We start from the raw sequence: 53,565 nt of genomic DNA on the forward strand, positions 1-53,565 counted from the left end.
CAGAAGTAACGCTCGTATCCCGGCGCCCTCCCCCACTGTCATCAGCACCGCCTCGCGTACAGGAGAATTCGACTCATGAGCAACCCCCAGCAGCTGCGTTACAGCAAGGAGCACGAGTGGCTGTCGGCCGTGGAGGACGGCGTCGCCACGGTCGGCATCACGGAGCACGCGGCCAACGCGCTCGGTGACATCGTCTTCGTCCAGCTCCCCGAGGTCGGCGACGCCATCACCGCGGGCGAGACCTGCGGCGAGCTGGAGTCCACCAAGTCGGTCTCCGACCTGTACTCCCCCGTGTCGGGCGAGGTCACCGAGGCCAACACGGACGTCGTCGACGACCCGTCCCTGGTGAACTCGGCGCCCTTCGAGGGCGGCTGGCTGTTCAAGGTCCGGATCTCCGAGGAGCCGAAGGACCTGCTCACCGCCGACGAGTACACCGAGTTCTCCGGGAGCTGACCCGATATGACCGACAAGTCCGCAATGAACCAGTCCCTGCACGAGCTCGACCCGGACGTGGCCAAGGCCGTCGACGCCGAGCTGCACCGCCAGCAGTCGACCCTGGAAATGATCGCGTCGGAGAACTTCGCGCCGGTCGCCGTCATGGAGGCCCAGGGCTCGGTCCTCACCAACAAGTACGCCGAGGGCTACCCCGGCCGCCGCTACTACGGCGGCTGCGAGCACGTCGACGTCACCGAGCAGATCGCGATCGACCGGGTCAAGGAGCTGTTCGGCGCCGAGTACGCCAACGTGCAGCCGCACTCGGGCGCCTCCGCGAACCAGGCCGCCCTCTTCGCGCTCGCCAAGCCCGGCGACACGATCCTCGGCCTGGACCTGGCGCACGGCGGCCACCTCACGCACGGCATGCGCCTGAACTTCTCCGGCAAGCAGTTCGACGTGGTCGCGTACCACGTCGACGACAACGGCCTGGTCGACATGGCCGAGCTGGAGCGGCTCGCCAAGGAGCACCGCCCGAAGGTGATCATCGCCGGCTGGTCGGCGTACCCGCGCCGGCTGGACTTCGCCGAGTTCCGTCGCATCGCCGACGAGGTCGAGGCGTACCTGTGGGTCGACATGGCGCACTTCGCGGGCCTGGTGGCCGCGGGCCTGCACCCCAACCCCGTGCCGTACGCGGACGTCGTCACGTCCACCACGCACAAGACGCTCGGCGGTCCGCGCGGCGGCATCATCCTCGCCAAGAAGGACTTCGCGAAGAAGCTGAACTCATCCGTCTTCCCGGGCTTCCAGGGCGGTCCCCTGGAGCACGTGATCGCGGCGAAGGCGGTCTCCTTCAAGGTCGCCGCCAGTGAGGACTTCAAGGAGCGCCAGCAGCGCACGATCGAGGGTGCCCGTATCCTCGCCGAGCGCCTGACCTCGGAGGACGCCCGCGCCCACGGCGTGAACGTGCTCTCCGGCGGCACGGACGTGCACCTCGTCCTGGTCGACCTGCGCGACTCCGAACTGGACGGCCAGCAGGCCGAGGACCGCCTCCACGAGGTCGGCATCACGGTCAACCGCAACGCCGTCCCGAACGACCCGCGCCCGCCGATGGTCACTTCCGGCCTGCGCATCGGCACGCCCGCGCTCGCCACCCGCGGCTTCACCGCCGAGGACTTCACCGAGGTCGCCGACGTGATCGCCGAGGCCCTCAAGCCGTCCTACGACGTGGACGCCCTCAAGGCACGGGTGACCGCATTGGCCGAGAAGCACCCGCTGTACCCCGGCCTGTAACGGTTCCGCTGGAGTTACGTACCCTTTCGTACATACGTCCTTACGGGGCATCGCGCACACTGGACCCACCAGGTTTCAGTGGGCACGGTGCCCCGCCCCGTGCCCCCGGCAGACAACGGCGTCTACCAACCATCTTTGGAGTTCCACCGTGGCCATCTCGGTCTTCGACCTGTTCTCGATCGGCATCGGCCCGTCCAGCTCGCACACAGTCGGCCCGATGCGCGCGGCGCGCATGTTCGCGCGCCGCCTGAAGAACGAGGGCCTGCTGGCCCACACCGCCTCGATACGCGCCGAGCTGTACGGCTCCCTGGGCGCGACCGGCCACGGACACGGCACCCCGAAAGCGGTCCTGCTCGGCCTGGAGGGCGAGTCCCCGCGCACCGTCGACGTCGAGCACGCCGACGAGCGGGTGGAGGAGATCAGGTCGTCGGGCCGGATCAATCTGCTCGCCGTGCACGACATCGCCTTCTCCTACGACGACGACCTGGTCCTGCACCGCCGCGAGACCCTGCCGTACCACGCCAACGGCATGCGCCTGTGGGCGTACGACGCCGAGGGCGCCGAGCTGCTGACCAAGACGTACTACTCGGTCGGCGGCGGCTTCGTCGTCGACGAGTCCGTCCTGGCGGCGGAGGGAGCGGCAGGCGAGAACCCGGTCGTGCCGGACGACACCGTGCTGAAGTACCCCTTCCGCACCGGCGACGAGCTGCTGCGCCTCACCCGGGAGACGGGCCTGTCCATCCCGGCGCTGATGCTGGAGAACGAGAAGGCCTGGCGCACCGAGGACGAGATCCGCTCCGGGCTCCTCGAACTGTGGCGCGTGATGCAGGCGTGCGTGTCGCGCGGCATGTCCCGCGAGGGCATCCTGCCGGGCGGCCTCAAGGTCCGCCGCCGGGCCGCCGGTTCGGCCCGCAAGCTGCGCGCCGAGGGCGAGCCGCTGGCGCACGCCATGGAGTGGATCACGCTGTACGCGATGGCGGTGAACGAGGAGAACGCGGCGGGCGGCCGGGTCGTCACCGCGCCGACGAACGGCGCGGCCGGCATCATCCCGGCGGTCCTGCACTACTACGTGAACTTCGTGCCCGGCGCCGATGAGGAGGGCGTGGTCCGCTTCCTGCTCTCGGCCGGCGCGATCGGCATGCTGTTCAAGGAGAACGCGTCGATCTCCGGCGCCGAGGTCGGCTGCCAGGGCGAGGTCGGCTCGGCCTGCTCGATGGCGGCGGGCGCGCTCGCCGAGGTGCTCGGCGGCAGCCCGGAGCAGGTCGAGAACGCGGCCGAGATCGGCATGGAGCACAACCTCGGCCTGACCTGCGACCCGGTCGGCGGGCTCGTCCAGATCCCCTGCATCGAGCGCAACGGCATGGCGGCCGTGAAGGCCGTCACCGCCGCCAAGATGGCGATGCGCGGCGACGGCTCCCACAAGGTCTCCCTCGACAAGGTCATCAAGACCATGAAGGAGACCGGCGCCGACATGAGCGTCAAGTACAAGGAGACGGCGCGGGGCGGGCTCGCGGTGAACATCATCGAGTGCTGAGCCGCCGCGCTCGCCTCCCGAGGATCTACAGCGTCGCGCTGGTCCCCGCGCCGGACGCGCTGCCCGCGAGCCACTGGTCCCAGCTCACGTTGAAGGCCGCGTAGCCGTTGTCGGCCGGGGCCTTGGCGCGCGGGGAGCCGGTGATGGTGACGGGGTCGCCCTGCTTGACCTGCCCGTAGAACCACTTGGCGTCGGACATCGACAGGTGGACGCAGCCGTGCGAGCCGCGGGCGCTGCCGCTGCCCGGGTTCGGGTCGCCGGTCGAGTAGTGGACGTAGGTGCCGGACTGGGTGAGGTGGACGTCCCAGGGCAGCGTCAGGTCGTAGTAGTCGGGGTCGCCCTTGGTGCAGCTGATGCCGACGCTGCAGGAGGTCATGTGGAGCTTCTCCTGCTTGTCGATGACGGCCATCGTGCCGTTCCAGGTCGGGTACTCGGCGCTGCCCGCGTTGATCGACAGGGTGCGCACCGCCGAACCGTTCTTGGTGACCTTCAGGGTGTGCCCGGTGACGGAGACGTCGGCGCGGACGTCGTCGCCGACCTTGAAGGTGTGGGTGTAGGTGCGCACGCCGTAGCGCCCGTTGCCGTTGCTGACGTCCTTCATGTCGGCCTCGACCTTCACGGTCGTCCCCGAGGGCCAGTACTCCTTGGGCCGCCAGTCGGCGCGCTTGTCGCCGAACCAGTGCCAGGCGCCCTCGACCGGCTGCGAGGCGCTCACCTTCATGTGCTTCTCGACGGAGGCGCGCGCCTTGGCGGCCACCGGGTCGGTGAACACCACCGAGACCGGCATGGCCACGCCGACCGTGGCGTCGGTCTGCGGCGTGATCGTCTCCAGGAGCATCGGCGGGCCCTTGGGCTTCGCCGGTGAGGGCGACGCGCTCGCGGTCGGCTTCCCCGACGCCTTGCCGTCGCCCGCCTGGTTGTCGCTGCCGGTGCCGCAGGCGCTCACGCCTGCCAGCGCCGCAACCGTCATGAGCGCGATCCCTATGCCGCTGCCCTTGCGCCGTCCCACGAACTGCCCCGCTCTCTCCGTCGCCGTGCGCGCCCCTGGTGGGGACCTTGCCCCTGGGCCTCCGCGCCCCCTGTAAGACCGCACGACGACCTACGTCAGTTGCATGAATCCGTGTAAAGCGTGTTCCAAGACTGGGGGCGGGCAAACGACCGCTGTCAAAGACAGGTGACCACGCGACGGTGCCCGCCCGGGAACGATGGGTATGTCGACTTCGTCGCCCCACCGACCAGGAGGCATAGCCGTGATTCGTGGCATAGACGTCAGCGCGTACCAGACCTCGTTCAGCACGGACGGCCTGTCGTTCGTCTTCATCAAGGCCACGGAGGGCCGCAGTTACGTCAATCCGCGCTTGACGGCGCAGACGAAGGCGGCGCGGGACGCCGGCTGTGTCGTCGGCTTCTACCACTTCCTGTGGCCGGGGAACCTCGCGGCGCAGGCCGAGTACTTCGTGAGCAAGGCGCCCGAGAAGGCGGGTGACCTGCTGGCGGTCGACTGGGAGACGACCGGGAGCGGGTCGCACGCGAGCAACGCGGAGAAGGACAAGTTCATCCGTGAGGTGAAGAAGCTGCGGCCGAACAACCGGGTGCTCCTCTACGCGAACAGGAACTTCTGGTTGAACATAGACACGACGTCGTACGCGGGTGACGGCCTCTGGATCGCCGACTACGTGACGTCGGGCAAGCCCCGTATCCAGGCGGACTGGCGTTTCCACCAGTACACCGACAATCCCCTCGACAAGAACGTGGCCAATTTCGCGAGCAAGGCGGCGCTGCGCGAGTGGGCCACGTCCTGACGGGAGCCGACGGTGCGGTGAGTCAGGCGCGCCACTCCGCGGTGCGCTCCGGGGAGGCTGCCTCCAGGGCCTTGCGGACGGCGATGGCGTCGGAGGAGAGGCCGTAGACGGGGGTGCCGGGCTGCTGGCGCCAGGATTCGTCCTGGCCGCCCGCGTCGACGGTGTCGAAGCCGATCTCGTCGAGGAGGGCGGTGACGGCCTGCTTGGCCGCGGTGTCGTCGCTCGCGATGGGCAGGGCGACCCGGGCCGGGTCGCCGGACGGGCGCGGCTTGTCGAGGATGTCCTGGGCGTAGGTGCCGTTGAACGCCTTGACGACCTGGTGGCCGATCTGGCGCTCGGTCCAGCGGCTCTCGGTCAGGCCCTCCTCGATCTCGGCGATCCTCCCGTCGCGCTGCTGCGGGTAGTAGTTGCCGGTGTCGATGACCGTGACGTCGGGGGCGGCCTCGTCCAGGAGGCCGTCGGGCAGGTTCGGGACGGCCTTGAGCGGGATCGTGACGACCACGACCTGCGCGTCGCGCACCGCGTCCTCGATGGTGGCGGGCGTGGCCCCGGTCTCCTCGGCGAGCTCGGTGAGGGTGTGCGGGCCACGCGAGTTGGCCACGTGGACGTCGTGGCCGACGGCGGTGAAGCGCCGGGTGAGATTGCCGCCGATGTTGCCCGCGCCGATGATGCCGATCTTCATGTCTGGCCCTTCGAGAGAGATCCATGCATGTGCATGGACGCGAACCTCGATGGGGTCCGGGCTATTCCTGGGTGCCGCTCAACGGGTGACGGCCGAGCCCTCCCCCGGACCCGTCAGCCCGCCATTCCGCCCCTACCCGACTGGGAGTTGACGCGGCTGGCCCGTCGCTCGTCGACCGGACGGCACGCGCGGCGGGTCGAGACACACGTCCGCCGGGGCGGGAGCGCTGGACTCCCGCCCCGGCGGACGGAGCTCGGTGGCCTATTCGGAGACAGGCTCAGGCCTTGTTCAGGTTGGCCCAGAACTCGTCGAACGAGAGGAGCTTGTCCCCGTTGGCGTCCTGCCGGGCGATGAGGACCTCGGCCACCGCCTCGGTGACGTTGAAGTCGCCCATCTGCGCCATGGCGCTCTTGTACTCGGCCGCCGTGATGAAGCCGTCGCCGTCCGCGTCGAACCGGTCGAACGCCTTACGTGCTTCCTCGATGTCCGCCACCGGGACCACCCCTCGTTTACGTACTGCTGTGTTGACGGGGTCAGATTATCCGGCGAGTCGCGCGCGCAGTGCGGCGAGTACCCAGGTGAACTCTCCGTCGGGACGGCGCGTCGGTTCGAGGCCCCGGACCAGGGCGACCAGGTCACGGAACCTGGCGACGTCGTTGTTGGCCGCCGCTTCGAGCCGTTCGAGGACCTCGGCCCGGTCGGCGTCGCCGAGCAGTCCCCGCAGCACCTCGTCCGCCTCGTCGGAGCCGGGCGCGATCCCGCGCTCCTGTGCCTCGCCCGCGAGGTGCACCAGCCGGCTCATGAACCACAGCGAGCTGCCGGGCGGCACGTCGGGGCCCCGGTCGGCGTTGTTGAACTCGATCATCCGGCGCATGTGCGCGCGGAAATCCGTGTCCTAGATCAGCTCGGCCAGCTCCACCCAGGCGTCGACCTGGGCGCTGGTCGGGTCGTCGGGCAGATCGGGGACCATGATCCGCATCCGGTTGCGGATGTCGGGGTCCGCGGCGTCCAGACCGCCGAACGTCTCCTGCATGAAGTCGTCGATGATGTGCTTGCGTTCGGCGGCGGAGAGCCGTGCCAGTCTGTTCATCAGGGCCATCTCCTCGGTGGTCGAGTTGCGCTTCGCGACGGTCGACAGCACGGCCCGGTTCAGCCGCAGCACCCGCATCTGGGCGTCGAGTGCCGTCACGTGCGCGGCGGCCACGGACGCGACGGACCGCTCCCCGCCCAGCACCTGGCGTACGTCGTCCAGGCCGAGGCCCAGCTCGCGCAGGGTGCGGACGAGCTCCAGGCGGGCCACGGACTCGGCGTCGTACAGTCGGTATCCGCCGTCGCTGCGGGTCACGGGGTGCAGGACGCCCTCGTCGGACCAGTAGCGGATGGTGCGCACCGTGAGGCCGGTGCGGCGGGCGAGCTGTCCGATCGTGAGCAGGGGCGGGCCGTCGTCGGTCATGTCGGGGAGTCTGGGCCTTCCAGTGGGTGGAGACTCAAGCGAGGAGCCAGGGTGGATCTGCGGAACATTCTCGACGCGGCGGCCAAGGGCGTCTTCCCGCCGCCGGACGGGGCGACGACGGTCGTGCCGCAGCTGTGCGCGCGGGACGCGGGCGTGCTCGCGTTCACGGCGCACACCGTGGTGTTCACGGACGAGCCCGAGAGCTGGGTGCGCGCGGCGCTGGCGGCGGTGGACTGCGATGCGTTCGCGGCGTCCATGAACGCGCGGTTCCTCAACTCGTTCATGGACCGCACGGGCCGGGCGCACGACACGATCGACCTGCTGACGGTGGCGTCGGCGCTCGCGGGCCCGCCGCCGCTCGAACTGCGCGAGATCCGGGACCGGGAGCACCCCCGGGTGACACGCGCCCTCACGCGCCGCGACGAGGTACGCGTCTGGGAGACGCCCGGCGGCATCCTGGTGCTCGGGCGCGGGGTCGGCGGCCGCTGGGAGGCGGCGATCGAGGTCGCCGAGGACGTACGCCACCGGGGCCTAGGGCGGCAACTGGCGCTCGCCGCACGCCACTTGGTGCCCGCGGAGTCCGTCTGGTCGCAGCAGTCGCCCGGGAACGCGCGGAGTGTGCGGGTGTTCCAGTGGGCGGGGTACCGGGCTGTCGGCTCCGAAGCGCTGATGCTCATGCCCGGGCTGGGTTAGGCGTCGTACACACGAAGCCGCGGGCGCGTCTGCCCGGTGCATGAGCAGTCGCGTCCGCGGCTTCGTCGTGGCTGGTCGCGCAGATCCCCGCGCCCCGCACGGGGCGCGGAGCTTCAGCGGAAGATGCCCGTGTGGCCCAGGGAGTAGCGGCCGGGCTGCGGGTACACCGCGAGGCCGTGCGGGCCGCGGCCCACGGGGACCCGGGCGATCTCGGCGCCGGTGCGTGTGTCGATGGCGTACACCTCGGAGTCGTAGCGGCCGGAGAGCCACAGCGTTCTGCCGTCGGCCGAGACGCCGCCCATGTCGGGGCTGCCGCCCTTGGGCAGCTTCCACTTCTTGGTCAGCGCGTTCCGGCCGAAGTCGAAGACCGAGACGGTGCCCTCGCCGCGGTTGGAGACGTACATCTCCTTGGAGTCGCGGCTGACGTAGAGGCCGTGCGTGCCCTTGCCGGTCGGCAGCAGTTTCGGCTTGGAGAAGGTGTCGCCGTCCAGGACCCACATGCCGTCGGCCATCATGTCGGCGACGTAGAACCTCTTGCCGTCGGGGGACATCTTCACGTCCTGCGGCATGGCGCCCTGGAAGGGGAGCTTCTGCTGCGCGACGACCTTCATGCGCGCGGTGTCGACCTTGAGGAGTTCGCCGCTGAACTCGCAGCTCACGATGAAGTAGCGGCCGTCGAGGGAGAAGTCGGCGTGGTTGACGCCGTAGCAGCTGACGGGTTCGGTGTGCTTCACCTTCATGGTGTGCGGATCGCGGAAGACCAGCTGGCGGTCGAGCGAGGCCATCACGACGGCGTACTTGCCGTCGGGCGTGAAGTAAAGGTTGTACGGGTCGTGCACGTCGACCGGCTTGCCCGCCTTCCCGCTCTTCGGGTCGATCGGGGTGAGCGTGTGCCCGCGGTTGTTGTTGACCCACAGCGTCTTCATGTCCCAGGAGGGGACGACGTGCTGCGGCTGGTGCCCGACCTGGATGGTCTCGGTGACCTTGTACGTCCTGGGGTCGATGACGGTGACCGTGTCGGACTCGGTGTTGGGCACGTAGATCCGGGACGGGAAGTCCTTGACGACCGGCGAGAGCTTGCCGGGGCGGTCCGCCGCGTACACGTCCTCGGGGTCGAGGACGGGCGGCATGCCGGGCAGTCCGTACACCGGCTTCTGCTTCCGCACCGCCGGCTCGACCGGCTCGGCCGCCTTGACGGCGCCCTGGGTGGCGCGGTCCGCGGTGTCGTCGGTGCCGCAGCCGGCCAGCGCGGCTAGGACGACGCAGGCGGTGGCGAGCAGCGTGCCGGTGCGCAGGGCCGGGTGGGCCTTCGGGGAGGGGGGCGGGGTGAGGTTCACGTGAGCAGCTCCGTGCAGGTCACCGCGGTCAGGCCGCGACGGTCGAGGTGGTCCAGGAGGGGCGGCAGGGCGGCGATCGTGTCCCGGTAGCCGAAGTGCAGGCTGACGACCGAGCCGGAACGGACACCCGCGGAGACGTTGGCGACGACGGCGGCCGGCCCCGGCAAGGTGTGGTCGAGGGAGTCGACGTCGTACGACAGGACGTGCGGGTAGCCGGCGCGCCGGGCGAGGCGGGTGACGAGCGGGGTCGCCCGCTGGGTGCGCGAGGGCCGGAACCAGGTGCCGATGGAGCCGGTGAGGCGGCGCAGGCGCTCGGCGCAGCCGGTGATCTCGGCGTACGCGTCGGCCTCGGACATGGCGGTGATGGTGCGGTGGTGCAGGGTGTGGTTGCCCAGGTCGTGACCGCCGTCGAGGATGCGCCGGGCGACGGCCGGATGTTCGTCGAGCCAGGTGCCGACGGCCAGCACGGTGACGTGGGCGCGGGCCCGCTCGGCCTCTGCCAGGACCGCGTGGGCAATGGCCGGGTCGCCCTGGCCGTGGAAGGTGAGGGCGACCCGGCCGCCGGTGCGCGGGCCGTGGTCGATCTCGGCGGGCAGGCCGGGGAGGCGGCGAGGCGCGGGGGCGGCCGGTGCGGCCCGTGCGGGGTGCGGGGACGCGGAGCGGGCGGCCGGTGCGGGCGCGGGGGCCCCTCGTTCGGTGGCGCAGCCGGTGGTGAGGGCGGCGGCGAGCCCGGCGCCGAGGCGCAGGGCCGAGCGGCGTCGGATCGGTTCTGCCGTGGTCATCCCGCTTATTTAACGGGCATTACGGACTATTTACGTTTACCGACCCGAAGACCTTAACGATTACTGGATGCCGACTGTAATTGTTCTTCATTTGCGAGGCCCGTGGCTCAGGTCACCATTGATTCATTTGGTTCTCTGTGGCCCCGTCTGCCATGATCGGTGCCACGACCCCCATTGACCCGGGCCAGGTCGTCGTCAGACGCCGCGGACTACACCCCCCACTGTTCGCGGCGCACCACACGAAAGCCCCCGCGGCGCCGTACGACGGCGAGAACGGGGGCTTTCGTGCGAGCCGGACCCGGCAGGCGGGTCCGCTCGCTCAGCGGTCGGCGACCCTCATCTCGAACCAGGTCGTCTTGCCACGCGGCAGCAGGTCGACGCCCCAGCGGTCGGAGAGCTTGTCGACGAGGAAGAGACCACGGCCGGAGACATCGAAGGCCTGGACGGGCATCAGGCACGGCAGACCGCGGGACGGATCGCGCACCTCGACGCGGACCCAGCCGCGCCGGCGCAGCATGCGCAGTCCGAAGACACGGGCGCCGGTGTGCCGCACCGCGTTGCCCACGAGCTCGGAGACGAGCAGGACCGCGTCCTCGGTCATCTTCGGAGACAGGCCCCAGTGACGCAGGACGACGACCTGCGCGAGCCGCCGGGCGGTCGCCGCCGATTCAGGGCGCGACGGAAGTTGCACCTCACCCTCGGTCGGATTTCCGAACAACTCCAGCGCCCGCAGCGCGAATTCGTCCTCGACCGCGGGAGACCAGCGCGCCGCGGTCGCACTACTACCGTGCCGTCGCGGATGTTCGACACCCTCAAGCCCCGCCATGCCCCCCATGATGGCCGCAGAGACAGGGTCTTGGGGGCGTTCCGGCTGAATAAGCCCCCCGGAACGCCTCATTCCGGGGGGCCGGTTTGGCATATGCCATAGGCACTTAATCCAACTCGCACCCTGGCTGACCTGCGATGACTTACCGTGCACGGCCGATTCTTGATCGTCACGGGCAAGGTTTGTTTAAGGTTCTCTTAAGGTGCGGATAATGCGCTCCAACGAGGTACGCGTTCAACTCGACCGTGTCGTCGGCGAGTTGACCGCCGGATCTGAGGGGCCCTCAGGCGAACTTCGCCTTGCCCGGACCTTCCTCGACAAAGCTACGCATTCCGGTCTCGCGGTCCTCGGTCGCGAACAGACCCGCGAACCAGGTGCGTTCGATGGCGAGGCCGGTCTCCAGGTCCGTCTCCAGACCCGCGTCGATGGACTCCTTCGCCGCGCGCAGGGCGATCGCCGGACCCTGCGCCAGCTTCGCGGCCCAGGCGTGCGCCGCCGCGAAGACCTCCGCGGCCGGGACGACGCGGTCCACGAGACCGAGAGTGAGTGCTTCGTCGGCCCTGACCTGGCGGCCGGTGAAGATCAGGTCCTTGGCCTTGGACGGGCCGATCAGACGGGCGAGGCGCTGGGTGCCGCCGGCGCCCGGGATCAGGCCGAGCAGGATCTCCGGCTGGCCGAGCTTGGCGTTGTCGGCGGCGATCCGGAAGTCGGCACAGAGCGCCAGCTCGCAACCGCCGCCCAGGGCGTAGCCCGTGACGGCGGCGACGACGGGCTTGGGGATGCGGGCGACCGCGCTGAACGAGTCCTGGAGGGCGCGGGCCCTGCCGACCATGGCCGCGTGGTCCATGGCCTGCATCTCCTTGATGTCCGCGCCGGCCGCGAAGACCTTCTCGCTGCCGCGGACGACCACGGCCCGTACGTCGGTACGGGCCGTGGCCTCATGTGCCAGTTCCTTGATGCGGTCCTGGACGGCGACGTCCAGGGCGTTCATCGGGGGGCGGTCGAGGCGGATCGTGCCCACCCCGTCGGCGATTTCCAGGTGTACGGTCATGGCCCGCAGGTTAGCGGCCGTTCACGCTACTTCGTCCAGTCCGCCCACGACATGTTCCAGCCGTTGAACCCGTTGTCCGCGGCCACCGTCTTGTCGTGGGTGTTCTTGACGATCACCACGTCACCGATCATCGACTGGTTGAAGAACCAGGCAGCCGAGATCTTGCTGTCGTAGCCGCCGCGGACGTCCCGCAGGCCGACGCAGCCATGGCTGGCGTTGTAGTTGCCGAAGGCGTCGCCGCCCCAGTAGTTGCCGTGGATGAAGGTGCCGGAGTTGGTCAGGCGGATGGCGTGCGGGACGTCCTTGATGTCGTACTCGCCGCCGTAGCCGACCGTCTCGCCGTTCATCCGGGTCACCGTCAGCTTCTCGCTCATGACCATCTGCCCCTCCCAGGTCTCGTAGCCGGGCTTGCCCGTCGTGACCGGGATCTTCTTGAGCGTCTTGCCGTCACGCTCGACGGTCATCATGTGCGTCTTGGCGTCGACCGTGGAGACCTGGCTGCGGCCGATGGTGAACTTCACCGTGCGGACCTGCTTGCCGTAGACGCCCGGGCGTCCCTCGACGCCGTCGAGGTTCAGCTTCACCGTGACCTCGGTACCGCTCGCCCAGTACTTCTCGGGGCGGAAGTCGATGCGGTCGTTGCCGAACCAGTGGGGCTCGACCGCGACCGCCGGCTCCGTCTTCACGGTGATCGCCTTCACGACGTCCTCGGGGTGCGTGATGCCCCGCGTGAAGCGGATCGAGAACGGCATGCCGACGCCGACCTTCGAACCGTCCTCGGGCGTGAACGTGCCGACGAAGGTGTTCTTCGGGGTCAGCGTGGTGAACGTGGAGTCCTTGGCCGACTCGCGGCCGTCCTTGTCCTTCGCCACCGCGTGCACCTTGTACTTGGTGGACGCGGCCAGGTGGTGGGCGGGCGTCCAGCTCGTGCCGCCGGTGATGTCGCCCTCGACCGGGTTGCCCTTGGAGTCGGCGACCTTCACCTCGGTCAGTTTGCCCTTGTCGGCGGTTATCTTCAGGGCCCCGCTGGTGGCGACGGCGTCGGCACCGTCCTTCGGTGCCACGGTGACGACGGCCTGCGACGGCTTGTTCGCCTCCGCCTTGTCGGATTTCCCCTTGCCGTCGTCCCCCGCACCGCCCCCGCCACCGCACGCGGTGACCAGCAGCAGTGCCGCCCCCAGCAGAGCCGCCGATATCGGTCGTCGCCCGTTCAAGATGTTCTCTCCCCTCGCAGGGCCTCGGTCCAAGGCCCGCACCCCTGCGCGTCTGCGCGCGCGTTTGAAAATTTAACCGCACGACCTGGGAAAACGGATCCCCGCTAATGTCACCGTTCGGTCCCAACGCCCGGGCGGCGCCCCCCTTTCCGCGTCCGGCGGGCTACGAACCCGCCGCCGCCCCGGCCTTCCACGCGCCCCACTCCATGTTCCAGCCCCCGAGGCCGTTGTCCGGAGCCACTTTCTTGTCAGCGCTGTTCTTCACCTCGACGACGTCGCCGATGAGGGTGCGGTCGAAGAACCAGCCTGCTGGGGTGAGGGAACTGCCGCCCTTCACGTCGCGCAGCCCGACACAGCCGTGACTGACGTTGCTGGAGCCGAAGGCTCCGCCCGACCAGTAATTGCCGTGCAGGAACGTGCCCGAGTCGGTGAGCCGGATCGCGTGCGGCACGTCCGGGATGTCGTACTCACCGCCGAAGCCGACGGTGCGGCTGTTCATACGGGTCACGTCGAGCATCTCGGTGACGACCATCCGCCCGTTGTACGTCGTCGAGCGCGGCGCCCCCGCCGTGATCGGCAGGGTGTCCACCAGCGCGCCGTTCCTGCGGACCTCCATCGTGTGCTCCGCCGCGTCGACCACGCTGATCTGGCTGCGGCCGACGGTGAACGAGAACGACTTGTGCTGGAGGCCGTAGACGCCGCGGGCCGCCTCCACGTCGCGCAGGTCGAGGTCGACGGTGACCTGGGTGCCGGGCTTCCAGTACCGCTGCGGGCGGAAGTCGAGGCGCGTCTTGCCGAACCAGTGGGGCGCGATCTCCACGGCGGGCCTGGACCTGATGCGGACGCCGCGCTCGACCGCGGCGCGGTTCTCGATCTCCCGGTTGAACTCCAGTTTCACGATCATGCCCGTGCCGACCGTCGCACGGTTCTCCGGCGTCACGTAGCCGATGAACCGCTCGTCGGGAACGGACGTCGTGAACGTGGTGTGGCGGGCCATCCGGCGGCCGTCACCGTCGACCGCGACCGCGTCGACCGTGTACTTCGCGGCGAGCGTCAGCCGGTCCGCGCCCGGGCCCGTGGGGCGCCAGCGCGTGCCGTCGTCCTCCAGGCGCCCGGCGACCGGCTCCTCCCGCGCGTCCTGGACCCTGACCACCTCGACCGACTCCAGGCGGCCCTCGGCCACCTCGACCCGCAGGGGTTCGTCCGCCTTCACGTTCCGTCCCGCGTCGTCCGGGGTGACCCGGATCAGCTCCTCGGGCGAGTGCGGCTTGCCGAACGCCCCGCCCGAATCACAGCCGGCGAGCCCGCCGACCAGTCCTGCCCATGTCAGTACGGCGGCCAATGTCGCCCCTGCGCGCCGCGCGCGCCTCACAGCTGTTCTCACGCCACGCCAACGACGCTCCCCCCGCCGGGGAAACGTGAGTGCGACCCGCGCTCTGGGCAGAACAGTGGAGAGGGGATCCGGGGGCGGTGCGGCCGGGACGCCGCACGCCCCGTCACCCAACCTTCGTGGAGCCGCGGGAGGCTGTCAGGTGTCGAGCGCACCCGAGCAGGAGGCAGTGCAGACCGGTGTGCCGGCCGGCCGGACGGGGAACGGCAGGCCACCCGTCCGCGCGCCGGCGCCCCATGACCCGGAGCGAGGACGCACTGCCCCGGTCGAACCGGTGTGGCCCGGCGCGCCCGTGCCGCTCGGCGCCCGGTTCCGGGTCGGTCCGGACGGCGTCGCGGGAACGAACTTCGCGCTGTGGGCCGGCGGCGCCGACTCCGTCGACCTGTGTCTGTTCGACGCGCAGGGGCGCGAGCGCCGGTCGCCACTGGCCGAGGCGACCGATGAGATCTGGCACGGCTTCGTGCCGGGCGTGCTGCCCGGGCAGCGCTACGGCTTCCGCGTGCACGGCCGCTGGGACCCGTGGACGGGCGCCCGCTGGAACCCGGCGAAGCTGCTGCTCGACCCGTACGCGCGCGCCGTGGACGGCGAGTTCACGTTGCCGGCCGAGGTGTACGGGCATGTCCGCGACTGGCCCCAGCAGCACGTGGCCGACACCGTCCGCGACGGCCGGGACTCGGCCCCGTACGTTCCGAAGGGGGTCGTGGTCCACGACGACGCGCCCGGTGACGAGTGGGTGGACGACCGGCGTCCCAAGACGCCGTGGTCGGACTCGGTCATCTACGAGCTGCACGTGCGCGGCTTCACCCAGCGGCACCCGGGGATACCCGAGGAGCTGCGGGGCACGTACGCGGGCCTGGCCCACCCGGCGGCGATCGAGCACCTCACGCGGCTCGGGGTCACCGCGGTGGAGCTGCTGCCGGTGCACCAGTTCGCCCACGAGGACCATCTGCTGCGGCGCGACCTGAAGAACTACTGGGGCTACAACTCGATCGGCTACTTCGCCCCGCACGCGGCGTACGCGGCGTCCGGCACGGCCGGGCAGCAGGTCAACGAGTTCAAGCGGATGGTGCGGGCGCTGCACGACGCCGGGATCGAAGTCATCCTCGACGTCGTCTACAACCACACGGCGGAGGCGGGCGAGCTGGGCCCGATGCTGTCACTGAAGGGCATCGACAACCGCGGCTACTACCGGCTCCAGGACGACGCGCGGCGCTACGCCGACTACACGGGCTGCGGCAACACCCTGCACGTGGTGAAGCCGCAGGTGCTGCGCCTGATCACCGACTCGCTGCGCTACTGGGTGACGGAGATGGGCGTCGACGGCTTCCGCTTCGACCTGGCGGCGGCGCTCGCCCGGTCCATGCACGACGTCGACATGCTCTCGCCGTTCCTCGCGGTCATCGCGCAGGATCCGGTGCTGCGGCGCGTGAAGCTGATCGCGGAGCCGTGGGACGTGGGCTCCGGCGGCTACCAGGTCGGCGCCTTCCCCCCGCTGTGGACCGAGTGGAACGACCGCTACCGCAACGCCGTACGGGACTTCTGGCGCGGCGCGCTCCCGGACGTACGGGATCTGGGGTACCGGCTCTCCGGGTCGAGCGACCTGTACGCGTGGGGCGGGCGGCGCCCGTACGCGTCGGTCAACTTCATCACCGCGCACGACGGCTTCACCCTGCGCGACCTGGTCAGTTACGAGCGCAAGCACAACGAGGCCAACGGCGAGGGCAACCGGGACGGCACGAACGACAACCGGTCCTGGAACTGCGGCGCCGAGGGCGAGAGCACCGAGGAGTCCGTACTCGCCCTGCGCCGACGCCAGTTGCGGAGCCTGCTGACGACGCTGCTGCTCTCCACGGGTGTGCCGATGCTGGTCGCGGGAGACGAGTTCGGGCGTACCCAGGGCGGCAACAACAACGCGTACTGCCAGGACAACGAGATCAGCTGGGTCGACTGGGGGCTCCTCGACGACCCCGGCTGGCGGGCCCTGTTCGACCTCACGTCCCGGCTGATCGCGCTGCGGCACGCACATCCCGTGCTGCGGCGGCGCGCGTTCTTCTCCGGGCGGGCGCGTTCCGTCGACGGGCTGCGGGACCTGGCCTGGTTCACGTCACGCGGCACCGAGATGACGGAGGGCGACTGGTACGCGCCCGCCGCCACGCTCGGCATGTACCTGTCCGGGCAGGACATCCCGGGCCGGGACGCGCGCGGCGAGCCGATCGAGGACGACAGTTTCCTCGCGGTTCTGCACGCGGGTGACTCGGCGTCGAACTTCGTCCTGCCCGGTGAGCCGTGGGCGCGGGTGTACGAGGTGGTGGTGGACACGGGCCTCGAGGAGCAGGGGGCTGTGCCGGGGGTGGTGTACGACGCGGGGGCGGTGATTGCGGTGGAGGCGCGGAGTGTGTTGCTGCTGAGGGTGCGGGAGTAGGGGGCGCAGGCGCGTCTGCGGGGTGACTGTTGCGTCGGCAGGTGCCGACCGGTGGGGGCCGCAGACGATCAGGAGTAGCGGCGTCAGCCCAGGATCTTGCGGTCGTAGGCCACCGCTACCGCCGCCGCGCGGTCCTTCACGCCCAACTTGGCGTAGATGTGCGTGAGATGGGTCTTCACCGTGGCCTCGCTGATGAACAGCTCGCGCGCGATCTCCTTGTTCGAGGTGCCTCTGGAGACCAGGAGCAGGACTTCGCGTTCGCGGGCCGAGAGGGTCTCCTCGGCGGGCGCGGCGGGCGTGCGGACCGCCGTGACGAGGCGGGAGGCGACCGCCGGGGAGAGGACCGTGCGGCCCTCGGCGGCGGCGCGCACGGCCGTGAACAGTTCCTCGCGCGGGGCGTCCTTGAGGAGGTAGCCGGTGGCGCCCGCCTCGATCGCGGGCAGCGTGTCCGAGTCGGTGTCGTACGTGGTGAGGACCAGGACGCGGGCGCGGGCGCCGCGCCGGGTCAGCTCCTTGATGGCGTCGACGCCGCCTCCGCCGGGCATCCGCAGGTCCATCAGGACGACGTCCGGGTCGAGTGCGGCGGTACGGGTGAGCGCCTCGGCCCCGTTCGCCGCCTCGCCAAGGACCGTGAAGCCCGCCGCGGAGTCGAACATGCCGCGCAGGCCGTCGCGGACCACGGGGTGGTCGTCGACGATGAGGAGCGTGATCACCGGGTCAGTCATGGCGCACCAACGGTACGCGAGCCGAGATCGCCGTGCCGCCGCCCGGCTCCGACTCGACGGTGACGTCGCCGGCCAGGCGTTCGGCGCGGGCCCGCATGCCGTCGAGGCCGAAGCCCGCGGTGCCGGTGCGGGCGGGCAGGGCGATCGGGTCGAAGCCGCGTCCGTCGTCGCGCACGTCGAGGGTGACCTCCCCCGCCATGAAGGAGAGGGTGACGCCGAGCCGGGTGGCGTGCGCGTGCCGGGCCGCGTTGGACAGCGCCTCCTCGGCGATGCGCAGCAGGCTCGCCTCGATCTCGTCGTGGAGCGGCTCGGCGGTGCCGGTGACGGTGAACTCGGCGCGTACGCCGGTGCGGCCCGCCCATTCGGCGACGGTCTTCTTCAGCGCCTCGGGGAGTGTGGCGTCGGCGAGGGCGGCGGGCGAGAGGTTGTGGACGGAGCGGCGGGCCTCGCCGAGGCTGTGCCGGGCGAGTCCCGAGGCGCGGTCGAGGTGCTCGCGGGCGACCTCGAGGGTGGGGGCGTTCGCGACGACCTGGAGCTGGGCGATGATCCCGGCCAGGCCCTGCGCGATGGTGTCGTGGATCTCGGCGGCGAGCCTGCGGCGTTCGTCGGCGACGCCCGCTTCCCGTGCCTGGACAAGGAGTTGGGTGTGAAGTTGCGCATTCTCGTCCATCGCCTGCTGGAGGGCGGTGTTGGTGCGCTCCAGTTCGGCGATGGTCTCGATCTGGACGCGCTCCGCCTCCTGTTCCTTGTTGTTGATGTGGCCCATGAAGCCGACCAGGACGGAGTTGACCGCGAGGAGGCCGCCGAACAGGATCCAGCCCGACGAGTTGTCCGGTGGCAGTCCGCCGGACTGGGACCCGGCCACGACGACGATCGCCGCGAAGAGTCCCGGCCTGATCTGCCGGGCCGGGACGAGCCGCGTGATGTCGAAGTAGCCGCAGGCCGCGTAGAACACGTAGAACGGGTTGGTGAGCGAGCCGACGAAGGCGATCGCCCAGCGGACCCAGTAGTAGAGGACGCCGGCGCGGCTGGGTTCCGGCCTGGTGCGCATCGCGCGGCCCCACCACAGCTGGAGGACGACGGCGGCTACGGACAGCGGCACGAAGAGGTACCAGTCGAGCCGGTCCATGCCGACGACGTGGGCCGTGGCGACGGACAGGACGACGCCGACCCCGAGCAGGCCCCAGGGGCCGTAGCGGTGGAAGTTGGCCCAGCGCTCCTGGACCGTCCGGGCCGCCACCTCGGCGGCGCCGCGCTGGTCCGTCCCCGTCGTCATGCACTCAGTCTGCACGGGCCCGCTGTCCGTCATCGTCTCGCTCCCGCTCACCCCCGGTCACTCCCAGCGGAACCAGCGCGCCGCGGCGCCGGACAGGAGCACGGCCCACACGACGAGGACGGCGAGGTGGATCCAGCCCGGCCAGTCCCCCGCGGCGGCGTCGCTCAGCGCCTGGGACGCGGCGCCGAACGGGGTGCACTCGACGACCCTGGCGAGCCCGTCCGGCATCGCCTGCACCGGCAGCCACACCCCGGCACAGAACATGCTGGGGAAGAACACGGCGGAGCCGATGGCGCCGGCGACCTTCTGGGTGCGGGCCTGGGCGGCGACCAGCGCGCCGAGCGAGAGGCCGACGACGACCGAGAGCACGAGCGCGAGCAGATAGCCGAAGGCCTGCGGCGGCAGCCGGACGTCGAACGCGAGCCGCCCGATGGCGAGCGAGAGCAGCGACGAGAGGAAGGCCGCGATGCCGTGAATGGCCATCTGCGCCCCGAGCAGCGCGGGCGGCTGTACCGGTGTCGTCGACATGCGGCGCAGGATGCCGCGCTCCCGGTAGCCCGCGATGACCGGCGCCATCGCCTGCAGGCCGGCCACGATCAGCGGCATCAGCACGGTGACGGGAACGTATGCGTCGATCAGGCGCAGTCCGTCGGGCCCGGAGTCGGACGCGCGGAACGCGGGGATGCAGCCGAGGATCACCAGGAGCACGGGCGGGAAGACGGCGATACCGAAGAGGGCGCCGGGTTCGCGCAGGAACAGCCGGAACTCGCTGCGCAGGACGGTGGAGTTGGCGCCAGGGCGCGCGCTGATGCCACTGGTAGCGGTGTGGGTGCTCATGACTGGCCGGCTCCCGTCAGGTCGAGGAACGCGTCGTCCAGCGTGGCGTCGACGACCCGGAGTTGGTGGGCGGTGATGTGGTGCCGGGCGAGCAGGGTGACGACGGCGTTGACCGTCTCGTCGCCGCCGGTCAGGGTCGTACGGCCGTCGCGGTGTTCGACGGTGGCGAGCCCGGGGAGTCCGGCCAGCTCACGGTCGTCGAGCGGCGCGGACGGGGTGAAGGAGATGACGGTCGCCCCGGCGGCCCGGCTGATCAGCCCGGCCGGGGTGTCCAGGGCGGCGACGCGCCCCTTGTCGATGACGGCGATGCGGTCGCACAGCCGCTGCGCCTCCTCCATGAAGTGCGTGACGAGCAGCACGGTGACGCCGCTGTCCCGTACGTCCTCGATGAGCTGCCAGGTGTCGCGGCGGGCGCGCGGGTCGAGCCCGGTGGTGAGTTCGTCCAGGACGACGACGCGCGGGTTGCCGACGAGGGCGAGCGCGATGAACAGGCGCTGCTTCTGGCCGCCGCTGAGCTTGGCGAACCTCGTGCCGAGCTTCTCCTCCAGCCGCAGCCGCTCGGCGAGGGGCCGCCAGTCGAGCGGGTCCGGGTAGAAGGACGAGTACAGCTCCAGGGCCTCGCGCACGGTCAGCTTGGCCTGCACCTCGCTCTCCTGGAGCTGGGCGCCGAGGATCCGGGTGACCTTGTCGTGGTCGCGCACGGGGTCGAACCCGGCGACGCGGACCTGCCCCTCGTCGGGGACGCGCAGCCCTTCGACGCACTCCACGGTGGTGGTCTTGCCGGCCCCGTTGGGCCCGAGGATGCCGAAGATCTCCCCCTCGTCGACGGAGAAGGACACCCCGTCGACGACGGTCCGTCCCGCGTACGCCTTGCGCAGGCCGCTCACCTCGATGAGCGGTGCGGTGGTGGTACTGGTCCCTGTCCTCATGCCTCAAGACTCCCGGCCGGGCCGGGGCCGCTGCATCGCCCATCACGCTCGAAGGTCCATCAACCGATCGGTTGATGGGCCCCTGCGACTCGAGGGGCTCGGCGGCCGCTGGGCATGTGGCGCGGGTCGATGCTGATGTTCGACTCTCAGGCGCGGGTGGTCACCCCGCCGCTCGTCGACTTCGAGCAGATCAGCTCTACTCCGACAGCGGTTCCACAAGAATGGGATCGGCGCCGCCGAGATAGAGCATGCAGCCGCCTTCCTCCTGATCCATTCTTTCCTCAGGAACGACATAAATTCCTGCGGTGGGCGCGGGACTCCAACCCAGATTGCGCGCCGGCTCATATTTTTCATAATGGGCCACATGAAGACGGGTCCGCGGGATGGAAACCGTACAGACATCCCCCACGGCGAGTTCCGAAACGGCCGGCTCAGTCACATAGGGAACCCATTCCGATTGAGATTCTCCGTACGGCAGAGCGAATGTTCCATCCCATTGAAAGAAGGAGGAATTGTCGACTTCCCGCCACGGCCACTCCAGTTGCACATATCGCGGCCCGACGGACACGACCCGCGCGGGCGCCGGCTCGCAGGACACCATGACTTCACTACCGACTTGGGGGAACATGCGCACCACCATACCTGCCGGTGATGCCGTTCCGGTCAACTCCGCCTCCAGAACATTCGGAACGGTGAAGCGTTTGGCCCGCCCGGGAATTCCCGACCACCTATGGCCATCCCTGGGTCGGCCCCAAGGGCGGAACTGCAATCCATGCAGACGTTTCGCGAAGCCGCGCCGAAGATTATCTCCTCATCGTCGGCCAGGCCGTTCAGAATAGTTGTCTCCGCGTGACCATCACCCTGCACAAAGGCATCCTTCGCCCACTTCGGCCAACTGTCGGGTGCAACTCCTCCGTGATTTACCGAGGTGCGGATGGACACGTTCCCGGACTTGACGTTGCGCACTCCCACAACAGCCGTGGTGCCGAACGTTCCTTGATCTCCGCGCACTCCGGGGATTGATTCGTTCGTGGCCCGGTAGCGCGATTGCTGAAGGGTGTCGGCGGCTATGTACGCGTGCCCCGCCTCCTCCGCATTGCTGAGGCCGGAGCCACAGTTGTGGACCAGGACCGGCGCGGCGCCCGCCAGCACGTAGTACGTGTGGACATTGCTGACCGTCAGGTTGTTGACCGTCGACGAAGCGACCGTCCACCGCTCGACCGCCGAGATCTGGACGTACGTGCCGGCGCTGGTGCGCAGCCACTCGCCCGACTTCAGCGAGGTCGCGGGCACCCAGGCGTGGAGTTCCTCGACCCAGAACGGGTGGCCGTCCGTCGCCGTCACCGACGCCGTCTTCGTGCCCTTCTTGCCGTCGACGTCGATCGTGACCTTGACCAGGTGCTTGAGGCCCTGGCCCTTGATCTCGGCCGTCACCGTCTCCACGGTGGTGTCGCCCGTGTCGGCGTCGGTCGCGAGGACCTTGTCGCCGAGCTTCACGTCCTGGATGGCCTTGGTCGTGCCGTCGGCCATGAGGACCTTGGTGCCGGGGACGAAGCTGTTGCAGGTGTCGCCGTTCCCCTCGCCCTTGGCGCCGCTGCTCCCGCTCCCGCCGCCCTCGGACTTCTTGCGGGCCGTCGTGCTCGGCTTGCTGCTCGCCGTCTTCCTGGCCTCGGACCGCGCCTTGCGCTGGGTGGCGTTGCCGATCTTCTGCATCTGGCGTTTGGCGGCCCGGGTGGCGGCCGCTTTCGCTGCCTCCGCCTTCTTCTTGAGCTGCGCGGCCCGCTTCGCGGCGGCCTTCGCCGCCGCGGCCATCTTGCGGGCGATCTCCCACGCCTTCTGCGCGAGGGCCAGGACCTTCTTGGCCTGGGTGACGGCCTTGCGCCAGGCGCTGACCGCGCTCATCGTCGCCCTGATGGCGCCCCAGATCTTCTTGCCCTTGGAGAAGATCGCGCCCCACGGGATGGCGTCCATCAGGAGGCTGCCGCACGCCCACAGGTCACCGCGGGAGAAGCAGCCGACCACGTCGTTCCAGCCGAGGAAGTCCTTCAGGACCGCCCAGCCCGTCGACAGGATGACGTCGCCGAGCGTGCGGGACGCAGTCGAACGCGCGCCCGCCACCGCGGAGTCGGACGGGCCGTCGTAGTAGTCGGACGCGTCCGTGCCGGACGAGAGGCCCGACGGGTCCGCGTACGTGACCGGGTTGTTCTCCGAGTAGACGTAGCCGTTCAGCTGGACCGGGTCGCCCAGGTCGACGACCGGGTCGGCGGACAGGAAGCGTCCGGTGACGGGGTCGTACTCGCGGGCTCCGAGGTGGATCAGACCCGTGGACGAGTCCTCGCCGCCGCCGACGTACCCCTGGTGCGAGAGCCAGCTCGCGCTCTCGGCGCGCTCCGTTCCGAACGGGGTCGCCTTGGAGAACTGGACCTTGTTGCCCTGCGCCAGCTGCACGCTCACGTACGAGCTGCCGTTCTGGTCCGCCACCTGTGCCGACAAGGTGGCCGCCGACGTGCCCTGCGCGTGCCGCATCACGGTGGACGCGCCCGGCTGGGAGTAGTAACGCTCGGTGTACGCCAGGGCGTTGCCGGCGTCGGTGGAGACCGTCGTGTCGCCCAGGTACAGGGTGTGCTCGCTGTCGGAGAGCGCGAGGAGGCGCTCTCCGGTGGGGCCGTAGACGTAGCGGATCTCGTCGGCCGGCTTCCACACCTGTCCAGCGGACCCGTCACAGGTCGCGAGCTGGAGGTCGGTGCCGGCCGTCGTCGTGCCGCCGGGCAGCGCCGCGCACTTGCCGGAGGCGACGTGTTTGAGCGTGCCCGTGGACGTGGTGGTCCACTGCTGGTTCGCCGCGCCCGTGCAGTCGGCGATCACGACCGCCGTGCCGGCCGCCGTGGCGCCGTCCTTCGGCATCACGCAGCGGTCGAGGACCTTCAGCGCGCCGGTGGTGGCGTCGCTGTCGGAGGCCGGGTCGATGCGCAGCTTCTGGGCCTTGGTGCCGTTGCAGGCGTGGATCTGCAGCGGGGTGCCGGTCACCGTCGAGGAGGACTGCACGTCGAGACAGCGCTTGGAGGCCGTGTTGACGAACTCGCCCGCGCCGTTCGCGCCGAAGCCGGACACCGTCTCGGCCTGGCCGTCCCAGGTCCAGGTCAGGCCCTGCTCGTTGCCGCCCGTGGTCCGGGTCGTCGCGTTGCCGCTCGCGTCGTACTGGAGCGTCGAGGACTCCTTGACGTGGGCGCCCGCGTCCGTGGTGTACGTGCGCTGCATGCCGGTCAGGGTGTGCGGCTGGCTGCCGTCCGCCTTGCCGTAGGCGTAGTCGGTCGTCGCGTCCTTGGCCGTGTCGCCGCTCGCGTCGTGCTCGACGAGCTTCTTGCGGTTGCCCATCTCGTCGTAGGTGAACGACTGCCAGTAACCGTCGTTCGCCGCCGTCACGTTGGCCGTGCCGTCGTCGTAGGACGGCGCGGCGGACGTCTTGCCGGTGGGCTTGCACGCCTCGTTGGGCGAGGTCCACGCCTCGCTCAGCTGGCCGAGCCCGTCGTAGGTGAAGCACTGGCGGTCGGTGGTGCTGTTGCTGACGTCGGTGGTCTGGGTGATGTTGCCGGCGCTGTCGTAGGCGTAGTAACGGGAGTTGACCCGGTGCCCGGTGACGGCGGTGGTGTCGCTGGTGGACTCGCGGTCGACGATCTGCCGGGTCAGCTCACCGGTGGTGGTGTCGTACAGGTTCGTCGTCCACACCCGGCTGGGCTGCTCGCCCGCGACCGAGCGCAGCACCTCGCCCCACGGGCTGTACTCCGTGTCCGCGGTGTACCAGTTGAGGCCTGAGGTGGAGACCGGCAGGCCGTCCTCGTTGTAGCGGGTGACGACCTTCTCCGCGCCGAACGCTCCCGCCGCCGGCAAGGTCCTGGAACGCAGCTGCCCCTGCTCGGAGTAGTCGTAGGAGTAGGTGTACGTGTCCTTCAGGCCGTACTGCGTGGCGATCGACGGCGGCAGCTTCAGCTGCTGTCCGGTCGCCTGGTAGTCCTCGGTGTAGCCGCTGACGGACAGGGTGTAGCCCAGGCCGTCGGTGTAGCGGGTGGCGGTGGCCGGCTGGCCGATGCCGCCGGTGACCGTGTCGTAGGTGTTGGCCTGGAGCAGCTTGCCGGAGTCGTTGTCCAGGCGCTGTTCCAGGGGCCGCGAGAGTTCGTCGTACTTCGTCCACACCGTGACGCCCAGGGCGTCCTCGGTGGTCTCTCTGCGGTCCAGGACGTCGTACGTGGTGTGCGAGGTACCGGTGTCCGGGTCGGTCGCGGTCAGCTCGCGGCCGCGCGCGTCGTACGTCCACGACCAGGCGTTGCCCTCGCTGTCGACGGCCTTCACCCGGTCGCCGCGGGTGTCGTACTCGTAGTGCGTGGAGCGGAACGCGGTCCGGTCGATGTCCGTGTACGTGTCGACGCGGGTGGTGCGGCCGAGCGCGTCGGTGTACGAGCGCTGCTTGGTGCCGCCTGCCGGGTCGTTGACGACGGAGTAGTCGGATCCGTACTGGTAGCTGGTGGCCTTGGACGGCTTGGCGACGCCCGCGAGGTACGGGGTCTCGGTCAGTACGCGGCCGAGGCCGTCGTAGGCGTACAGCGTCGCGTTCTGCACCTGGCCGTCGGAGTCGACGTCGAACATCTGGTCGCCGGGCTCACCGTTCGCGAAGTACGCGTTGTTCGTCTGGCTGACCGTGCCGTCGGCGCTGTAGAGCGTGTCCGTGACCAGCCGGCCGCCGCCGACGGCCGGCTCCTGGCGCTGGCGTTCGCGGCCGAGGCCGTCGTAGAAGGTGACGCCCTTGTCGTAGGAGCCGTCCTCCTTGAGGCTCTCGCTGGTCACGTGGACCGGCTCGCCCTGCACGATCGTGTACGTGAAGTGGGCCGACGCCTCGTCGGTGTCGCCCGGGGTCTGGCCCGGGGCCCAGGTGTAGGTGGTGCGGCCGTACGCGTCGTAGGCGTAGGCGGTGGTGTTGCCGTTGGGGTCGGTGTCGCTGAGCGTGGTGCCGCGCGCCGGGTCGATCGTCGACGTGCTGGACTGGCTCAGCGCGTTGGTGCTGGTGACCTTGAAGACCTGGCCGGTGCTCGGCCCGTAGGTGGTGGTCTCCTTGTGCTTCAGCGCGTCCGTGGTGCTGGTGGCGCGGCCGTAGCTGTCGTAGGTGACGGTGCCGTTGTCGGTCCAGGCGCCGCCGTCGCCGCTGATGTCCCAGGTCGCGGTGGCGAGGCCGGTGGTCGGCGCGGTGCCGTAGGCCTGGTTGTCGTAGGCGACGCGGGAGCCCGATATCCACTCGGCGGCGGTGGCGGACGGGGCGTGCGCACAGGTCCCGGCGGTGGTGAGGGACTGCTTGGGCAGCCCGATCAGGTTCGCCCCGGTGTTGTGCACATAGGAGTTGACGGTGCACGTGGTGTCGCCGGTCTTGGTGTCGGCGGTCGTCTCCACCGTGACGGGCAGACCGTAGGTGGCGTCGTACGTGCTGGTGGTCGTGGTCGTGCGCTCGGTGCGGGTGTCGTCGCCGCTGCCCGACGAGCGGGTCCAGGTCTTCGACTTGCCGGTGTTGACGCGGTACGCCTTCAGCGCGGGGACGCCGTCGTCGCGGTCGCGGGTCGCGAGGACCTCGGGCGTGGTCGGGTAGTCGACCGAGCGGGTCAGCAGATCGCCGTCGTACTTCGTGTACGTGAGCGTCTCCGCGACCCGCCCCTGGTAGGCGAAGTCGTCGGTGGCGATCTTGTCGTCGTCATGGTCCTTGACGACGACCTCGCGCTTGCCGCCACCGGGCAGCGGGTCGCCGTCCATGCCGCGGAAGTAGCGGGTCTCGGACATGCCGCGGGTGGTGGAGGTGTACGGGGTCGTGGAGTCCGCGCCGGTGATCGTGCGGACCAGGCCGAAGCCGCGCCACTGGTCGTAGGTGCGGGTCTTCTTCTTGGAGAACTCGGCCTGGTTCAGCGCCCAGGCGCCGTCGCCCAGGTAGGCGTATGCGGTGGTCTCGGCCGGGGTTCCCACGACGTTGGGCAGCTCCCGCACGCCGGCGACGACGTACTTGTGGAACCAGTCGATCGTCTCGTCGGCCTTGTCGGGGTCGGGGTGCCAGTACGCGGGGAAGCAGAGCCCCGTGTTCGCCTCGGGCTTGGGGAAGCCGGTGCCGGTCGCGCAGGCGCTGCCCTCGTCGGGTTTCTTGTAGTCGACGACGGTCTCGCCGCCGTACTCGTTGACGACGCGCTGGATGCGCAGCCGGTCGAAGACGGGGTTGGGGTCCTTCGCGCCGCGCTTGACGCGGTTGGGCATGGACTGCGTGTTGGGCAGGAACTCGACCGGGTTCAGGGACTTCTCGGCCGGTTCTCCGTCGGCGGTGTAGCCGGTGCGGGTGACCGACTCCAGCCACAGGGCGGTGCCCTCGTCGGTGCGGTGGGCCGGCATCGACTGGCCGAGGGTCCAGCGGTCGACCGGGGTGAGCTCGGTGGAGCCCTCGGTGCGCTGGGTCAGCGTGGTGACCTTGGCCAGCCGCTTGCGGGACCAGAAGGTGGGCACGGGCACCCAGCACTCCTTGGTGCCGCCCGCGCAGTACAGGTCGGCCGGGGTGTCGTACCAGATGCGGTTCTGCGCAAAGTTGCCCGAGGCGAAGTTGGCGTCGGAGCAGCTGACCTCCCCCTCCTTGAAGCAGCGCTCGTCGGTGTCGAAGACGACCTGCGAGATGGGCTTCGCTGTGTAGAGGGTGGCGGCGCGCTGGCCGTAGTCGATGCGGTTGAGGTAGCCGCCGCGGTCGTAGGAGACGGCCGCCTTGAACTTGTTGTCCTTGGCGTAGTGGTTGGTCTCCTTGCTCCACCACAGGGACATCATGTTGCCTTGCGGGTCCTGGACGAAGTCCAGGTTCCAGCGCCAGCCCTGGTCGCAGAAGGACTTGGCGAAGGACGCGTCGTAACAGGGCTCGCCGGACTGGTTGCCGGAGACGGGCACGGTCAGGACCGAGTTGGTGAGCGGGTCGCCGGTCTTCCACTCGGTGGTCTTGTTGCGGCCGAAGTAGTAGCGGATGCCGTCGCGCGTGGTGATGCGCCAGTACTCGCCGTCGTTGTCGCCGTTGGCGAGCGAGGTGTCCTTGATCAGGTCGACCTTGGAGCCGTCGCCGTTGGCGGTGACCCAGCTGCCGTCGGCGTCGTTCCTGACCAGCTCGGTGGTGGTGCCGCCGAGCGTCATCACCGCGTTGGCGCTGCCCCAGCACAGGTCGCCGGTCTTGTGGTCGGCGTTGTTTCCCTTGTCCCGGTCGTCGGTGCACCCCTTGTAGGTGCGGGTGATGGAGCCGGGGTTGTACTCCCAGCCGTCGCCGATCCAGGAGGGCTGGTTGTTGGTGGCGGACGTGCGGCCGTCCACGACCTGCGAGTTGTACGAGAACGCCACGCTCGGCGAGGGGCCGCCGGGGACGCTGGGCGCGTTCAGCGCGTACGAGTAGGTGAACGCGCCGGACGAGCCTCCGGCGGACCAGCTGCCCGCGCTGACCAGCGGGGTCGCGGAGAAGTCACCCTGTGCGCCGCTGCCGTGGGAACCGGCGACGAGGACGCTGCCGCCGGAGCCGGAGTCGGCTGCCTGCGTGGCGGCCTTCGCCCCGGGCGGGCCGCGGTACAGCGCGTCGTCGGCCAGGTCGGTGCCCTTGCCGTCGGCGCGGGCGGTGGAGGCGGTGGTGGCGGGGGCCGCGCCCGCGAGTACGGCGACGTCGACGGTGGCGGTCAGCTGACGGCGGCCGTCGAGCTTGCCGTCGTCCTCGGTGTCGTCGTCCTTCGCCGTGACCTCCTGGTCGGTGTCGAGCGCGACCGGTTCCGTACAGGACTCGACGTCCGGGCTGGTCAGGACGCAGCTCGGGTACTGCACGAGGTTGAGGCGGTCGGCCCAGTTGGCGCCGTACAGCTCGGCGAAGGCGGTGTAGTCCAGGGAGACGGTGGCCTCACCGGTCGCGCCGGCGGGCGGAGTGACCTTGAAGGCGAGGCCCTCCATGGAGACGGCGTCCAGCTCGGTCTGCGGGACCAGGGAGGCCTGCCAGGTGCCTTCGAGGGAGGCGGCTTCCTCGGCGGTGGCGTCCTCGGGGGCGCCGACCTCGATGGGCAGGTCGCCCACGGTGACGCTGTCGCCGGGGGCGAGACCGGTCACCTCTTTCTGCGCGGGCGTGGTGTCGACGGGCACGGTGGTCGCCGCCGGGTCGTACTCCTTGGGCGGTGCCGCGTCGGAGGTGGCCAGTTCGTCGAGCGCGTTGTCCTCGGCGGCCAGCGCCGGGTCACGGTCGGGCAGGTCCACCAGGTCGACGCCGCTGCGGTCGCCGCCGCCGGGCGGCGCGGCAACGGCGCTGCCCGCGAAGGTGCCTACGACGAGCGCCATGAACAGCGCGCCGATCACCGTCAGTCGCAGCGCCGCCCGTCGGCGTCGCTGAACACCGGTACGAGCCAGCCGTCCGCGGCCGGACCAAGAGAGCGCACCCCACACGTCGCCGAAGCCCCCAATCAAGGCAGGAGCGACGGAGGCTGACCGAACGTCAGAGATCCGTACACCCGTCGCGATGAAACCGATCGGCGGAATCATGCGGACTGGCCATGCGCAGGTCAAACAGGCCCTCGAGGCCGATTATGAAGTGCGTCACACCATCAAGCGGCACAAGCGGAGCAAGTCGCTTCACTTCACGGCAAGCATGATCAGCCGCCCTGAATCCGGGGCGAGCGCGGCGAGTCGGACGTAACTCGCCTTCTTGATCATCTTCGATCGAAACAAGTGGCGGGATGCCGGATTTCATGGCACATCAGGGATTAAGTCCTCAGACAGCCGACACGGCGACTGCTTCGACAGCCGGGCGGTTCCACCCCCACATCACAATTCCATTACGTCTGTGGGTGATTGATGTAGCTGGCGCAACGGACCTGTGTCGTCCATGCTCTAGCGGCTCTGCCCAACCGCGGTTTCCACAAGGGGGTTCACTGCCGTGGATCGTCGTCTTTTCCGGCGCCTGCCGAGCCGTCGCGCCTCGGGGGCGATCGCCGCCTGCGTGGCGGCCGCGCTGGGGGCCGGGGTCCTGGTCCCCCTGCTGGCGGACGACGCGGCACCCGCGCGGGACGCGCGCGGCACGGCCCGGGCCGCCGTCGGTGAACAGGCAGCCCAGGACAAGGCGCGGGCCACCGGACACCTCGTCGAGGTCACCGCGCTGCGCACCGAGTCCACGACGACGTACGCCAAGCCGGACGGCAGCTTCCGACTGGAGTCCTCCGCCGCCCCGTTCCGGGCCAAGGTCGACGGCGAGTGGAAGCCGCTCGACACCGCACTGCACCGCACCGCGCGCGGCTGGGCCCCGAAGGCGTCCGCCGACCCGGTGGTCTTCTCCGCGGGCGGCGGCAGGACGACGCACAGCGCGCGCCGGGCCGCCACGCACACCGGCCCGACGACGGCCCGCGGCACCGCGCGGTCCGCCGTCTTCACCGTGCCCGCGACCGGCACCCGCACCCGCACCGGCACCGGCACCGGCACCACCGCACGTCAGACCGCCGACGCCGCTACGGAGTTCACCGACCTGGTCACGCTCACCAGTGCGGGACACGAGATCACCCTGTCCTGGCCCGGCACGCTGCCCGCCCCGGTGATCGACGGCGAGCGCGCGCTGTACCGGGACGTGCTGCCGGACGTCGACCTGCTGCTGACCGCGCGCGACAGCGGCTTCAACCACGTGCTGATCGTGCACACCGCCGAGGCCGCGGCCTCCGACGCGCTGCGCACGCTGTCGTACGGCCTGTCCTCGCCGGACCTGACGTTCCACCTCGACCCGGGCACGAAGTCGGTCACCGCGCAGGACACCTCGGGCGCGGAGATCGCCGTCAGCCCCACCCCCTACATGTGGGACTCGGCGGGCGAGCCCGCCGTCACTCAGGGCGACGACCCGCAGCCCGCGGAGCCGTCCGACGAGCCGGCCCCGCACGCCACGGACCAGAGCGCGCCCCCGCACGACGGCACCGACGAGACGCCGGACGCGCCCTCCGACGCCGACGACACGGACGCGCCCACCGATCCGGCCTCCGCACCCGACGCCGATCCCGCGGCCTTCACCGGCGGCCGCGGCGACAGCGGTGTCCGGCCGGCCGCCTGGCACACCGGAACCGATCGGCTCACCGACAGCCAGGTCCTCGCCCTGCGCGGCCTGGCGGGGCCCGACGGTGGCACGCACACCGCCACCGCGGACGCCGAACTGAGCGCGCCCGGCACCACGGACACCACGCTGACCGTCACGCCCGGCCGCACACTGGCGCAGGCCGCGTCGACCGAGTACCCGCTCTTCATCGACCCGTCGTTCTACGGGCACACCACCAACTGGACGACCGCGTACAAGAAGTACCCGTCCTCCAGCTTCTACGACGGCGCCAACTACAACACCGGCACCACCGAGGCCCGCGTCGGCTACGAGGCCGACACCTGGGGCACCTCGCGCTCCTTCTTCCGGCTCGACCTGGAGAACATCAAGGGCGCCAAGGTGACCTCGGCGAGCGTGCGCGTCCTGGAGACGTACTCGTGGTCGTGCTCGGGGCGCGTGGTCGAGCTGTGGCAGACCGGTTCGATCTCCTCGAAGACCACCTGGAGCAACCAGCCCGCCTGGAAGACCAAGCTCGACACCCACGACATGGCGCACGGCTACAACTCGTCGTGCCCCGACGCCTATGTGAGCTTCGACGCCAAGGGGCTCGCCCAGGACGCGGCGGACGGCGGCTGGGGGTCGACCACCATCGGCTTCCAGGCCTACGACGAGTCGTCCACGTACGCCTGGAAGAAGTTCAAGGCGGAGGGGTCGTCGGCACCCCGCCTCTCGGTGAACTACTACCGCAAGCCGGCGGTGCCCTCCTCGCTCGACATGTCGCCGGGACCGACGTGCAGCCGCAGCGAGCCCTACCCGCGCGTCGGCAAGCGCGACCTGGTGCTGTCCGCGCACAGCTCGGACGCCGACAAGGACCTCGACAAACTCAACTTCGAGCTGTGGCGCACCGGTTACCAGGACTCCACGACGGTGGAGAAGTCCGGCGCCACCACCACCGGCGGCAACGCGTCGGTGAAGTACCCGGCCTCCTCGCTGACCAACGGATGGACGTACTCCTGGCAGGTGCAGGCCGAGGACGAGACGGACGCGGTGTCGGACTGGGCGCCGCTCAACAAGTCCGGCTACGACCCGACCTGCCGGTTCGTCTACGACGCCAGTTTCCCCAACTCCCCCGTCGTCACCTCCACCGACTACCCGGAGGAGGGCGAGAACGGAGACGTGTGGTCGGAGAAGAAGTTCGGCGAGTCCGGCACCTTCACCTTCGCCCCTGACGGCGACACCGACGTCACCGCCTTCGGGTACGCGCTCAACTCCTCGTCCTGCTCCAGCACGCTCACGGTGGCGGCCGGCAAGACCGGCACCGTGACCATCAAGCCGAAGCTGGCGGGGCCCAACGTCCTGTACGTGTGCGCCAAGGACGGCGCGGGCAACCCGTCGGGGCCCACCGCCTACGTGTTCTACGTGAGCCCGCGCGACGCGGCCGACCAGCCCGGGGACGTCACGGGCGACACCATTCCCGACGTGTACGCCATCGACTCCGACGGCAATCTGCGCATGTACCCCTCCAGCGAGACCGGGGACCTGCACCGTGGTCTGTCGGCCGCCGAGAAGGACGGGGAACTGCTCATCAACTCCCCCGGCGACGGCGAGGAACCGCTCGCCGCGGGCTACTGGAAGGGCGCCGACGGCAAGCCCGCGCTGCTCGCCCACAGCGGCGATCTGATGCCGGGCGACGGCGTCACCGACCTGCTGGCGCGCATGCCCGACGGCAAGCTGTACGTGTACCGGGGCGACGGCTACGGCGGCACCGACATCGACCGGCGCCTGGACGTACGGCTGCCGCCGAACGCCCCGGACCCGGCCACGTTCGACCAGCTGGTCCTCGGCGACTACGACCTCGACGGGCGGATGGACCTGTTCGCCACGACGGCGGGCGGCGGCCTGTGGGCGTTCACCGGGTACACCGGCGCGACGTTCTCCACGGCGGCCCAGATCGCCACGTCCGCCTGGCTGGACCGCGATCTGGTCACGGTCGGCGACGTCAACGTCGACGGCACGCCCGACCTGCTGTTCCGCTCGGAGTCGGACAACCTGCGGCTGCGCCTCGGTGCGCCCGCCACCACCGGCGGCGCCACCCTGGCCTCGCTGTCCACGTCCGCGGACTCGCTCGGCGGTTCCGACGCCACGTACGCCACGGGCTGGACCACCAGCGCGTACCCCATGGCGTTCCTGCACGGCACGCCGGACGTCAACAAGGACAAGATCCCCGACCTGTGGGCGATGGCCGCCGACGGCAGCATCAAGTTCTACGCCGGCGGCAAGACCGCCCTCGGCACCGGGACGACCGTCATCAGCGCCGACAGCCAGTGGAAGACGAACAAGCTCAGCTTCGGCTGAGCGGCACCGACGAAGGAAGCACCATGGCACGCCTGCGCATCCACGCCCCGGCCCTCGCGCTGGGCCTCGGACTGCTGCTGACCGGCTGCGGGTCCGGCTCCACGGAGCGGGACCCGGACACCTCCGCCGCCCAGGACACCGGCACGGCCGCGTCCGGCGCCCCCGATGTCCTCCTGGGCGGTGGCACGGACCGGCGGACGTTGAGCAGCCCGCAGCTCGACGCCGCCGCGCTCGCCCAGAAGGACATCGAGGACGGCACGGTCACCGATCAGGTCTCCCCGAAGGACTTCGCGCGGCAGGGCGCCGTGGACGTCGACGACGCCGCGTGCGCGCCGCTCGCGTACGTGCAGGCCGCGACGGTGGTGGGCGAGCCCTCGGCATCGGTGCGCCGTATGTGGATCGGCGAGCCGGCGCGCGAGAAGGAGAAGGCGGCCGGCGAGAAGGACGCGATCGCCGTCGCCCCCGACATGACCTCCGTGTTCCTGACGCTCGCCGCCTACGACGACAAGGGCGCCGAACGAGCCATGGCGGACCTCAGCGAGGCGGCGGACCGGTGCGCGCACGGGTACACCTACCGCCTGGACGGCGAGCGGGTGAGGACGGTGCGGGTCAAGAAGGCGCTCGCGCCCGAAGGCGCCGACGAGGCGATGGGCCTGACGCTGACCGTGGACGCCGACGGCACCCGGTCCCCGCTGAAGGTCGTCGTCGCGCGCAAGGGGGCGACGCTCGCCTACTTCCCCGCCGTCAACCTCGCCTCGGTCACGACCGGCACCGACTTCCCGCACCCCACCGACCTGGTCCGGCGTCAGCTGGCCAAGATGGGCTGAACGCATATGTCCGCCACGCCCCACACGTCCCGGCGCGGCCTGCTCGCGGCCCTCGGTGTCTCCGCCCTCGTCCCGGTCGCCGGACTCGGCGGCGCGAGCGCGCGGGCCGCGACAGGTGCGGAGCCCGCGGCCGAGCCCCTCGCCGCCGGGAGCCTCGCGGGCCCCCGCTCGTCGGTGTCGCTGCCCGCCCTCGACGCCTCGTACTTCTCGCGGCTGACCCTCGGCGACCCGCTGACGGTCGCCGTCCTCGACGGAACTCCCGCGCGCACCGAGGTGCTGTCCGGCGGCAGGCGGGTCGCGCTCCTGACGCACGGAGCACGGACCGTGGCCCTGCCGGGACCCGAGCGGACGTTCACCGAGGACAAGAAGCCCTTCGTCGACACCTTCCAGCGCACCCTGCCCGACACCTCGCTGCCCGCGGCGGACCGCGCGTACTGGGGGACCTCCCCCGGCGGCGGCAGCTGGTCGACGCTCGGGCCCGCCGCCGACGACTATTCGGTCGTCCCGGGCGCGGGCCTCATCCGGCTCAGCACCGACTACGCGAGTCGGCATGCCAGTCTGCGCGACGACGCCGTCACCGACGTCGACGTGCGGGCTGTGGCCCACTTCGACAAGGTGCCCGCGGGCGAGGCCTGTTCGTACGCGCTGTCCTTCGGCTACCAGGACACTCACAACAGCTACCGGGCCCGCCTGTCCTTCCTGACGTCCGGCGCGGTCCAGCTGCGCGTGGAGAAGGAAGTCGGCGACGTGGTCACGCAGTTGACCACCGCGCTCACGCTGGACAGCGCCGTTCCGGCCGGCACGGACTGGACGATCCGTGTCCGCCGGGAGGGGACCCGGATCAGGGTCAAGGCGTGGCGCGCGACGGCCGCCGAGCCGTCGACGTGGACCGTCGACGTCACCGACGCGACGTTCGGCGCGGGCCGGGTGGGCCTGCGGGCGCTGGCCAACGACGGCTGCGCCAACCTGCCGGTGACGCTGGCCGTCAGCCGCTTCCAGGTGTCCGCCGCCACGTGGCAGGCGCGGCCGAGCGTCACGCACGACACGTGGGTGCGGGTCCTGGACGAGCCGTTCGACGGGACGTGGACCGCCGACCTGGAGCGGACCGTCCGCGTCTGGGCCGGCTCAACGGCCCCCGACGTGCTGGCGTACGCGGCGATGTTCCTGGCGGGTGCGCCCACGGTCACGGCGGGCGCGGGGCCGACAGCGGGCAAGCAGGTCCTGGGCGAGGCCGGCTACGGATACCTGGATCCGCACGGCTACCGCTACGAGGGCGCCGACTTCCACGAGTACATGGGCATCGGCTGGACGTTCCCCGACGGCGCCTACACAGGGCCCTCCAGCAAGCAGATCGGCAACCTGGACTGCTCCGGCTACGCGCGGATGGTGTACGGCCATCATCTCGGCGTGCCGCTGGCCGCGGGCGCGGACACCTCGGGCACCCGCCTCCCCCGCAAGTCGCGCGACATGGCCGAGCACGCGCCGGGCGTCCGTATCGACCGCACCGACGGCACCACGCCACCGGCCGCGACGCTGTTGCAGCCGGGCGACCTGGTGCTGTTCAACGCCGACTCCGGCGACGACACCGTCACGGTCACGGTCGACCATGTGGGGATCTACCTCGGCGAGGACGCGGCGGGCAAGCGGCGCTTCCTGTCCAGCCGCAAGACGGGCAACGGCCCCACCCTGGGGGATCTGGGCGGCGCCTCGCTCCTGGACGGCACCGGCGTCTACGCCCGGAGCCTGCATACCGTGCACCGCGTCTGAAACGTCGCGGTCCAGCTCGAAAACCCGGTGGGCGTTGTCAGTGCCGAACCGTAGTCTCACCCCTGATGGCGACTACGGATGCAACTACCACGGACCCCGGCCGGATCGACGAGACGGATCAACTCGCGGTGCCCGTACGGCAGTCGGCGGTGCAGCCGCTGCTGCGGCTGTGGCCGTACGTACGGCCGGTGCGGGCCCGGTGGGCGGGCGCCGCCGCGGTGGCCGTGGTCGCCTCCTGTCTCGGGCTGCTGTTCCCGCTGGTGCTGAAGTGGATCGTGGACGGGCCGGTCACCGACCGGGATCCGGGCGGCGTCTGGCTCGGCGCCGGGGTGCTGCTCGCGCTCGGCATCGTGGAGGCGCTCCTGTTCGGGCTGCGGCGCTGGCTCATCGCGCGGCCGCTGGCGAGCGTCGAGGCGGCGATGCGCGCCGACCTGTACCGGCATCTGCAGCGGCTGCCCGTCTCCTTCCACGACCGGTGGGCCTCGGGCCAGTTGCTGTCGCGCGGCACGACGGACCTCATGGTCGTGCGGATGTTCCTCGCGTTCCCGCTGACGTTCCTGATCGTGAACGGGGTGACGATCGCCGCCGGGCTCGCCCTGCTCGTGGCGCAGGACTGGGGCCTCGGTCTGGTACTCCTTGCGCCGGCCGTGCCGCTGATCGCGGTCTGCTACCGGTTCGAGCACGGGTACGCGCAGGCGTCGCGCCGCGCGCAGGACCAGGTCGGCGATCTGACGACGGTCGTCGAGGAGTCCGTGCTCGGCATCCGGATCATCAAGGGTTTCGGGCGGCACCGCAGCCAGGCCCGCGCCTTCCACGAGCTGTCGCGCACCCTGCGCGGCACCGAACTGACCAAGGCGCGGCTGCTCGCCGGCATCCTCGCGGTGATCACGCTGCTGCCGGAGGCGGCCCTGGGCGCGGCCCTCGTCATCGGCACGGTCCAGGTCGCCGACGGCACGCTGTCGGCGGGCACCCTCGTCGCGTTCCTGTCGACGGCGCTCGCGCTGCGCTGGCCCATCGAGTCCATCGGCTTCCTGCTGGCCATGAGCCAGGAGGCGGCGACGGCGACGCGGCGGTACTTCGAGGTGATGGACGCCGAGGAGGAGGACCCGCGGGTCGGGCGGGCCGCCGTCGAACCCGGCGAGGGCGGACTCCGGTTCGACGGCGTCGAGTTCCGCTACCCGGACGCCGCCGAGGACTCCGAGCCGACGCTGCGCCGCATCGATCTGCACATCCGGTCCGGCGAGACGATGGCCCTGGTCGGTGCGACCGGCAGCGGCAAGACGACGCTGACCGCGCTCGTGCCGCGCCTGTACGACGTCACGGCGGGGCGCATCACGCTCGACGGGCGGGACATCACCTCCCTGCCGCGCGAGGAGCTGCGCACCCTGGTCTCGATGGCCTTCGAGGAGCCCACCCTGTTCTCCGCGTCGGTCGCCGAGAACGTGCTGATGGGGGCGGAGAGCGGCACACCCGAGCAGGTGGAGCGGGCGCTCGGGGTGGCGCAGGCCGACTTCGTACAGCGCCTCCCGCACGGCGTCGACACGGAGGTCGGCGAGCAGGGGCTGAGTCTGTCGGGCGGCCAGCGCCAGCGCCTCGCGCTCGCCCGTTCCGTCGTCGGCGCGCCCCGCTTCCTCATCCTGGACGACCCGCTGTCCGCGCTCGACGTCCACACGGAGGCCGCCGTGGAGGCCGCGCTGCGCCGGGTGCTCGCGGACAGCACCGCCCTCGTCGTCGCGCACCGCCCCTCCACGGTGCTGCTCGCCGACCGGGTGGCGCTGCTCTCCAAGGGGCGGATCACGGCGGTGGGCACACACCACGAACTGCTGCGCACGAGCGCGGAGTACCGGCATCTGATGTCCGGGGACCCCGCGGGCGAGACGCGAGAGGCGGCACAGGCATGACGACCACGGCGAACACCGGGGTGAGCACACAACCGGACGGCCCGGCGGACGACGAGATCAGGCCGACCGGGCCGGTCTCCCCCGGCGACCCGTTCGACCAGGACGACCTGCCCACCTCCAAGGGGGCGACGGGCCTGCTGCTGCGCTCCCTGCTCGCGCCCTACCGCCGCGCGGCGTGGCTGACCGTCCTCGCGCTGCTGCTCCAGCAGGCGGCCGTGCAGTCCGGGCCGCTGATCGTCGCGTACGCCATCGACCGCGCGGTGCCCGCGTTCCGGGCGCACGACTACGGGCCGCTGATCGCGGTCGGCGCCGGCTTCCTGCTCACCGCGTGCTGCTCGGCCGCCTTCCAGTACGCGTACATCCGGTTCTCCGCCCGCGTCAGCCAGAACGTGCTGGTCGATCTGCGCGGCCGCATCTTCCGGCACGCGCAGGCGCTCAGCGTCGACTTCCACGACCGGTACACCTCGGGCCGGGTCATCTCCCGGGCCACGACGGACGTCGAGGCGCTGCGCGAACTGCTCGCGGAGGGCCTTCAGGAACTGGTCAACGTCATCCTCGCCTCGCTCTACATCACGGCGATGCTGCTCTGGCTCGACCTGGGTATCGGCGCGGTCGCGGCGCTCTCCTTCATCCCGCTGTCCGTGCTGATCCGCCTGTACCGGCGCCGGGCCGCACGGGCGTACGGGGAGCGCTCGTCGGCGATCGCGGCGGTCATCGTGAAGTTCGTCGAGACGATGAACGGGATCCGGCCGGTGCGCGCGTTCCGCCGGGAGCGGGCCAACGACGAGCACTTCGGCGCCCTGAACCACCGCCACGAAAGGGCCAACGGCACGGCCATGCTGGAGATGGCGCGCTACGTCGTCGGCTCCCGCCTCCTCGCCAACACGGCGGTCGCGGGCATGGTCCTGTGGGGCGCCTACCGGGTCGCGAGCGGCACACTCGCGCTCGGCGTGCTGGCCGCCGCGGTCCTCTTCGTCCGCCGCCTGTACGACCCCATCGACCGGCTCGCGATGTTCCTCAACTCCTACGAATCGGCGGCCGCGTCCCTGAAGAAGATCGCGGGCCTGCTCGAACAGACACCGTCGGTGCCGGAGCCCGGGACACCGCGCGAGCTGCCCGCGCCGCGCGACGGCCGCCCCGGACGCGAAGTCGACTTCCGCGACGTCTCGTTCGGCTACCGCACGGGCGGTGAGGTGCTGCCGCGCTTCGACCTGCGGCTGCCGGCCGGGCAGACGGTCGCCGTGGTCGGCTCCACGGGCGCGGGCAAGTCCACGCTGGCCAAACTGCTCGCCCGCTTCTACGACCCGTCGCACGGACAGGTGCTGCTCGACGGCGTCGACCTGCGGGAGCTGTCCCACGCGGAGCTGCGGCGCGGGGTGGTGATGGTGACGCAGGAGGCGTTCCTGTTCTCCGGGACGGTCGCCGAGAACATCGCGATCGGCCGCCCTGAGGCGACCCGCGAGGAGATCGAGGAGGCCGCGAAGGCGATCGGCGCGCACGACTTCATCACGGCGCTGCCCGACGGGTACGACACGGACGTGCGCAAGCGCGGCGGGCGAATTTCAGCCGGGCAGCGCCAGTTGGTGGCGTTCGCACGCGCCCTGCTCGCGGACCCAGCGGTGCTCATCCTCGACGAGGCGACCAGCTCCCTGGACGTCCCCGGGGAGCGGGCGGTCCAGCGGGCCATGCTCACGGTGCTGCGCGGCCGGACAGCGGTGGTCATCGCGCACCGCCTCTCCACGGTGGAGATCGCGGACCGCGTCCTGGTGATGGAACACGGCCGCGTGATCGAGGACGGCCCCCCGTCCACCCTGGTAGCAGGCACAGGAACCTACGCGGACCTGCACAGGGCATGGCGAGAGAGCCTGGTGGGCTAACCCGGAACACCCCGCTCCTCAAGCCCCTCCGGCGACCACTCAAGCCCCTCCGGCCGCCGATCAAGCCCCTCCGGCGATTGAGGAGCGGGGTCCGGGGCAGAGCCCCGAATCTTCCCAACCCCGACCCACCCCCACACCCGCATATCGAACACGCACCTCCGCGCACCGAACCATTTCCGGCCAACCTCTTGTCGCGCCCCTGACAGAACGCGCCATCTACTGCCACTCTTCCGAACGGCCACCCCACAGTTGCCCCACAGCAACCGGGCGAGGCCGAGACACACCGCTCCAAGCCACACCGCTGCACCCGCGAGTCCCGCACTGCCTGCACTGCGTTCTGCCCGGCCGGCCACCCGCCGCCCGGTCCCCACTGGCCGCACACCCATGCGGCCGCGCAGAAGGAGTCAGCGTTGAGAAGCACCTCCACCTCCCACAGACGCCGGGCCACTGCCGCCGCGGCCGTCGGTGCCGTCACCGCCCTGCTCGCCGTCGCGTTCCAGTCCGGCCCGGCCACCGCGGCCGACGCCCGGGACGCGAACCCGGCGACGCAGGCCACGGCCAACGCCACGCGCGGCGCCGATCCGGGCGCCCTGCCGGTCAAGCTCTCCCCCGCGAAGCGCGCCGAGTTGCTGCGCGCCGCGAACACCAGCAAGGCGAAGGCCGACACCGCGAAGGACCTCGGCCTGGGTTCCCAGGAGAAGCTCGTCGTACGGGACGTGCTGCAGGACAAGGACGGGACGACCCACACCCGCTACGAGCGCACCTACGCCGGACTGCCCGTCCTGGGCGGTGACCTGATCGTCGACGCGGCGAAGTCCGGTGCCGCGCAGGGCGTCACGAAGGCGTCGAAGGCGCAGCTCAAGGGCGTGGAGACGACCGCCGACGTAAAGCCGGCCGCGGCCGAGTCCCAGGCGCTGACCCTCGCCAGGGCCGACGGTTCGAAGAAGACCGAGGCCGACCGGGCCCCCCGCAAGGTCGTCTGGCTGGGCCAGGGCGCGACCAAGGGGCAGCCCACCCTCGCCTACGAGACCGTCGTCGGCGGCCTCCAGCACGACGGTACGCCGAACGAGCTGCACGTCATCACGGACGCGGCCACCGGCAAGAAGCTGCACGAGTGGCAGGCCATCGAGAACGGCACCGGCAACACCCAGTACAGCGGCACGGTCACTCTCGGCACCGCGCAGTCCGGTTCGTCGTACACGCTGACCGACACCGCGCGCGGCAACCACAAGACGTACAACCTCAACCGCGGCACGTCGGGGACCGGCACCCTGTACTCCGGTACGGACGACACGTGGGGCAACGGCAGCGCGAGCAACACCGAGACGGCCGCCGCCGACGCGCACTACGGCGCCGCGCTGACCTGGGACTACTACAAGAACGTGCAGGGGCGCACCGGCATCCGCGGGGACGGTGTCGGCGCGTACAGCCGGGTCCACTACGGCAACGCGTACGTCAACGCGTTCTGGGACGACAGCTGCTTCTGCATGACGTACGGCGACGGCAGCGGCAACACCAAGCCGCTCACCTCCATCGACGTGGCCGCGCACGAGATGACGCACGGCGTCACCTCCAACACCGCGGGCCTCAACTACAGCGGTGAGTCCGGCGGTCTGAACGAGGCGACCTCCGACATCTTCGCCGCGGCCGTCGAGTTCTACGCCAACAACGCGTCCGACCCGGGCGACTACCTCGTCGGCGAGAAGATCAACATCAACGGCAACGGCACCCCGCTGCGCTACATGGACAAGCCGAGCAAGGACGGCGCGTCCAAGGACGCCTGGTACTCAGGGCTCGGCGGCATCGACGTGCACTACTCGTCGGGCCCGGCCAACCACTTCTTCTACCTGCTCAGCGAGGGCAGCGGCGCGAAGGTCGTCAACGGGACGAGCTACGACTCCCCGACCTCGGACGGCCTGCCCGTCACCGGCATCGGCCGCGACAAGGCGGCGCTGATCTGGTTCAAGGCGCTGACCACGAAGTTCACCTCGACCACCAACTACGCGGGCGCCCGCACCGGTGCCCTCGCGGCGGCGGGTGAGCTGTACGGGACGACGTCCACCGAGTACAAGGCGGTGCAGGACGCGTTCGCCGCGATCAACGTCGGCGCCCGCTCCGGCGGCGGCGACCCGGGCACCGGCAAGGTGTTCACGAACGACGCGAACGTGAACATCCCGGACTCGCCCGGCGCGGCGGTCAGCTCGTCCCTCACGGTCACCGGCATCTCCGGCAAGGCGCCGTCCACGCTGAAGGTCGGCGTCGACATCGTGCACACGTGGAGCGGTGACCTCCAGGTCGACCTGATCGGCCCGAGCGGGAAGGCGTACCGGCTGCACTCGTCGACGTACGACCCGACCCCCAACATCCAGACCACGTACACGGTCAACGCCTCGACCGAGAACGCCAACGGCGTCTGGAAGCTTCAGGCCAAGGACCTCGGCGCGCAGGACACCGGTTACATCAACAGCTTCAAGCTGACCTTCCCGTAAGCGGGTTCCGGGTTCCGACCCGGCAAGGTCTGGGCGCGTCGTCCCGGCGGTTCAACTCCCCGGGGCGGCGCGCCCGTTCATGTGCGGGGCCGTTCATGGGCGGGGCCGTTCATGTTCCGTTCGCAATACGTGCGTCAGTTTTCGCTCAACGAACGAATTCCGGCCAACCTGCGATCACGTACATGACATCTCCGGTCTTCAACTGTCAAAGTTTCCCCGCACGACACGTACAGCACGCATGGCACGCACACCCCGTACGGCCCCTCCCGTACGAAACGCACCATCCGCACCACTCGCACCACCCGCACGGCAAAGCTCACTCCCCCCACACTCAAGGAGCTTTCTTCGTGACCTCCCACATATCCCGTCGCACCGCCCTGTCCCTCGCCACGGCCGTCGCCGCCGGCGCTCTGGTCGCCGGGACGTTCACCGCGACCGGCGCCTCCGCCAAGGCCGCCGTCCCCTCGGCCACTCCCCTGGCCCTGAGCGCGACGGCCCACGCGGACCTTCTCAAGGACGCGAGCGCCGAGGCGGCACAGACGGCCAAGGAGCTGAAGCTCGACTCCAAGGAGAAGCTCGTCGTCCGCGACGTGGTCAAGGACCACGACGGCACGACCCACACCCGCTACGAGCGCACGTACGACGGGCTGCCCGTCCTCGGCGGCGACATGGTCGTCCACGAGACGAAGTCCGGCAGCCGCGAGGGCGTCACCCGCGCCACCTCCAAGTCGATCGACGTGACCACTGCCGGCGCCTCCCTCAAGGCCGCCCCGTCCGGCGCCCGCAAGGTCGTGTGGGCCGCGACCGGCACGCCGAGACTCGCGTACGAGAAGGTCGTCACCGGCACGCAGAAGGACGGCACGCCGAGCAAGCTGCACGTCATCACCGACGCGGCGACCGGCAAGAAGATCTTCGAGTACGACGAGATCCACACCGGCACCGGCGAGTCCGCGTACAGCGGCAGCGTCGAGATCGGCACGACGAAGTCCGGCTCGTCGTACTCCCTCACGGACGCCACCCGCGGCGGCCACTCCACGTACGACCTCAAGAACGGCTCGTCCGGCAAGGGCACGCTGTTCACCGACGCCGACGACAAGTGGGGCGACGGCACGACGAACGACGCCGCGACCGCCGGTGTCGACGCCGCCTACGGCGCCCAGGAGACCTGGGACTACTACAAGAACGTGCAAGGCCGCAGCGGCATCAACGGTGACGGCAAGGGCGCCTACTCCCGCGTCCACTACGGCAACGCGTACGTCAACGCGTTCTGGGACGACAGCTGCTTCTGCATGACGTACGGCGACGGCGAGGGCAACAAGAACCCCCTCACCTCGCTCGACGTGGCCGCGCACGAGATGAGCCACGGCGTCACCTCGGCCACCGCGGGCCTGGTCTACAGCGGCGAGTCCGGCGGCCTGAACGAGGCGACGTCCGACGTCTTCGGCGCCTCGGTCGAGTTCTACGCGGACAACAGCGAGGACGTCGGCGACTACCTCATCGGCGAGAAGATCGACATCAACGGCGACGGCTCCCCGCTGCGCTACATGGACAAGCCCAGCAAGGACGGCGCCTCGCTCGACGCCTGGAAGACCGGCGCGGGCAACGTCGACGTGCACTACTCCTCGGGCATCGCCAACCACTTCTTCTACCTGCTCAGCGAGGGCAGCGGAAAGAAGACGATCAACGGCGTCGCCTACGACTCCCCGACCTCCGACGGCTCGACCGTCACCGGGATCGGCCGCGACAAGGCCGAGAAGATCTGGTTCAAGGCCCTCACGACGTACTTCACGTCGAACACGAACTACGCGGCGGCGCGCACCGGCACGCTGAGCGCGGCCAAGGACCTGTACGGCGCGGACTCGGCCGAGTACAAGGGCGTGGACGCGGCCTGGGCGGGCGTGAACGTCAAGTAGTCGCAAGAAGTACCCACTTGGGGCGCCCGGAGCTCTCCGGGCGCCCCTTGTCGTGCCGGTGTCACCGGTCCAGTGCCAGCATGACCAGCATCGTGCCCCAGCACAGTGAGACGAGCGCCGGCAGCAGCATCATGATGAGCCCGGTCGGTGACTGCTTCAGCCAGCCGTTGCCCTGCATGGACGCCTCCCGACCCACTATCCGCTGCCCGCCGTGCCAGGACAGATGCTCCTCGAGCTCCATGGCGGCGTTCTTGCGGGCGCCCAGATAGCGCCGCCCGAACCGCAGCATCTGGGTGAACGCGACGGCCGAGCCGAGGCCGATGACCGAGATGACGATCGCGAGCGTGTCCGCGATGCCCGCCGTCGACGAGCTCGGGTCAGCGCGCTGGCCGAGGGTGAAGCCGAGCGCGGCCGCGAGCCCCGCGGTGATGTAGAAGAAGTTGTTCAGCTTGTTCCAGTTGAGGACGTCCTCGTGCTTGTACAGGTCGATGGCGACCCCGTACTGCGCCTGGAGCATCGCCTCCCGCGGCTTGCGCCACACCCACACCATCCGCTCCTTCCCGTCGGGCGGGGTGAGCCGGGTCAGCTCCTCGAAGCCGAGCTTGCGGTGGAAGAGCGTGGACGCCTCGTTGAACGGGACACTGACGACAGCGGCGATCACCGGACTCGACTGCCACTGCTCCAGTACGTGGTGGTAGAGGCGGGAGGCGACCCCGCTGCGGGCGGCCGAGCGGGAGACGCAGATCTGCTTGATGACGAGGAACGCGCCCAGCGTCGTCTTGATCCGGTGGTTGAGCCATTCGTCGGGGCCGATGCGCGCGTCGCTGTACGCCAGCAGATAACCGAGCACGTCCGGACCCTTGACGGCGACCCAGAAGTGCTCGGCGCTGGACAGCCGCTCCCGGTAATCGTCCCGGGTGTAGTCGGAGACGAGGAAACCGGCCCGGCCCGCCTGCGGATCCCTGGGATCCAGACGGCGCTCCTCGGCCAGCGCCACGATGGCGTCCAGGTGCTCCTCACCGGCCCGGACGATCTCGATCGGCCGGTCTTGTCCCACGGACCCCGACATACGCAACCCCCGTTGAGTCGAATGGATGACACCTCAACTTACCTTTGTCGTAGGTAAGTTGAGGGCGCATGTCACTCGGACGAGGTGTGCGGGCGGCTCATCGCATCAGTACTCCCGCCCCCTCCCCCACCGTCTCCGAAGGCACCGTCAGCAACCCCGCCTCGGCCGCCGAGGCCAGCAGGCGGTGGGTGGGGAGGATGCGGACCGTGTAGCCGTAGGGGCCCGTGCGGTCCAGGGAGAGGGGGCCCTCGTAGGACCAGCGGCCCTCGTCGTCGGGGCCCGCGACCGGCTTCAGCGGGACCGTGCTCGCCTCCGCGATGCTGTCCTCGGCGTCGACGCGGCCCGCCACCGCCTGGACCTCGACGTCGTCGGGGGCCAGGTCGCCGAGGGCCACTCGGACGTGCAGGGACAGCGTCGCGCCGAGCTCCGCCGTGGCGGTCGACGCCTCGACGTGGTCGACCGCGACGCGCGGCCAGGCCGTGCGCACCCGGGTCTTCCAGGCCGCCAGCTCCTGTGCCGCGTCCGGGGTGAGCGCCCGGTCGGCGCGGGCCGCGGGCGCATACAGCTTCTCGACGTACTCGCGGACCATCCGCCCGGCCAGGACCTTCGGGCCCAGGTGGGTGAGTGTCTGGCGGACCATCTCGATCCAGCGGTCGGGCAGGCCCTCGGGGCCGCGCTCGTAGAAGCGGGGCGCGACCCGGCGCTCCAGAAGGTCGTAGAGCGCGGCCGCCTCCAGGTCGTCGCGGCGGTGCTCGTCGGTGGCCGTGCCGTCGGCGGTCGGGATCGCCCAGCCGAAGTCGGGCTCGAACCATTCGTCCCACCAGCCGTCCAGGACGGACAGGTTGAGGCAGCCGTTGAGTGCCGCCTTCATGCCGGAGGTGCCGCACGCCTCCAGGGGGCGCAGCGGGTTGTTGAGCCAGATGTCGCAGCCCGGGTAGAGCTTGCGCGCCATCGCCATGCCGTAGTCGGGCAGGAACACGATGCGGTGGCGCACCCGCGGGTCGTCGGTGAAGCGGACCAGTTCCTGGACGAGCCGCTTGCCGCCGTCGTCGGCCGGGTGCGCCTTGCCCGCGACGACGATCTGCACCGGCCGGTCCTCGTCGAGGAGCAGCCGCATCAGCCGGTCCGGGTCGCGCAGCATCAGCGTGAGCCGCTTGTAGGAGGGGACGCGGCGGGCGAAGCCGATCGTCAGGACGTCGGGGTCGAGGACCCCGTCGATCCAGCCGAGTTCGGCCGCCCCCGCGCCGCGCTGGCGCCACGACGCCGTCAGCCGCCGGCGCACCTCGTCGACGAGCTGGCCGCGCAGGTCCCGGCGCAGCTCCCAGATGTCCTGGTCGGGGATGTCGCCGACGGCGTCCCAGCGGTCCGAGCCGCCGACGGACAGGGCGTCCTCGGTGCGGCGCTCGCCGATCTGGCGGGCGCCGAGCCGGAACACCTCGGGGGCCACCCAGGTGGGTGCGTGCACCCCGTTCGTGACGGACGTGATCGGCACCTCCTCGGCGTCGAACCCCGGCCACAGGCCCGAGAACATCTCGCGGCTGACCGAGCCGTGCAGGGTGGAGACGCCGTTGGCGCGCTGGGCGAGCCGGAGCCCCATGACCGCCATGTTGAAGACGTTCGGGTCGCCGCCCGGGTACGTCTCCATGCCGAGGCCCAGGATGCGCTCCACGTCGAGCGCGGGGAGTTCGGCGCCGTCGCCGAAGTGCCGGGCGACCAGTTCGCGGTCGAAGCGGTCGATGCCGGCCGGGACGGGGGTGTGCGTGGTGAAGACCGTGCCGGCCCGGACCGCTTCGAGGGCCGCGTCGAAGTCGAGGCCCTCGGCGCCCAGCTCGGCGATGCGCTCCACGCCGAGGAGGCCCGCGTGCCCCTCGTTCGTGTGGAAGACCTCGGGGGCGGGGTGCCCGGTGAGCCGGCAGTACGTGCGCACGGCCCGCACCCCGCCGATGCCGAGGAGCATCTCCTGGAGCAGCCGGTGCTCGCTGCCGCCGCCGTACAGCCGGTCGGTCACCTCCCGCTCATGGGCGTCGTTCTCCTCGACGTCGGAGTCCAGGAGGAGCAGGGGCACGCGGCCGACCTGCGCCTGCCAGACGCGGGCGAGCAGCCTGCGCCCGCCGGGCAGGGCGATCGACAGGTGCGCGGGGGTGCCGTCCGCCTCGCACAGCAGGGACAGCGGCAGTTCGTTCGGGTCGGTGACGGGATACGTCTCCTGCTGCCAGCCGTCCCGGGACAGCGACTGCCGGAAGTACCCGTGGCGGTACAGCAGCCCTACGCCGATGAGGGGCGCCCCGAGGTCGCTGGCGGCCTTGAGGTGGTCGCCGGCGAGGATGCCGAGGCCACCCGAGTACTGCGGCAGCGCGGCCGTGATGCCGAACTCGGGCGAGAAGTAGGCGACGGCGGCCGGAAGTTCGCCGCGCCGGTCCTGGGTCTGGTACCAGCGGTCGTCCTGGAGGTAGCCGCGCAGGTCGCCCGCGACCTCGCCGAGCTGGGCGAGGAACCCCTCATCGGCGGCGAGTGCGGCGAGCCGGGACGGCGGCACGCTGCCGAGCAGACGCATCGGGTCGCCGTCGGACGCGGCCCAGCGCACCGGGTCGACGGCTTCGAACAGGTCGCGGGTTCCGGCATGCCACGACCAGCGCAGGTTACGGGCCAGTTCCTGGAGTGGGGCGAGTGGTGCGGGCAGGACCGGTCGGACGGTGAAACGACGGATGGCCTTCACAGTTCCCCTTTCGCGCGTGCAGCGGGGGCGTCGGCGGTCGGTCGGGGGCGCGGCCGGGTGCACCGCTGCGGGACGCTCCCCCTCGCACGTCCCTTACGTCACCCATGACGTTAGTGGGCGTCGGCCCCGCGGGCCACGGCGCGCGGAACCAGCCCGGGTGAGGCGCCCGGCCGCGCCCCCCTCACCCCGGCCGGCCCGCCCCATGGGCCCCAGCTCTACGAACCCGAAGCCCGGACCGTCACGAACACCCCGCGCACCGCCTGCCCGTCCTCGCGCTGCCACTCGGCGCTGACCTCGCCCACCGCGCCGGCCGCGGCCCCGCCGGACTCCAGTACCCGGACGATCTCCGGCGGCGCCGCGGCGTCACCGTCGAGCCGGGCGTACACCCCCGGTTCCAGCGCGCCGTCGATGCTCTGCGCGTGCGCCGGCACCTCGCCCTTCAGCAGCGCCGTCAACTGGCCGAGAAGCAGCGGGTCCTGGGCCCCGTCGTAGACCCACCGCTCGCCGAGCACGCCGTGTTCGAGGGTGCCGATGAGCGCGTCCCCGGGCGCGTCCGGCAGCGGGGCGCCGCGGTAGGACACGGGTACGTGATACGTCACCGGCCGCGCACCGGAGGTGTCCGTCACGGCCATGAACTCCATGCCGACCTCACCGGCCGGGTCTTCGAGCCGGAAGCCTCCGGCCTTGGTCAGCTCCGGGGTTCCGGACCCCTGGTACCAGGGCTGTTTCGGCAGCCAGCCGGACAGGAGTTCGAGCTTGGTGGGCTTGACGGTGGTGCGGTGAATGATCGACATGCGCCCAGGCTCGCACGCTCGGTGGCGCCCTGCCGCAACCCTCACGCAACTCACACGGGCGATATGGCCGATTCCGCCCCCTCGTACATCCTTGTGACACTTCACACCGCACGAGAGGCTGCCAACTGGCGTGTGACCGCGCCGAGTTGAGGAGGGAAACTCATCCATGGCAGTGACCGTGCCAGTGACGCGGAAGCGGCGGACGCGATGGGCCGGAGGGCTCACCGCGCTCGCCACGGCCGCGGTGATTTCGGCCATCACACTGCCCGCACACGCCGCCCCCGCGCAGGGGCGGATAGTCGGCGCCGGGGAGCCCGGCGCCGTGACGGGCAGCTACATCGTGACGCTGAAGGGCGGAACCAGTGCCCCGTCCGAGGCGGGCAAGGACCTCGCCGGCAAGTACGGGGCGACGGTCCGCCAGACCTACAGCAGGGCGCTGAACGGGTACGCGGTGACGGCCGGCGAGAAGCAGGCCGCGCGGCTCGCGGCCGACCCCGAGGTGGCCTCCGTCGTACAGGACACGAGGGTCGTTCTCGACGACTCCCAGCCGAATCCGCCCTCGTGGGGGCTCGACCGCATCGACCAGAGCGACCTGCCGCTCGACAGGTCGTACAGCTGGCCGGAGTCGGCCGGCGCCGGAGCGACCGTGTACGTGATCGACACGGGCATCCGGGTCAGCCACCAGGACTTCGGCGGACGGGCCTCCTCCGGCTGGGACTTCGTGGACGACGACGCCATCGCGCAGGACGGAAACGGACATGGCACGCACGTGGCCGGCACCGTCGCGGGCGAGAGCTACGGCGTCGCGAAGAAGGCGAACGTGGTCGCGGTCCGGGTGCTCGACAGCGAGGGGTCGGGGACCACGGCCCAGGTCATCGCCGGCATCGACTGGGTGACCGCCCACGCGAAGAAACCCGCGGTGGCCAATATGAGCATGGGCGGATACGCCAACGCCCAACTCGACGCCGCTGTACGGAACTCCATCGCTTCCGGCGTCACGTACACGGTGGCCGCGGGCAACGACGGGCTCCCGGCGGACCTCTACTCACCCGCCCGGGTCAGGGAGGCGGTGACGGTCGGCGCGACCGACCGCGAGGACACACGTGCAAGTTTCTCCAACTGGGGTACCCGCCTCGATCTGTTCGCTCCCGGGGTGGACATCACGTCCGCGTCGTTCGCCAGTGACACCGGAGAGGCCACGTTCTCCGGTACGTCGATGGCGACGCCGCATGCCGCGGGCGCGGCCGCGCTGTATCTCTCCGGCCATCCGGCCGCCACGCCCGCCGAGGTGGGCAGGGCACTGGCCGACCGGGCGGCGCAGGGCCGGGTGACCGGTGCCGGGCCCGGCTCACCGAACAAGCTGTTGCAGGTCGACAACCCGTGAACGGAAGGTGAGTTGATGAGCCGGTCCCGACTCTTTGAGCGGGACCGGCCTTGTGTGTGCCCTTACGCGCGAGTAGTTAACAAAGTACCGGGTTGCCCGCCCGAAGAGTGTGGAAGGCTCCCCCGGTATACCTTTGCGCATCACCGCACGGCCCCCCTCCCCTTGTACGTGTCTCCGCCACCCCCGATTCCCGCGGACAGGAGCGGTCATGCCCGCACAGCGCCCTACCCAGACGTCTTCGGACGAGACGCCACCCGGCGAACCCACAGCCCCCGCGAAGGTGCCCCCGGCGCAGCGCACCCGCAAGAAGGGGGCCGCTTCCGACACGGCGAAGAAATCCGTGGCGCCGAAGGCCCCGGCCCCACGCAAAGCAGCGGCCGCACGAAAGGCCCCGGCCGCACCCAAGGCCCCCGCGGCGCGCAAAGCACCGGCCCCGCCGAAAGCCACGAAGGCCCCGGCCGCGCGCAAGACCCCGGCACCCTCACCGATACAGGTCACCATCGGCCGCATCCCCGTCCGCGACGTACAGCCCGTCGTCGACCGTGGCCGGCGCCCGGCCAAGGCCGTCGTCGGCGAGACGTTCCAGGTGACGGCCACCGTCTTCCGCGAAGGCCATGACGCCGTCGCCGCGAACGTGGTCCTGAGCGGCCCGGACGGAACGCCCGGCCCGTGTACCCCGATGCGTGAACTGGCTCCCGGCACCGACCGCTGGGGCGCGGAGGTCACCCCGGACGCGGCCGGCGCGTGGACGTTCACCGTGGAGGCGTGGGGCGACCCGGTGGCCACATGGCGGCACGCGGCCCGGATCAAGATCCCGGCGGGGATCGACACCGAACTCGTCCTGGAAGAAGGCGCGGCGTTGTACGAGCGCGCGGCGACGGATCTGCCGGACCCGCTGCGTGAAACGGTTCTGCAGGCAGCCGCAGCGCTCCGCGACGACCGGCATCCGGCCGCCACGCGGCTCGCCGCCGCGCTCACACCGGACGTCGACGCGGTCCTTTCCCGTCACCCGTTGCGCGAACTGGTCACGTCCTCCGATCGGTTCCCGCTGTTGGTGGAACGCGAGCGGGCGCTGTACGGGGCCTGGTACGAGTTCTTCCCGCGTTCGGAAGGCGCGGTGGTGGAGGCGGGCGCCCCGCCGGTGAGCGGCACGTTCACAACCGCCGCACGCCGGCTGCCGGCGATCGCCGCGATGGGTTTCGACGTCGTGTACCTGCCGCCGATCCATCCCATCGGCACGACGTTCCGCAAGGGGCCGGACAACAGCCTCTCGCCCGGTCCGCACGATGTCGGTGTGCCCTGGGCGATCGGTTCGGCGGAGGGCGGGCACGACGCGATCCACCCCGACCTCGGCACCCTGGAGGACTTCGACCGGTTCGTCGCCGCCGCCCGCGAAGTGGGTCTCGAGATCGCCCTCGACTTCGCGTTGCAGTGCTCGCCGGACCATCCCTGGGTGGAGAAGCACCCGGACTGGTTCCACCACCGGGCCGACGGGACGATCGCCTACGCCGAGAACCCGCCGAAGAAGTACCAGGACATCTATCCGCTCGCCTTCGACCAGGACCTGCCGGGGCTCATAGCCGAGACGACCCGGGTGCTGCGCCACTGGATGGCGCACGGCGTGCGGATCTTCCGGGTCGACAACCCGCACACGAAACCGGTCGTGTTCTGGGAGCACGTGATCGCGGACATCGGCCGCACGGACCCCGACGTGATCTTCCTGGCGGAGGCGTTCACCCGGCCCGCGATGATGCGGACGCTGGCCGAGGTCGGCTTCCAGCAGTCGTACACGTACTTCACCTGGCGCAACACGAAGACCGAACTCACCGAGTACGTAGAGGAGTTGGCGGGCGAGTCGGCGGCGGTCATGCGGCCGAACTTCTTCGTCAACACCCCGGACATCCTGCATGAGTTCCTGCAGCACGGCGGCCGGCCCGCCTTCGAACTCCGCGCGGTGCTCGCCGCGACCCTCTCGCCGTCCTGGGGCGTCTACAGCGGATACGAACTCTGCGAAAACGCTCCGCTACGGTCCGGTAGCGAGGAGTATCTGCACTCCGAGAAGTACGAACTGCGGCCGCGGGACTGGGAGTCGGCGCAGCGCGAGGGACGCACGATCGCCCCGCTGCTCACCGCGCTGAACGACATCCGGCGCCGCAGTCCGGCCCTGCGCGGACTGCGCAATGTGCACTTCCATCACGCCGACAAGGACGAGGTGATCGTGTACTCGAAAAACAGTGGATCGAACACGGTTCTGGTGGTCGTGAACCTCGATCCGCACCACACCCAGGAGGCGACCGTCTCGTTGGACATGCCGCAACTAGGGCTCGGCTGGCACGAGTCGGTGCCGGTCCGTGACGAGCTCACCGGCTCCATCCACCACTGGGGCAGGACGAATTACGTGCGCCTGGAACCGGGCCGGGAACCCGCGCACATTCTCACCGTCCTGCGACCGTCCTCGCCGCGATGAATTCTCTTGAACAGGGATTCGGAGGGTCACCCATACCATGATCATGAATGAGCCTGTCCCGGACACCTTCGAGGACACTCCTGCCAAGGACCGGGATCCTGACTGGTTCAAACGCGCCGTCTTCTACGAGGTGCTCGTCCGCTCCTTCCAGGACAGCAACGGAGACGGCGTCGGTGACCTCAAGGGCATCACGGCGAAGCTGGACTACCTGCAATGGCTCGGGGTCGACTGCCTCTGGCTCCCGCCGTTCTTCAAGTCCCCGTTACGCGACGGCGGTTACGACGTGTCCGACTACACGTCGGTGCTGCCCGAGTTCGGTGACCTGGCGGACTTCGTGGAGTTCGTGGACGCGGCGCACCAGCGCGGCATGCGCGTCATCATCGACTTCGTCATGAACCACACCAGTGACCAGCACGAGTGGTTCCAGCAGTCCCGCTCCGATCCGAACGGCCCCTACGGCGACTACTACGTCTGGGCCGACGACGACAAGCAGTACCAGGACGCGCGGATCATCTTCGTCGACACCGAGGCCTCGAACTGGACCTTCGACCCGGTCCGCAAGCAGTACTTCTGGCACCGCTTCTTCTCCCACCAGCCGGACCTCAACTACGAGAACCCGGCCGTGCAGGAGGAGATCCTCGCCGCTCTGCGCTTCTGGCTGGACCTCGGCATCGACGGTTTCCGCCTGGACGCGGTCCCCTACCTCTACGCGGAGGAGGGCACCAACTGCGAGAACCTGCCGGCCACCCACCACTTCCTCAAGCGGGTCCGCAAGGAGATCGACGCCCAGTATCCCGACGTCGTCATCCTCGCGGAGGCCAATCAGTGGCCGGAGGACGTCGTCGACTACTTCGGTGATTTCCCCTCGGGCGGCGACGAATGCCATATGGCGTTCCACTTCCCGGTGATGCCGCGCATCTTCATGGCGGTACGGCGCGAATCCCGCTACCCGGTCTCCGAGATCCTCGCGAAGACACCGGCGATCCCCAACAACTGCCAGTGGGGCATCTTCCTGCGCAACCATGACGAGCTGACCCTCGAAATGGTCACCGACGAAGAACGCGACTACATGTACGCGGAATATGCCAAGGATCCGCGGATGCGCGCGAACATCGGTATCCGCCGACGCCTGGCCCCGCTCCTGGACAACGACCGCAACCAGATCGAGCTGTTCACCGCCCTGCTGCTCTCCCTGCCCGGCTCGCCGATCCTCTACTACGGCGACGAGATCGGCATGGGCGACA

Annotated in this window: 35 protein-coding genes and 1 pseudogene (1 of these 36 running past the window's edge); 17 read left to right on the top strand and 19 right to left on the bottom strand. The window is 70.4% G+C overall.

What is annotated here, in order from left to right; translation table 11 throughout:
* The 4 genes from gcvT to ABD366_RS25850 form a co-directional block, all read left to right on the top strand.
* A protein-coding gene (gcvT, locus tag ABD366_RS25835) for a glycine cleavage system aminomethyltransferase GcvT (protein ID WP_324769574.1) crosses the window boundary here: on the top strand, nt 1-9 show its 3' portion. Its footprint begins 1,107 nt before the window's first position; only the last 9 of its 1,116 coding nucleotides appear in the window; its start codon lies off the left edge, out of view; its stop codon occupies nt 7-9.
* A gap of 66 nt (nt 10-75) precedes the next feature.
* Entirely contained in the window at nt 76-453 is a 378-nt protein-coding gene (gene gcvH, locus ABD366_RS25840) for a glycine cleavage system protein GcvH (RefSeq protein ID WP_324769576.1), read from the top strand.
* Nucleotides 454-459: 6 nt separating this feature from the next.
* Nucleotides 460-1,725, top strand: a complete 1,266-nt coding sequence (locus tag ABD366_RS25845; RefSeq protein WP_324769577.1) for a serine hydroxymethyltransferase — start codon at nt 460-462, stop codon at nt 1,723-1,725.
* Between the two features lie 148 nt (nt 1,726-1,873).
* Nucleotides 1,874-3,259, top strand: coding sequence for an L-serine ammonia-lyase (locus tag ABD366_RS25850; RefSeq protein ID WP_324769578.1), 1,386 nt, complete (start codon nt 1,874-1,876; stop codon nt 3,257-3,259).
* A gap of 25 nt (nt 3,260-3,284) precedes the next feature.
* Here the strand turns inward: ABD366_RS25850 and ABD366_RS25855 are convergent, their stop codons facing one another.
* Nucleotides 3,285-4,268, bottom strand: coding sequence for a L,D-transpeptidase (locus ABD366_RS25855; protein ID WP_324769579.1), 984 nt, complete (start codon nt 4,266-4,268; stop codon nt 3,285-3,287).
* Between the two features lie 241 nt (nt 4,269-4,509).
* Between ABD366_RS25855 and ABD366_RS25860 the strand changes: the two genes are divergently transcribed.
* Nucleotides 4,510-5,061 (top strand): glycoside hydrolase family 25 protein, encoded by a 552-nt coding sequence (locus ABD366_RS25860; RefSeq protein ID WP_324769581.1) that lies wholly within the window; start codon nt 4,510-4,512, stop codon nt 5,059-5,061.
* A 22-nt stretch (nt 5,062-5,083) separates the two neighbouring features.
* Here ABD366_RS25860 and ABD366_RS25865 read toward each other — a convergent pair whose 3' ends face one another.
* The 3 genes and pseudogenes from ABD366_RS25865 to ABD366_RS25875 form a co-directional block, all read right to left on the bottom strand.
* Nucleotides 5,084-5,764, bottom strand: coding sequence for an NADPH-dependent F420 reductase (locus ABD366_RS25865; protein WP_324769597.1), 681 nt, complete (start codon nt 5,762-5,764; stop codon nt 5,084-5,086).
* Nucleotides 5,765-6,020: 256 nt separating this feature from the next.
* Nucleotides 6,021-6,236: an EF-hand domain-containing protein gene (locus tag ABD366_RS25870; protein ID WP_324769582.1), complete on the bottom strand. Its 216-nt coding sequence runs from the start codon at nt 6,234-6,236 to the stop codon at nt 6,021-6,023.
* Nucleotides 6,237-6,281: 45 nt separating this feature from the next.
* Nucleotides 6,282-7,196 (bottom strand): annotated as a pseudogene (locus tag ABD366_RS25875) (helix-turn-helix domain-containing protein).
* Nucleotides 7,197-7,247: 51 nt separating this feature from the next.
* Here ABD366_RS25875 and ABD366_RS25880 point away from each other — a divergent pair.
* On the top strand, nt 7,248-7,889 hold the full coding sequence (locus ABD366_RS25880) for a GNAT family N-acetyltransferase (protein ID WP_324769584.1): 642 nt from the start codon (nt 7,248-7,250) through the stop codon (nt 7,887-7,889).
* 113 nt (nt 7,890-8,002) lie between these two features.
* On the opposite strand, the gene ABD366_RS25885 is transcribed toward ABD366_RS25880, so the two are convergent.
* From ABD366_RS25885 to ABD366_RS25910, 6 genes are all read right to left on the bottom strand, one after another.
* A complete protein-coding gene (locus tag ABD366_RS25885) occupies nt 8,003-9,226 on the bottom strand; it encodes a YncE family protein (RefSeq protein ID WP_411293719.1) in 1,224 nt (407 codons plus the stop codon).
* Complete coding sequence (locus ABD366_RS25890) at nt 9,223-10,008, bottom strand: polysaccharide deacetylase family protein (RefSeq protein ID WP_344442543.1); 786 nt, start codon at nt 10,006-10,008, stop codon at nt 9,223-9,225. Before ABD366_RS25890 ends, ABD366_RS25885 begins: the two co-directional genes overlap by 4 nt.
* 319 nt (nt 10,009-10,327) lie before the next feature.
* Nucleotides 10,328-10,834 (bottom strand): ATP-binding protein, encoded by a 507-nt coding sequence (locus ABD366_RS25895; protein ID WP_324774936.1) that lies wholly within the window; start codon nt 10,832-10,834, stop codon nt 10,328-10,330.
* A 283-nt stretch (nt 10,835-11,117) separates the two neighbouring features.
* On the bottom strand, nt 11,118-11,885 hold the full coding sequence (locus ABD366_RS25900; RefSeq protein WP_324774938.1) for an enoyl-CoA hydratase/isomerase family protein: 768 nt from the start codon (nt 11,883-11,885) through the stop codon (nt 11,118-11,120).
* Nucleotides 11,886-11,911: 26 nt separating this feature from the next.
* Nucleotides 11,912-13,099 (bottom strand): L,D-transpeptidase, encoded by a 1,188-nt coding sequence (locus tag ABD366_RS25905; protein WP_324774940.1) that lies wholly within the window; start codon nt 13,097-13,099, stop codon nt 11,912-11,914.
* Between the two features lie 163 nt (nt 13,100-13,262).
* Entirely contained in the window at nt 13,263-14,483 is a 1,221-nt protein-coding gene (locus tag ABD366_RS25910) for a L,D-transpeptidase (protein WP_324774942.1), read from the bottom strand.
* A gap of 148 nt (nt 14,484-14,631) precedes the next feature.
* Here ABD366_RS25910 and glgX point away from each other — a divergent pair, with 148 nt between their 5' ends.
* Nucleotides 14,632-16,911, top strand: coding sequence for a glycogen debranching protein GlgX (glgX, locus tag ABD366_RS25915; RefSeq protein WP_324774944.1), 2,280 nt, complete (start codon nt 14,632-14,634; stop codon nt 16,909-16,911).
* Between the two features lie 83 nt (nt 16,912-16,994).
* Here the strand turns inward: glgX and ABD366_RS25920 are convergent, their stop codons facing one another.
* The 6 genes from ABD366_RS25920 to ABD366_RS25945 form a co-directional block, all read right to left on the bottom strand.
* Nucleotides 16,995-17,636 (bottom strand): response regulator transcription factor, encoded by a 642-nt coding sequence (locus tag ABD366_RS25920; protein ID WP_324774946.1) that lies wholly within the window; start codon nt 17,634-17,636, stop codon nt 16,995-16,997.
* Complete coding sequence (locus ABD366_RS25925; protein WP_324774948.1) at nt 17,629-18,912, bottom strand: sensor histidine kinase; 1,284 nt, start codon at nt 18,910-18,912, stop codon at nt 17,629-17,631. Before ABD366_RS25925 ends, ABD366_RS25920 begins: the two co-directional genes overlap by 8 nt.
* Before the next feature lie 57 nt (nt 18,913-18,969).
* On the bottom strand, nt 18,970-19,749 hold the full coding sequence (locus ABD366_RS25930) for an ABC transporter permease (protein ID WP_324774951.1): 780 nt from the start codon (nt 19,747-19,749) through the stop codon (nt 18,970-18,972).
* Nucleotides 19,746-20,678, bottom strand: coding sequence for an ABC transporter ATP-binding protein (locus ABD366_RS25935; RefSeq protein WP_324774954.1), 933 nt, complete (start codon nt 20,676-20,678; stop codon nt 19,746-19,748). The genes ABD366_RS25930 and ABD366_RS25935 overlap by 4 nt, the downstream gene beginning before the upstream one ends.
* A gap of 196 nt (nt 20,679-20,874) precedes the next feature.
* Complete coding sequence (locus ABD366_RS25940; RefSeq protein WP_324774957.1) at nt 20,875-21,306, bottom strand: hypothetical protein; 432 nt, start codon at nt 21,304-21,306, stop codon at nt 20,875-20,877.
* A 35-nt stretch (nt 21,307-21,341) separates the two neighbouring features.
* On the bottom strand, nt 21,342-29,033 hold the full coding sequence (locus ABD366_RS25945) for a ricin-type beta-trefoil lectin domain protein (protein ID WP_324774959.1): 7,692 nt from the start codon (nt 29,031-29,033) through the stop codon (nt 21,342-21,344).
* A 595-nt stretch (nt 29,034-29,628) separates the two neighbouring features.
* Here ABD366_RS25945 and ABD366_RS25950 point away from each other — a divergent pair.
* The 7 genes from ABD366_RS25950 (at nt 29,629) to ABD366_RS25980 (ending at nt 43,891) form a co-directional block, all read left to right on the top strand.
* On the top strand, nt 29,629-33,117 hold the full coding sequence (locus ABD366_RS25950; RefSeq protein ID WP_324774961.1) for an FG-GAP-like repeat-containing protein: 3,489 nt from the start codon (nt 29,629-29,631) through the stop codon (nt 33,115-33,117).
* 23 nt (nt 33,118-33,140) lie between these two features.
* Nucleotides 33,141-33,944, top strand: a complete 804-nt coding sequence (locus ABD366_RS25955) for a hypothetical protein (protein ID WP_324774963.1) — start codon at nt 33,141-33,143, stop codon at nt 33,942-33,944.
* 6 nt (nt 33,945-33,950) lie between these two features.
* Entirely contained in the window at nt 33,951-35,711 is a 1,761-nt protein-coding gene (locus tag ABD366_RS25960) for an NlpC/P60 family protein (protein ID WP_324774966.1), read from the top strand.
* 65 nt (nt 35,712-35,776) lie between these two features.
* Nucleotides 35,777-37,612: an ABC transporter ATP-binding protein gene (locus ABD366_RS25965; protein ID WP_324774968.1), complete on the top strand. Its 1,836-nt coding sequence runs from the start codon at nt 35,777-35,779 to the stop codon at nt 37,610-37,612.
* Nucleotides 37,609-39,489, top strand: coding sequence for an ABC transporter ATP-binding protein (locus ABD366_RS25970; RefSeq protein WP_324774970.1), 1,881 nt, complete (start codon nt 37,609-37,611; stop codon nt 39,487-39,489). The genes ABD366_RS25965 and ABD366_RS25970 overlap by 4 nt, the downstream gene beginning before the upstream one ends.
* Nucleotides 39,490-39,899: 410 nt before the next feature.
* Complete coding sequence (locus tag ABD366_RS25975) at nt 39,900-41,978, top strand: M4 family metallopeptidase (RefSeq protein WP_324774973.1); 2,079 nt, start codon at nt 39,900-39,902, stop codon at nt 41,976-41,978.
* Between the two features lie 347 nt (nt 41,979-42,325).
* Nucleotides 42,326-43,891, top strand: a complete 1,566-nt coding sequence (locus tag ABD366_RS25980; protein WP_324774976.1) for a M4 family metallopeptidase — start codon at nt 42,326-42,328, stop codon at nt 43,889-43,891.
* A gap of 61 nt (nt 43,892-43,952) precedes the next feature.
* On the opposite strand, the gene ABD366_RS25985 is transcribed toward ABD366_RS25980, so the two are convergent.
* From ABD366_RS25985 to ABD366_RS25995, 3 genes are all read right to left on the bottom strand, one after another.
* The gene (locus tag ABD366_RS25985) at nt 43,953-44,948 is read right to left on the bottom strand and encodes a GNAT family N-acetyltransferase (RefSeq protein ID WP_324774978.1); all 996 of its coding nucleotides are present in this window, start codon (nt 44,946-44,948) and stop codon (nt 43,953-43,955) included.
* A gap of 109 nt (nt 44,949-45,057) precedes the next feature.
* On the bottom strand, nt 45,058-47,676 hold the full coding sequence (gene glgP, locus ABD366_RS25990; protein WP_324774980.1) for an alpha-glucan family phosphorylase: 2,619 nt from the start codon (nt 47,674-47,676) through the stop codon (nt 45,058-45,060).
* 215 nt (nt 47,677-47,891) lie between these two features.
* Complete coding sequence (locus ABD366_RS25995; RefSeq protein WP_324774983.1) at nt 47,892-48,470, bottom strand: maltokinase N-terminal cap-like domain-containing protein; 579 nt, start codon at nt 48,468-48,470, stop codon at nt 47,892-47,894.
* A 166-nt stretch (nt 48,471-48,636) separates the two neighbouring features.
* Here ABD366_RS25995 and ABD366_RS26000 point away from each other — a divergent pair, with 166 nt between their 5' ends.
* The 3 genes from ABD366_RS26000 to treS all read left to right on the top strand — a co-directional run.
* A complete protein-coding gene (locus ABD366_RS26000) occupies nt 48,637-49,854 on the top strand; it encodes a S8 family peptidase (RefSeq protein ID WP_324774985.1) in 1,218 nt (405 codons plus the stop codon).
* Between the two features lie 208 nt (nt 49,855-50,062).
* Nucleotides 50,063-52,321 (top strand): alpha-1,4-glucan--maltose-1-phosphate maltosyltransferase, encoded by a 2,259-nt coding sequence (locus ABD366_RS26005; RefSeq protein WP_344442550.1) that lies wholly within the window; start codon nt 50,063-50,065, stop codon nt 52,319-52,321.
* A gap of 37 nt (nt 52,322-52,358) precedes the next feature.
* Nucleotides 52,359-53,565: maltose alpha-D-glucosyltransferase (gene treS / locus ABD366_RS26010; RefSeq protein ID WP_344442552.1), on the top strand; the 1,207-nt coding region annotated here is incomplete at its 3' end.

This window comes from Streptomyces kunmingensis (genome assembly GCF_039533535.1).
Classification (GTDB): domain Bacteria; phylum Actinomycetota; class Actinomycetes; order Streptomycetales; family Streptomycetaceae; genus Streptomyces; species Streptomyces kunmingensis.

Coding starts and splice junctions, on each gene's coding strand:
- gcvH (WP_324769576.1), top strand. CDS start 76: ATGAGCAACCCCCAGCAGCTGCGTTACAGCAAGGAGCACGAGTGGCTG.
- ABD366_RS25845 (WP_324769577.1), top strand. CDS start 460: ATGACCGACAAGTCCGCAATGAACCAGTCCCTGCACGAGCTCGACCCG.
- ABD366_RS25890 (WP_344442543.1), bottom strand. CDS start 10,008: ATGACCACGGCAGAACCGATCCGACGCCGCTCGGCCCTGCGCCTCGGC.
- ABD366_RS25895 (WP_324774936.1), bottom strand. CDS start 10,834: ATGGCGGGGCTTGAGGGTGTCGAACATCCGCGACGGCACGGTAGTAGT.
- ABD366_RS25900 (WP_324774938.1), bottom strand. CDS start 11,885: ATGACCGTACACCTGGAAATCGCCGACGGGGTGGGCACGATCCGCCTC.
- ABD366_RS25920 (WP_324774946.1), bottom strand. CDS start 17,636: ATGACTGACCCGGTGATCACGCTCCTCATCGTCGACGACCACCCCGTG.
- ABD366_RS25925 (WP_324774948.1), bottom strand. CDS start 18,912: ATGACGACGGGGACGGACCAGCGCGGCGCCGCCGAGGTGGCGGCCCGG.
- ABD366_RS25930 (WP_324774951.1), bottom strand. CDS start 19,749: ATGAGCACCCACACCGCTACCAGTGGCATCAGCGCGCGCCCTGGCGCC.
- ABD366_RS25935 (WP_324774954.1), bottom strand. CDS start 20,678: ATGAGGACAGGGACCAGTACCACCACCGCACCGCTCATCGAGGTGAGC.
- ABD366_RS25940 (WP_324774957.1), bottom strand. CDS start 21,306: ATGTTCCCCCAAGTCGGTAGTGAAGTCATGGTGTCCTGCGAGCCGGCG.
- ABD366_RS25945 (WP_324774959.1), bottom strand. CDS start 29,033: ATGGCGCTCGTCGTAGGCACCTTCGCGGGCAGCGCCGTTGCCGCGCCG.
- ABD366_RS25955 (WP_324774963.1), top strand. CDS start 33,141: ATGGCACGCCTGCGCATCCACGCCCCGGCCCTCGCGCTGGGCCTCGGA.
- ABD366_RS25960 (WP_324774966.1), top strand. CDS start 33,951: ATGTCCGCCACGCCCCACACGTCCCGGCGCGGCCTGCTCGCGGCCCTC.
- ABD366_RS25965 (WP_324774968.1), top strand. CDS start 35,777: ATGGCGACTACGGATGCAACTACCACGGACCCCGGCCGGATCGACGAG.
- ABD366_RS25970 (WP_324774970.1), top strand. CDS start 37,609: ATGACGACCACGGCGAACACCGGGGTGAGCACACAACCGGACGGCCCG.
- ABD366_RS25995 (WP_324774983.1), bottom strand. CDS start 48,470: ATGTCGATCATTCACCGCACCACCGTCAAGCCCACCAAGCTCGAACTC.
- ABD366_RS26000 (WP_324774985.1), top strand. CDS start 48,637: ATGGCAGTGACCGTGCCAGTGACGCGGAAGCGGCGGACGCGATGGGCC.
- ABD366_RS26005 (WP_344442550.1), top strand. CDS start 50,063: ATGCCCGCACAGCGCCCTACCCAGACGTCTTCGGACGAGACGCCACCC.